Source organism: Deinococcus arcticus (assembly GCF_003028415.1).
Classification (GTDB): domain Bacteria; phylum Deinococcota; class Deinococci; order Deinococcales; family Deinococcaceae; genus Deinococcus; species Deinococcus arcticus.
This window is the reverse complement of record NZ_PYSV01000007.1, coordinates 1-57,671: the sequence shown is the minus strand read 5'-3', so window position 1 is coordinate 57,671 and position 57,671 is coordinate 1. Positions and strand designations below refer to the sequence as shown.

Below are 57,671 nucleotides of genomic sequence, written 5' to 3'. Positions count from 1 at the left end.
CGGCGTGACCTGCCCCGGGCGTTGCAGCGCGAGTTGCAGACGGCTGTGCGCCGCAGCCTGGAATACGCTTATGCCCACCCACAGGCCTCGCGGGACTACGTGCGCCAGCACGCCGCCGAGCTGTCCGAGGCGGTGATGCAGGCGCACATTGACCTGTACGTGAATGCCTTCAGCCTGGACGTGGGTGAGGAGGGTGAGCGGGCCGTGCAGGAGCTGCACCGCCGGGCGGTGGCCGCAGGGGCTGTCCGCACCAGTTCGCTGCCCCTCTTCGTGGGCTGAAGCGGCGGCCAGACCGCCTGAAGTCCACCTTCAGCTACCCTTGAGCCCACGCTGAACCTCGGCTCAGATCGTACCCATCCGCCCAATTGGGCGGGCTGAGCGGCCCTTAAGTTGACCTCGTTCAGTTCAGTCCCCCCGCTACCAGTTCAGTTGTCAGCGTTCGTCCCAGCCGCCGTGCCCAGGGGTGAAGCTGTGTGCTGTGCTGGAAACTTCCGCCGGGGGTGATCTGCGAGGTCGTCTATGCGTATCCCCCTTCTGACCCTCACGGCCATGCTTTGCAGCGCCGCTCTTGCCGGAGGCGCCGAGAACCCGACCATTGCTGACCGGGGCACCGTGAACGTGAACGGCTCGACGGTGTTCTACAAGGCCACAGGCAGCGGCGAGCCCCTGCTGCTGATTCACGGCTACCCCCTGAACGGCGAACTGTTCAAGAACAACCGAATGCTGCCCGGCTACCGCGTGATTACCGTGGACCTGCCCGGCTTTGGCCAGAGCAGGGCCCCCGGCCGCGAGGCCAGCATCGAGAACTACGCCGCCACCATGCTGGGCTTTATGGACGCCCTGAACCTGAACAACATCGTGGTGGGCGGCATGAGCATGGGCGGTATGACGCTGCTGCAGATGTACAAAACGGCCCCTGAGCGCTTTAAAGGTCTGGTCCTGATTGACACCACCGCCGACCCCGCTGGCGTGGCTGAGAAGGCCATGTGGATGGGCACGGGCCAGCAGGCCCAGGAGAAGGGCGTGGCCAGTCTCGTCAACCTGCTGATGCCCCGCATGCTGACCGCCGAGAGCCGCATGAAGATGCCCAATCAGGTGGCACACCTGGGCAGCCTGATTGAGCAGGCCAGCCTGGACGGCGCGGTGGGCGCGGCCATGGCCCTGGCCAACCGCCCGGACGCCAACCCCGTGCTGGGCACCATTCGCGTGCCCACGCTGATTCTGGCGGGCGTGGAAGACAACGTGACCCCCGCCGAGCTGCAGCTGAAGATGCAGGGCCAGATTGCGAACAGCCGCCTGGTCATGATTCCGGGTGCGGGCCATGCGGCCACCTTTGAAAAGGCCATGGCTGTGAACGCCGCCATGCGCGCCTGGCTGGCCAGCCTGCGCTGATGACCCGCCCGTCCCTCTTCCCCCAACAGGAGTGTCTATGCCCAAGTCCACGTCTCAACTTGCCCTGCTGACCCTGAGCGCGCTGCTCACCGCCACGGCCCTGGCCCAGAGCGCCCCCCCCACCCCCCGGCCCCTGCCGCCCTCGGAGCCGCCGGCCACTGTGACGGCCACGCGCAATGAACCCACAGCCCTGGAATTTACCCCCGACAAACTGGCGCGCCTGAAGGTGCCTGCCGGCTTCACGCTGAAGGTGATGGCCACCGGGCTGGGCAACGCCCGCATGCTGCACGTGATGCCCGACGGCGGTATCTATCTCACGCGCCGGGCGCAGAACGACGTGTGGTACATGAAAGACGTCAATCAAGACGGCAAGATCGAGGCCACCGAGCGCAAACAGGTGGCGCAAAACCTGAAACTGGCGCACGGCCTGGATGTGAAGAACAACAAGCTGTACGTGGTGGGCGAGAAAACCATCTGGGTGATGGATATGGCCAGAGACGGCACACTGAGCGTGCCGCGCGTGTTTGCCGACGGCTTCCCGGACGCCGGGCAGCACCCGGCCCGCACCCTGAAATGGGGCCCGGACGGTTACCTGTACGCTTCCTTTGGCTCGACCAACAACGACGCCCCCACCCCCAACCCCGAGGAAGCCACCATCCTGCGCCTCAGCCCCGACGGCAAAACCCGCGAGGTCTACGCGCGCGGCCTGCGCCACACCATCGGCTTCGGCTGGCACCCGGTCAGCGGCGTACTGTACGGCGCGGACCAGGGCAGCGACTGGCACGGCGACAACATCCCGCCCGAAGAGATCAATGTCATTGAGCGCGGCAAGAACTACGGCTGGCCCTTCTGCTACGGCGACAAGCAGCCAGACCCCTACGTGAACGTGGGCAACATTCCCGGCAAGGTGGCCAAGGAAGCCTACTGCGCGGCCACCCAGGGCAGCGTGCTGACCTACACCGCGCACGCGGCGGCCATCGCCCTGAACTACTACACGGGCGCGCAATTCCCGGCCGAGATGCGCAACGACGCCTTTATCGCCTACCGGGGCTCGTGGAACCGCGCAGAGCCCAGCGGGTACGAGATTGCCCGGCTGGTGTTCGACGGCCAGAACAAGCCCGAACGCATAGAGCCCTTCGTGACGGGCTTCGTGTTCCAGGACGCCCAGGACGGCCTGTGGAAGCAGTTTGGCCGGGTGGCGGGCGTGGCCACCTACACCGACGGCAGCCTGCTGTTTACCGATGACCAGAGCGGCGTGCTGTACCGCGTGATGTACACGGGAGGCAACTGATGAGGCGTTCTTTTGGACAGCAGACGCTGCTGGGCCTCATGGCCCTGGGCGCAGTGACAGGCGCAGCCCTGGCCGGCGGCCAGGACATGATGGCGGTGGCGGCCCCGGCCAGCACACCCCTGAAAGCCACGGCGGCCCTGCGCGACCCGGCCGGGCAGGTGCTGGGCACGGCCACCTTCGAGGAGCAGGGCATGGGCATGCGCGTGACCGTGCGGGTGTCTGGCCTGACCCCGGGGCAGCACGGCATGCACGTTCACGAATACGGGCGCTGCACCCCGGGCATTGACCCGGCCACGAACACGGTGGTGCCCTTTGGCGGCGCGGGCCCCCACTTCGACCCCGGCAAGAGCCACAACCACGACGACCCGCAGGCCGGCAACAAGTACGGTCACGGCGGCGACCTGCCTATGCTGACGGTGGGCGCCGACGGCACCGGCACGGCCAGCTTTACCACCCAGAAGTCCAGCCTGACCGGCATGAACGGCGTGCTGAACCGCACGCTGGTGATTCACGCCCGCCCTGACGACTACAAGAGCGACCCGGCCGGCATGAGCGGCCCCCGCGAACGCTGCGGCGTGATTACCCGCGACAGCTACAGCGCCCGCGACTACCCGCTGCCCGGCCCGCAGGACTTCCCCGAAGGCGTGGCCTACGACGCCCGGCGCGGCCTGCTGTTCACCGGCAGCGCGGCCAACGGCACGATTTACGCCATCAATGCCAGCACTGGGGCCGTGAGCAAGTTCAACGAGGGCGGCGGCCAGGGCCGGGCTTCCTCGCTGGGCCTGAAGGTGGACGCCCAGAGCCGGGTGTGGTCGGCCGGCGGGGCGACGGGCAAGGTCAGCGTCTTTTCCCCAGACGGCTTTCCCCTGGCCATTCTGGACACCCCCAAGTCGCCCAACAAGTTCATCAACGACCTCGCCTTTGGCCCCGACGGCTCGGCCTACGTGACCGACTCTTTCCGGCCCGTGATCTTCCGCGTGAGCCCGGACCTGAAACTGAGCGCGTGGCTGAACCTGGGCGGCACGCCCATCAAGTACGGCCCCGGCATCAACCTCAACGGCATCGTGGCCACGCCCGATGGCCGCGCCCTGCTGGCCATGCAGCTGAACACCGGCGAGCTGTGGCGCATTGACCTGCGCACCAGGGCCGTGCGGAAGGTGATGGGCGGACTCGTGAACGGCGACGGCCTGCTGCTGGATGGCCGCACCCTGTACGTGGCGCGCAACAAGGATCAGGTGGTCAGCAAGGTCAGCCTGAACGCCGATTACACGGCCGGCACCCTGGTGGCCGAGGAACCCGTGACTGGCCTGCGCTTTCCGGCCACACTGACAGCCATTGGGGGCGACCTCGTGGTCACACAGTCGCAACTGGACAAGCTGCAGGGCGGCACTCCGGAAACGCCCTTCAAGCTCACCCGCTTCAGAAAGTTCTAGCCCCCCTTCTCCGCGCCCCCCGGCCCCCACATGGCCGGGGGGCGCCGCCTTGCTGGCCCCCGGGTGAGCAGCCTGTCTCCCTGCCTCTTCCACAGCCCACTGCCTCAACCCCACAGCCCGGCTTGTAAGAACGCCGCACCGAATCCTGCGTTACGCTGGGCAGGTGACGAAACAAGGTGGCCCAGCCACCCCAGCCATCGAGGTGCGGGGGCTGTACAAGAGATACGGTTCAAACAGCGTCCTGGAGGACGTGCACCTGACCGTCATGCCCGGCGAGGTGTACGCCCTGACCGGCCCCAACGGCGCGGGCAAGACCACCCTGATCCGCGCCATGACTGGGCTGGCCTTTCCCTCTGACGGCGACGTTCGCCTGCTGGGGCGTGATGTCCACCTCGATGGGCAGCGCGCCCGCGCCTATCTGGGCGCCGTGGTGGAGGCGCCGGCCAAGTTCTATCCGCAGTTCACCGGCACGCAGAACCTGCAGGTGCATGCCAATCTGGCGGCCATGGCCCCGGGCGGGCGGCGCATCAGCCGCGACCGCATCCGCGAGGTGCTGGCGCTGCTGGAACTCACCCGCATGGCCGACAAGAAGGTGGGCGAATATTCGCTGGGCCAGCGCCAGCGTCTGGGCGTGGCCAGCGCCATGCTGGCCGAACCCAAGGTGCTGATTCTGGACGAGCCCACCAGCGGCCTGGACCCCCTGGGCATCGGCCTGATTCACCGCATCGTGACCAGTCTGGCCACCAGTGGCTGCGCGGTGGTGCTCTCCACGCACCACCTGCGCGAGATCGCCACCTACGCCCACACCGTGGGCATTCTGACGGGCGGGCGGCTGGTGGACACCGTGGACCTGCGCGCCCGGCAGGCGGCCTACCGCTTCCGGGTGGATGACCCGGTGGGCGCGGCGGCGGTGCTGGAACGGCTGCCCTTCGTGCGCCGCGTGAGCACCCGCACGCCCTACGCCATTGCTCACCTGGGCGGCGAGGCCCGCGTGCCGGATGCGCTCAGCCACCTGCACCAGGAAGGCATCCGGGTGTTCGAGGCCAGCCCGGACCACTTTGACCTGTACGAGTACTACCGCGAACGTGTGGAGCAAGCCTGATGACTGACCGTGCCCCCTTTCTGTCCCCCAGCCGGAGGCCCCTATGCTGACCCTCCTGAGCCTGGAATTCCGCAAGCTGTTTGGCGCGCGCAGCGTGCGGCTGGCCCTGCTGGTCACCTTTTTGCTGCCGCTGCTGTGGGCTTTTGCTCCCCGGCTGGACCAGCTGCTGCAGGTGAAGCTCACCAGTGGCTGGCAGCTGCCGGCGGTGAGCATCGGCGTGACCATTGGCTACCTGCTGCCGCTGTTCATTGCCGTGACTGTGGCCGAGATGATCGGTTCAGAGGTGGCGCAGGGCACGCTGGCGCCGCTGCTGCTGCGCCCGGTGGACCGCACCAAGGTCATTGCCAGCAAGCTGATCGCCGCGCTGACCTACCCCTTCCTGCTGATTTTCACCACGGTCCTGGGCTCGCTGATTGCGGGAATTCCGCTGGGCTTTGGCAGCTTTGCCGGGGGTACGGGCCTGGGGCCAGGGCTCTTTGTGGGCGTGGGCCAGCTGAGCCCGGACGCCGCCTTTGCCGAGGTGCTGCGCGGCTCGCTGCTGGCGGGTGTGGTGCTCATGCCCATTGCGGCGCTGTCGCTGCTGTTCGGGGTGCTGTACCTGAACACGGCCGCCGCCGCGCTGGCCACCTTCGCCGCCCTGATCGTGATGCGGCTGCTGGTGGTGCTCCCAGACGCCATTCAGCGCATTCTGCTGACCAGCCACCTGAACCTGTACGTGCAGCAGGGCGACATTCTGCAGCCGCTGATTCTGCTGCTGATCTACACCGCCGGCTTTGGCCTGATGAGCATCTTCGCCTTCGACCGCCGCGACGTGTAGGGCGGGGCCAAGGCCTCTTCTCCGGTGCCCAGACGCGGCACCGGCTTTTTTTGGCCTGAACGTGGGTCTGGCGCCGTTGGTCCAGCCTGAGAATGGGGCGGCGAAGGGCCAGAGTTAAGTACGTTGCACCTCACGTTACGACTTTGCAGGAGAGCACCGCAAAGTCTCCACTCCCGGTGCAACGTACTTTTTTCGATACTCGCTCTGCGGCGCAGCTGTTCCAGCCCGCTCGGTTGATCTAAAGATCAACAGCGAGCTACTTAGACTGCAGTCGTGTCCTGGCAAAGCGCCTTCAATCTGTGGCGGGAGCGTCCGTATCCTTCAGTCTCACCGTTAAGAGGAAAGGTTGACCCTTTGCTGCTGGATGCAGACTTGGCGGCACAACTGAAAAAGCTTCAGAGAGGTGGCGATGCTGTCGTGGTGTTTCAACTGGCCGAATTGCGCGACGCGCTCGTGAGGCTCCTGCCACAGATGCAGGGTGAGTGCCTGTCGTACTTCGCGGAAGCGGTTGAAGTTGCGGACCTTGCACTGGGCGAGCGCACGCAACGACTCGCCTGATCGCTTTATTGTTCCCCATACGCGGCGCCTTTTCCGCTGCTCTGTTCGTACTTCACCCAGCCTGTCCGCGCTAGCCTGACTCCATGACGGCTCCCCTCTCGCTGCATCCTGGCGGCAGCCTGTACGAGCGCATTGGGCCACAGGCGCTCTCGGCGCTGGTCACGCGCTTTTACGGCCATGTGGCGGCGCACCCGGACCTCGCCCCCATTTTCCCGGCGGACCTCACCGAGACGGCCGAGAAACAGCTGGCCTTCCTGACCGGCTTTCTGGGCGGCCCGCCGCTGTACCACGAGCGCTACGGCCACCCCCGCCTGCGCGCCCGCCACCTGCCCTTTGCCATCACGCCGGCGCGTGCCCGCGCGTGGCTGGCCTGCATGAACACGGCCCTGCGCGAAACCCCCGACATTGGGGAGGCCGAGGCCCACGAGCTGTACGCGGCACTGTCGCGCGTGGCCGTGCATATGGTGAACACGCCGGAACCCTGAAGGCGGGGCCCGCCCCCTTTCTAGGCACAAACTGGACAACTCTTTTCATTTGACTAGCAAGGTGGAGCCGGGGTTGCGGGGGGCTTTCCTACACTGCGGACCATGACCCCACCGACCCGCAGCATTGAAGACCTCCGCGCCGAGGTGGACCAGATTAACCGTGAACTGCTGAAACTGCTCTCGCAGCGCGGCGCCGTGGTGGCCCAGATTGGCCACGCCAAGACCCAGGAAGGCCGCCCCAACCATTACGACCCCGCCCGCGAGGACCAGCAGCTCAAGGAACTGGAAGCCCTGAACGAGGGGCCCTTTACCTCGGCGGCGGTCAAAATGATCTTCAAGGAAATCTTCAAGGCCAGCCTGGACCTGGAAGAATCCAACGACAAGAAGCAGCTGCTGGTGTCGCGCAAGGTGAAGGTGGAAGACACCGTGCTGGACATTGACGGCGTGCGCATTGGCGGCGACGCGCCGCCCGTGGTGATCGCCGGGCCCTGCTCTATTGAATCTGAGGCGCAGATGGAGCAGACGGCGGCTTTCCTGGCTGCGCGCGGCGTGAAGATTCTGCGCGGCGGCGCCTACAAGCCGCGTACCAGCCCCTACGGCTTTCAGGGCATGGGCGTGGACGGCCTGATTCTGGGCAGTCAGGTGGCCCAGGCCAACGGCATGCTGTTTGTCACCGAAGTCATGGACACCCGCGACGTGGAGATCGTGGCCGAGCACGCCGACATCCTGCAGGTGGGCGCGCGCAACATGCACAACTTTGCCCTGCTGCGCGAGGTGGGCCGCGCCCGGCGCCCGGTGCTGCTCAAGCGCGGACTGTCGGCCACCATTGAAGAGTGGCTGTACGCCGCCGAGTACATTCTCTCGGAGGGCAACCCCGAAGTCATTCTGTGCGAGCGCGGCATCCGCACCTACGAGAAGTGGACCCGCAACACCCTGGACCTCAGTGCCGTGGCCCTGGCCAAGCAGGAAACCCACCTGCCCGTGATTGTGGACGTGACCCACGCCGCCGGCCGCCGGGACCTGCTGATTCCGCTGGCCAAGGCCGCGCTGGCCGTGGGCGCCGACGGCATTCACGTGGAGGTGCACCCCAGCCCCGCCACCGCGCTCTCCGACAACGAGCAGCAGCTGGACTTTGAAGGCTACGAGCGCTTTATCGGGGCGCTGCAGGGCCAGCTGAAGCAGCCGGTCGGCGTGTAAACAGCAGCAAGGGCCGGGGGAGCATGAACGGCCCCCGGCCCTTGCTGTTGGCCCGGGTGCCCTTGAGGGCCCTGCCCCGCCCGGTTGAGCTGAAGATCAACAGTGATACGGACTGCCGTCCATTTCCGGAGCATCCGGGAAGAAGGGGGATGTTCCCCGCCTTCGGCGCTGTTCCAGCCCAATGCCCGGAACTCCGTATTTTTCCTTCTTCCGCTGGTCGGAACAATTCCGTAACGTGTTCCGGAATTTTTCGGAACCCATATGAGCGCCTTAAGGACGTTGCACCTCACGTTACGACTTTGCAGGAGAGCACCGCAAAGTCTCCACTCCCGGTGCAACGTCCTTTTTTCGATACTCGCTCTGCTGCGCAGCTGTTCCAGCCCGCTCGGTTGATCTAAAGATCAACAGCGAGCGACTTAACTCGGCGCGGCTTCGGTGGGCAGCAGCGCCAGCGTGCTCTCATCAACGGGCCGCAGGGGAAAGGTGTGCAGTTCCTGCACCTCGCCGCGCCACTCGCGGGTGAGACTCAGGGCCTCGACCTCAAAGTGGTCCAGGGGCGGCACCAGGGCCTGCACCTGCGCCCACAGCTCGGCCTCGGCCCAGGGCAGCACGCCCAGGGCCAGGGTCAGGTGGGGGCGGTACTCGGCGCCGTCGTGCCGGGCGCGGCTGGACGGCCCAATCGCCAGGGTGCGCGCGTGCAGGTCGCGCAGGGCCTCACTCAACTCGCACTCCAGAAAGAACATGCTGGGCACCCGTTTCCAGCCCACCACCCGCACGGTAAAGGCCGACTTGCCCCGCAGCGCCGCGCGGCACGCGGCGACCAGTTCGGCGGGGCCCAGATCGGTGTGAAACGGCGCGCGGATGTTCAGGTGCGGCAGGCCAAAGCCGCGCACGTTCAGGCGCTGCTGGGCGCGGCGCATCCAGGTATCCAGGGCTTCGGGGGGCCACGCCACCAGCGAATAGCGCGAGTGGTCCCCGGTGGGCAGGGCGGCGGCCTCGGGGGGCGAGTGCTCGGTCACAGGGGGCTTCAACCCACCCGGTAGTGGCAGCGGCCCTGGCCGCAGGCGATGCGCGTTTCGCGGGTGACCGGCACCTGCAGCAGTTCGGTGTACAGGCTCAGCTCGGCGGCGCACAGCTGCGCGTAGTGCCGCGCCACGGTCAGGTTGGGGCAGTTGTGCTGGGTCAGGGTCCAGCCCGCCTCTTCCCGGCTGGCGGTGGCTTCAAAGCCGTGTTCATTCAGCCGGGCCACCAGCGCCTGCAGCCGCTCGGCCAGGGGGCGGCCCAGGGGCATCTCGGGCCGCAGCCGCGCGGCAATCTCGGCGTTGCGCGCGCCCAGCACCTCCAGCACCGCGCCCTCGCCGTACAGGGTCTCAATGTGCCGCAGCACGTCCACGCACAGGCTGGAATAGGTTTTGGGAAAGGCCGCCTCGCCGCGCTCGGTCAGGGCAAAGACATGCTGGGGCCGCCCGCGCCCGCCGGGGCGCTCGGTGCGCGCTTCCAGCAGGCCCTGCTCCTGCAGGTCGCACAGGTGGCGCCGCGCCGCTGGAATGCTGACCTCCAGCCGCGCGGCAAGGTCCTGGGCGGTCTGCGGCCCGTGGCGCTTGACCAGATCCAGCAGCCGGGTCTTGGTGCGCTCGGTGCCGGGCGGCGGGGCCGCAGGGAGGGCGGTCATACGACCGTCAGTTGCCCCGGCAGATCGGCCAGGGCGCGGTGCTCGGCCCGCACGCTGATCTGCCCGGCCAGCCGCCGCGCCGCCTGGGCCAGCGCCACAGAGGCCGGGGCCTGCGGGTGGGCCAGCACAGCGGGGGTGCCGGCGTCGGCGTCCTCGCGCAGCGCCACTTCCAGCGGAATCTCGCCCAGCAGCGGGTACTCGCCCAGCTGGCGGCTGCCCCCGCGCCCGAACAGGTCGTAGGTGATGCCCGTGTCCGGCGCCACGAAGTAACTCATGTTCTCGATCACCCCCAGCACCGGCACGCTGGCCTTGCGGAACATGTCCACGGCGCGCGCCGCGTCAATCAGGGCCACGGCCTGCGGAGTGGTCACGATCACGGCGCCCGTGACCTGCACAGTCTGGGTCAGCGACAGCTGCACGTCCCCGGTACCGGGCGGGAGGTCCACGATCAGGTAATCCAGTTCGCCCCAGGCGGCGTCCTTGATGAACTGCTGCACCGCCGAGTGCAGCATGGGCCCGCGCCACACCAGCGCCTGCCCGGCAGGCGAGAGGTTGGCCATGGAGAGAAAGCGCAGGCCGTGGGCCTCGATGGGCTGCATCTTGCGCTCGGCATTGGCGCTGACCCTGGCCGCGCCCTGGCCCATCATGTGCGCCACGCTGGGCCCGTAGACATCGGCGTCCAGCAGGCCCACGCGGGCGCCGTCGCGGGCCAGGGCAGCGGCCAGATTCACGGCCACGCTGCTCTTGCCCACGCCGCCCTTGCCGCTGCCCACCAGCACCACGTGCTTCACGCCGGGCAGGGCCATCACGGCGGCGCGCACGGTGGCGCCGAAGGTCACGTTCACCGTCTGCACGCCGGGCACGGTCAGCACGGCGGCGCGCACATCCGATTCAATCTGGCCCTTGAGCGGGCAGGCGGGGGTGGTGAGGTTGACCTTGACGTGGACCGCGCCCGCCTCGATCTGCACCTGTTCGATCATGCCCAGGGACACCAGGTCGCGGTGCAGTTCCGGGTCGTTGACAGTGCTCAGGGCGCTCAGGACGGCGTCACGCATATGGGGCAATTAGTAGCGCAAACGGGCAGGCGCGGCAAGCCACGGGCTTACACTGCACCCCGCGCCGAACTGTGAGCTGCGGCCTATACTGGCGGGCGTGAAGTCCATTGGGCCCTATGTGGCCGCGCGCGACTTGCCGGGCCGCCCCAGCAGCCCGGTGCAAACCCTGCGCGCCACGGATCGCCTGACTGGCATGCCGGTGCTGCTGCACCTGCTGCCGGCCGCCGCCCCACTGCCCGAACTGCCCGCCCACCCACACCTGCTGGCCCCCGTGGACAGCGGCGCCGAGGGCGCGCAGCACTACGTGGTCACCGAACTGCCGCTGCAGGCCCGGCCCGCCAGCGACCCGGACCTGACCGCGCGCGGCGCCCTGGCCGCGCTGAGCGCCCTGCACGCGCAGGGGCTGGTGCACGGCGGCCTGAGTCCGTCGCAGCTGTGGAGTGTGGACGGGCAGGTGCTGCTGGCCGGTGCAGGGCTGCCCTGGGGCGGTCAGGGGCGCCCGGACGACGACCTGTACGCCCTGGCGGTCATCCTGCATGAGCTGGGCGGCCTGCCGCGCGCCCTGGAGCCCCTGGCCACGCAGCCGGGCCGCCTGAGCGCCGCGCAGGCCCTGGCCCGGCTGGGGGCGCCGCCAGCAGCCACTTCCCCGGAAGCGCCGGTCCCCCCGGCTGACGCGAAGCAGACTTCTGCAGCACAGACGCCCATTGCACAGACGCCCGCTGTCCAGGCTGCTCCTGCGCCTGAAGCCGCCGAGCCTGCCGCAGCCGCGCGCCATGACGGCACGCCCATCGTGCTGGGGGCGCCGCCAGGGGCCGGGCCGGTTGAGCCCACAGAACACCCGACCGGCGGTGACGGGGCCACGGCGCCATCCACTGTGGTCGCCACCCGCCCGACCACTGGCGCCCCGGCCACCCCCAGCCCCGGCGCTGCCCGCTCCCAGACCCCCCAGGAACGGCGCCGCCAGGAGAACGAGGCCCGCCGGGCCCAGGCTGCCCTGGACGCCCAGGCGGCCGCTGCCCGCAAGGCCGAGGCCCGGCGCGCGCAGGCAGCAGCGGCCGGGCCCGCCGCGCCGGCCCCTGTGCAGATTGGTTTTGACGACCTGCCCGCCTGGACCCCCGACGCCCCCCCGGCCCCAGGCCCCCGGGTGGGTGAGGCCCCCGGCGCGCGTGAGGTGGAGCGGCTGCCCGCCTCCCTGCGCCGCCAGACCCCGCCCCCCGCGCCCGACCCCGAGCCGGCCCCCACCCGTCTGCCCCGGCGCACGGCGGGCGAACCGATTCGCATTGGCTGGGACGAGGACGATTCCTGGCGCGTGGTCCGCGAGGCCCCGGCGCCCGCCCCGCGCCCCACCATGCCCGAGTGGGCGCGCCCCGAATGGTTTGGGCCGCGCCGAGCCGTGACGGTGCTGGCAGCGCTGCTGTTGGTGGGCGGCACGTGGTGGGCCCTGTCGCAGCGGCAGGCCGCCCCGGCCACCCCAGCCTCCGCCACCCAGCGCTGCTGCGAGGTGCGCCTGACCGTGCGCGGCACCCCCGGCGTCAGTGCCCGCCTGAGCGTGGTGGACGCCCCGGAAGGCGCCGGACTCACGCGCGGTCAGGACCTGGGGCGCGCGCCGGGGCTGCTGCGCCTGCCACTGGCGGGCACCTACCGCCTGCGCGTGGTGGCCGACGGCTGGAGCCCCGCCACCCTGACAGTGACGGTGCCGCGCACGCAGCCGGTGACGATTGACCTGAGCGATTAGGGGGCTCTGGGCCATGAGCTCTGGGCTATGAGGGAAAGGCGGGGGCAGGGCTGGGAAGTGGGTGGGCACCCGAAGAGCTCCCGCTTTGCTCTCCCCTCCGCAGTCCGCCGCCCCTCTCCCCAAAGCTCATGGCTCAGAGCTTCTTCCTGCCCCCGTCTGCCCCGCCCGGACGCGCCGCCTGACCCCACATGACACAATCAGGGCCGATGAGCGTCGTCATTCTGGATTTCGGCAGTCAATTCACGCGCCTGATCGCCCGGCGCCTGCGCGAGCTGGGGGCCTACAGCGTTATTCTGCCCGGCGCAGCCTCCCTGGAGCGCATCCTGCAGGAAAAGCCCCAGGGCATCGTGCTCTCGGGCGGGCCCAGCAGCGTGTACGACGCGGGCGCGCCGAAGCCTGCTCCCGGCGTGCTGGACCTGGACGTGCCGGTGCTGGGTGTGTGCTACGGCATGCAGTTTCTGGCGCACGAGGCGGGCGGCGACGTGAAGCGTGCGGGCAAGCGCGAATACGGCAAGGCCGACCTGACACGCTACGGTGGGCAGCTGTTTGAAGGCATTCAGGGCGAATTTGTGGCCTGGATGAGCCACAGCGACTCGGTCACGCAGCTGCCCGCCGGCTACGAGGTGGTGGCTGAAACCGAGGACACCCCCGTCACCGCCATCGAGAACCGCGCCGCGCGCCGCTACGGCGTGCAGTTTCACCCCGAGGTGGTCCACACCCCCAAGGGCGGGCAGTTGCTGGCCAACTTCCTGACGATCTGCGGCGCCGCGCGCGACTGGAACGCCGAGCACATCATTGAGGAACTGATCGACGGTGTGCGCGCCCAGGTGGGCGACGGGCGCGTGCTGCTGGCGATTTCGGGCGGCGTGGATTCCAGCACATTGGGCCTGCTGCTGGCGCGGGCCATTGGCGAAAAACTGACCGCCGTGTTTATTGACCACGGCCTGCTGCGCCTGGGTGAGCGCGAACAGGTAGAAGCGGCCCTGAAACCCCTGGGCGTGAACCTGATCACAGTGGACGCCCGCACCGAATTCATGGCGGCGCTGGACGGCGTCAGTGACCCTGAGGAAAAGCGCAAGATCATTGGCCGCGAATTTATCCGGGCCTTTGAGCGCGAGGCCCGCACGCACGGCCCCTTCGATTTCCTGGCGCAGGGCACCCTGTACCCGGACGTGATTGAGTCGGCGGGCGGTGAGGGCGCGGCGAACATCAAGAGCCACCACAACGTGGGCGGCCTGCCGGACGACCTGCAGTTCAAACTGGTGGAACCCTTCCGTACCCTCTTCAAGGACGAGGTGCGCGCCCTGGCCGCGCTGCTGGGCCTGCCCGAGCACATCCGCATGCGCCACCCCTTCCCCGGCCCCGGGCTCGCCATTCGCTGCCTGGGGGCCATCAGCGAGGACAGGCTGGACATCCTGCGCCGGGTGGACGACATCTTTATCTCGGGGCTGCGCGAATTTGGCCTGTATGACGGCTGCTCGCAGGCCCTGGCGATCCTCACGCCCATTCAGTCGGTGGGCGTGATGGGCGACGAGCGCACCTATTCCTACACGGCCGCCCTGCGCGCGGTGACCACCGACGACTTCATGACCGCCGAGTGGGCCCGCCTGCCCTACGAGTTCCTGGCCACCATGAGTAACCGCATCGTGAACCAGGTTCACGAGATCAACCGCGTGGTCTACGACATCACCGGCAAACCACCCGCCACCATCGAGTGGGAATGAACATGGGCCCCCATAGACGCTGCGCCTGCATGAGCGCCGATCCACCCAGCGGGTGAGCACGCGGCCCCCAGGGGCGCAGTAGTCTGGGGCGCATGGGCCGCATCCGCCAGGCCAGTTTGTCCCGGACCGCCGATGGTCAGGAGGTCGCGTGACCGGGGGCGAGGCCAACCGGGCCCTGCAGCGTTTTGGGGTGCTGCCCAAGCCCGCCCTGCAGGCCCAGGCGGTGGTGCTGCTGGCGCAGTCGGCGCAGGACGTGTTTCAGCGCTGCGTCGAACTGGCGCTGAGCATCACCCGGGCCTCGTCCTCGCTGATCACGCTGTACCGGCCTGAAGAAGACCTGCTGGAGCTGGTGGCGGCGGCCGGTCGCCACAGCGAGCAGGCCCTGGGGCGGCGATTGCCACGCGGGCAGGGGCTGGCGTGGCGCGTGGTGGATTCCGGCGAGCCACTGCTGCTGGAACGCGCCGACAGCGCCCCGGAAGCGGTGTATGTCTCGGGGCGCCGGCATCCGGCCATGTACCTGGGGGTGCCTATTCTGGACCCGGACGGGGCGCTGCTGGGCGTGCTGTCGGCCGACACTTCTGACAGCCCCGAGCGCCTGGGCCCGGACGACGCCCAGGCCATGCTGCTGCTGGGGCAGGCGGCGGGCGTGGCCTACACCCGCTGGCGGGCCCTGGACGTTGCGCAGCGCAGTGCCCGGCAGTTTGAACGTCTGGCGCAGCTGTCGGCGGAGCTGGAGGGTCAGACGCAGCCAGAGCCGATTGTGCGCTGCGCCCTGCGCGCCCTGCTGGAACTCAGCGGCTTCACGGCGGCCGGGGTGGTCACCGTGGACCGGCAGGGCCAGGCCCGCCTGAGTGTGCTGGAAGGCGACGCCGACACCCAGGCCCGGGTGGAAGACGTGCTGGCCGAACCCCACCATCCCAGCGGCCTGATTGGCCTGGTGCTGGGCAGCGGCCGGCCACAGGTGGTGCCGGACTACCAGAACTGGCCGGGGCGCCGCCCCGACGTCACGCGGGTGCGCAGCGCCCTGGGCGTGCCGCTGCGCCGCGCCGGCCAGACGGTGGGCGTGGTGTTCCTGCTGCACATGCAGCGCCCGGCCGAGATTCCGCGCGACCTGCAGACCCTGCTGGAAACGGTCTCGGCGCGCATTGAGCAGGCGCTGGAACGCAGCGCCCACCTGGAACACCTGGAACAGACCCGCGAGGCCGCCCTGCGCGCCCTGGGCCGGGTGCTAGAAAGCCGCGACGGCGAGACCTTCGGGCACACCGACCGCGTGACCCGGGCGGCGCTGGCCCTGGGGCAGGCGCTGGGCCTGAACGAGACGCAGCTGCAGCAGCTGCGCTGGGGCGCGTACCTGCACGATCTGGGCAAGGTGGGAGTGGGCGACCACCTGCTGCGCAAGCCCGGCCCCCTGAGCCCCGAGGAGCGCCAGGCCATTGAGCGCCATGTGGTGCTGGGCGACCAGATGCTGCGCGACGAGACCTTTGTGCCGCGCGAGGTGCGCGAGATCGTCCGCTCCCACCACGAGCGCTGGGACGGCGGCGGCTACCCCGACGGCCTCTGTGGTGAGCAGATTCCGCTGCTGGCCCGAATTTTCAGCGTGGTGGACGTGTACGACGCCCTGATCAGCGAGCGGCCCTACAAGCGCGCCTGGACCCCGGACGCCGCCCGCGCGTGGCTGCGCGAGGCGGCGGGCACCCAGTTCGACCCGCAGATTGTGGCCACCTTTCTGCGCCTGCTGGCAGAGTCCCCGGGGGCCCAGCCCTGAATGGCGTTCTGCGGCCGACCCCCGCTCCCCCTGCCGGCACAGATCCGCCCCCGGCTTCATGAAGGACACCCGGCCAGGAGCGCGGATACACTGAGCGCCGCCATGATCGTTTCTCGGCTCGGCTGGCCTGCCCTGCGCGCGGCCCTGTGGCTGGGTGCCCTGAGCCTGGGCACCCAGGCCAGCGCCGCCACCGGCTGGGCGGCCCAGGCCACGGCCCTCTTTCCACAGCCCACCACCCGCTCGGCCGCCCTGCGGGTGGTGGCGGCCAGCGAGCGGCTGGACATTCAGCGCTGTTCGGCGCTGTGGTGTCTGGTGCGCGTGGGCACGCAGGACGGCTGGCTGCTGCGCGCGGCGGTGAACATGAGCGGCCCCTGCGCGGCGCTGGTGCCGCTGGGCCTCAAGGACCTGCGCCGCCACGAAGCCGCCTACAGCCCCGAGCGCGACCCCGACCGCAACGGCCGCGCCTGCGACCAGCGCGACTTTCTGCGCACCGGGGGCCGCTGAGCCCCAGCCTGCAGCGCCCAGATGAAGGGCGGTCCCCCACGGCCCGGGTCAGGGGTCTGTGAGGATTCATTGGGTAGCGTGCCGTATGCCCCGCCCTGTTCAGGCCCAGCCCTCCCCGGGGGCCACGGCCGCGCTGTCCCTCCAGGCCACGTTGCAGCAAGCCGAAGCGCTGAGCTTTTCCGATACCGCCCAGGCCGAGGCGCTGCTGCGCGGCGCCCTGGCCCAGGCGCGGGCGCTGCGCGACGCAGCCAGCGAGGGCCTGGCCCTGGTGATTCTGAGCAGCGTGTATTTTTACAATTCCCGCTACGCCGAGGCCACCCAGGCCAATGAACAGGCCCGGGCGCTGGCCCGCGCACACAACCTGCCGCTGATCGAGGCGCGCGCCCTGAGCGGCCTGGGCATCAATGCGCGGGTACAGGGCGAATTCGGGCAGGCCATGGAGCATTATCTGGAAGCCCTGCGGCTGACCCAGCTGAGCGGCGACCAGGAAAACCAGATGCGCATTCTGATCAACATCGGGGTGCTGCGCATGAACATCGGTGAGTACGACCTGGCCCTCGAAGCCCAGCAGCAGGCCAGCGAGCTGGCGCTGGGCCTGGGCCACCGGGTGGGCCACTCCATTGCCACGGTGAACACGGTCGTGAGTTACCACCACCTGGGCCGCTACGACGAGGCGGTGGCGCTGGCCGCCGAGCACCTGCCGGTGCTGCACGAACTGAAGCTGCGCCAGAACGAGGCCGTGATGCAGGCGTATGTCACGCACGCGCTGGTGGCGCGGGGCGAGCCGGCGCGCGCCGCCGAACTGGCCCGCCAGACCATTCCCATGGCCCGGGACACCGGCAACCGCGAGCATCTGGTGAATCTGCAGTCGGGCTATGGCCGGGCGCTGCACCAGCTGGGCCAGCTGGACGCCGCGCACGAGCAGCTGCGTTCGGCGCTGGACACGGCGCGCGCCTACGACCTGAAGGTGCAGGAGCGCACCCTGCTGGCCTACCTGGGCGAGGTCTGCGCCGCGCGCGGCGCGTGGGAAGACGCCTACCACTATGCCCAGGCCGAGCAGTCCCTGAACCACGAACTGCACCAGCAGGACAATGAGCGCCGGGCCAAGGTCCTGGGCGTGCAGATGCAGCTGGAACTGCACAAGCGCGAGGCCGAGGCCGAGCGGCGGCGCAACCTTGAACTGTCGGAGGTGAACACGGCGCTGCAGCAGGCGCAGGACCACCTGGCCTACCGCGCTGCCCACGATCCGCTGACGGGGCTGGCCAACCGCGCCCATTTTCAGGCCGAAACCGAGCGCCTGCTGCGCCAGGGCGGCGCACACCTGGGCATTCTGTTTCTGGATCTGGACCGTTTCAAGCAGATCAACGACACGCTGGGACATGACGCCGGCGACGAACTGCTGCAGCAGGTGGGCCAGCGCCTGACCCGGCAGGTGCGGCGCGGCGATCTGGTGGCGCGCATGGGCGGCGACGAGTTCACGCTGCTGCTGCCCGGACTGCGCCAGGCCGCCGATGCCGAGCGGGTGGCGCGCAAGATGCTGCGGGCCCTGGCGGCGCCCTTCACGGTGCAGGGGCGCGAGCTGCATGTAACGGCCTCGATTGGGGTGGCGGTCTCGCCGCAGGACGGCCACGACGTGACCACGCTGCAAAAGCACGCCGACGTGGCCATGTACCGCGCCAAGCAGGAGGGCAAGAACGACGTGCGCACGTTTTCAGCCCCCATGGCCGAGGAAGCCAGCGAACGCGCCGAGCTGGAACGCGACCTGCGCGAGGCCCTGGGCCAGCAGGCCTTCACGCTGCATTACCAGCCGCAGGTGGACCTGGACACCGGCACCCTGCGCGGCTTTGAAGCGCTGCTGCGCTGGCAGCACCCGGTGCAGGGCGCGGTGCCGCCGGCTAAATTCATTCCGGTGGCCGAGGAAAGCGGCCTGATTGTGCCGCTGGGCACCTGGGTGCTGCGCGAGGCCTGCCGGCAGGCGGCGGCGTGGCAGCGGCGGCAGCCCGGCGTGACGGTCAGCGTGAATGTCAGCCCGGTGCAGTTCAACAAGCAGCACTTCACGGCCACCGTGCGCGAAGCCCTGGACGCGGCGGGGCTGCCCGCCCGCTGCCTGGTGCTGGAACTGACCGAGCGCACGGTGCTGCAGGATGTGGCAGCGGCCACGCGCCAGCTGGAGCGGCTGCGGGCACTGGGGGTGCGCATTTCCCTGGACGATTTCGGCACCGGCCAGAGCAGCCTGGGCCTGCTGCGCCACATTCCCATTGACGACCTGAAGATTGACCGCTCTTTCCTGCCGCAGCCCGGCGACACGGCGCCGGCGCAGCGCAAGGCCAGCGCCCTGATCGCCACACTGATCACCCTGGGGCAGGCCCTGCAGCTGCATGTGGTGGGCGAGGGCGTGGAAACCGGCGAGCAGCGCGACCTGCTGGCGGGCCTGGGCTGCCCGGCCGCCCAGGGCTATCACCTGGGCCGCCCCATGCCCGCCGCCCAGGCCGAGGCCCTGCTGACCCCAGCCCAGGCCCCCGGGGACCCCGCGCGGGCCGCCCCAGCCCCAGTCCCGCCGCGCCCGCCTACCCGGGAGTGATGGAGCGCCGGGGAGCGCGCACTGGGCGCCCCTGTCAGACGGGCCTCCCCTGATTCCAAAGCGTATTGGGAAGGGCGCAGGGGTGTTTGTTCATCGCCGGAGTCCCGTCTTTTGTCATGTTGGCTCTGCGAGCCCGCTCACCTGAGTCCTGTGTCACTCCAGTTGCAGGTAGATGGCCTTGAGGTACTGGGCTTCCGGAAAGCTGGCGTGGTGGTCCGGGGCGTGCTGCGTGGTGCGCAGCTCGCGCCAGGGGCGGCCACTGCGATCGGCGGCGTCCCGCACCGCGTTCCAGAATTCCTCGGCACTCACATGGGCCGAGCACGACGCACTGAGCAGCACGCCCCCGCGCTCCAGCCGCCGCAGGCCGTCGGCGGCCAGCTTGCCGTAGGCCCGGGTGGCCCCGGCCCGCTCCTGTTCCCGGCGTGCCAGCGAGGGCGGGTCCAGAATCACCAGATCAAAGGTGCGCCGGGTCTGGGCCAGCCACTCGAAGACATCGGCCTGCACGGTTTCGTGGGAGGTACGCAGCGCCGGATTCAGGGCAAAATTGCGCTCTGCGCTGGCCAGGGCGTGCGCGCTGAGGTCCAGGCTCAGTACCTCGCGCGCCCCGCCCCGCGCGGCATACAGCGAAAAGCCCCCGCTGAAGGAAAAGGCGTTCAGCACCCGCCGCCCCCGGGCCAGACCCTCCACGCGGCGGCGGTTCTCGCGCTGGTCCAGAAAGAAGCCGGTTTTCTGGCCGCGCAACACGTCCGCCTCGAAGGCCAGCCCAGTTTCGTGGAACACGACGGTGCCCTCTTCCACGTCACCGCGCAGCACCTGCCCGTCGTGCAGGCCGGCGGCCACGGCCAGCGCCTCAATGTTGCGGCTCAGGCGCAGCACCACGGCGAAGCCCGCAAACCGGGCCTGCAGCAGGCCCAGCACCCGTTCCAGGTGAACAAACCACGCGGCGGTGTACAGCTTGAGCACCAGCGTGTGCGCGTAGCGGTCCACCACCAGCCCCGGCCAGCCGTCGGATTCACCGTTGACGACGCGGTAGCCGTCGGTGTCCGGGCCAAACAGGGGCGCGCGGCGGGTCAGAGCGGCGTCCATGTGGGCAGCCCACCACGCGTCGTCCAGGGTGGCGGGCAGGCCCTGGTGCAGCACCCGCACCCGCAGCGGACTGCCCGGGTCGTACAGGCCAATGGCCAGAAAGCGGTCGCGGCGGTCGTAGATCACGGCCAGCTCGCCCGCCTCGCCCTCTCTGTTCTGTGCGCGCAGGCTGGACTCGTACACCCACGGGTGCCCGGCGCGCAGGTGGCTTTCGGCCGCCGGTGACACCCGCAGGCGCAGGCGGGAACGGGGGGCAGGGGCGCCTTGCATCCCTGCAGGGTAGCGCAGCGGCGCGGCCCCTACGCGGCCGGCAGCCGCCGCGCCAGCACCCGCAGCACCAGCGGCGCCAGCACGGTGGTCAGCAGCACCATCAGCAGCACCTGGGCATAGACCGGCCCCGTAATGATCCCGGCCGCCAGCCCCAGGCTGGCCACAATCAGGCCCACCTCGCCGCGCGGCACCATGCCCACGCCCACCAGCCACGCCCCGGGGCCCAGGCTGCGCGCCCCCAGCACGCCCCCCAGCAGCTTGCCGGCCACCGCCAGAAGCGTCAGCACGCCCCCGGAAACCAGCACGGCGGCGCTGCCCAGCACGCTCAGGTCCACCTGCAGCCCCACCACCACGAAAAAGATGGGGGCCAGAAAGGCTTCCAGGGCATGCACCTTGCTTTCAAACTCCAGCTCGTCCTTGACCTCGGCCAGCACCATGCCGGCCAGAAAGGCCCCGATGATGGGCGCCAGGCCCGCCACAGTGCTCAGGGCCGCCACCCCCAGACCCACCACCACCGCCACGTTGAACATGCGCGCCAGGCTCAGGCCACGCAGGCGCGACTCGAAGCGGCGAATCAGCGGCAGGCCCAGGGTCAGCACCAGCGCCACGAACCCCAGGCTGAGGCCCAGAATCAGGGCCACCTTGCCGGGCCCCACGTCTTCCCCGGCGCCCAGGCCGCCCACCACCGCCAGCAGGGTGAGGCCCAGAATGTCGTCAATAATCGCCGCGCCCAGGATGATCTGGGCAAAGCGGGCATCCAGCAGGCCCAGTTCCTGCAGCACCTTGGCCGTAATGCCCACCGAGGTCGCCACCAGGGCCGTGCCGAGAAACAGCGCCGTGAGCAGCCCCTGGTTCTGCCACAGCCCAAACGCCAGTCCCAGGCCCAGCGGCAGGGCAATGCCCAGCAGCGCCACGGCCAGGGCTTCTTTGCCCACCGCCAGCAGGTCACGGAAGCGGGTTTCCAGGCCCACCATGAACAGCAAAAACACCGCGCCCAGTTCGGCCAGGCTGCGCAGCACCTCACCCGGCTGCACCAGATTCAGCAGGCCCGGCCCAATCAGCAGCCCCGCGCCCACCTGCCCCACCACCGCCGGAATACCCAGGCGCCCGGCCAGCGCCCCACACAGGGTGGCCGCCAGCACCACCCAGAACAGGCTGAACAGCAGCTCGGCGCTGCCTTCCGAACCCGCCGCCCGCGCCGAGCCAGACACCAGCAGGGTACAGGCTAAAAAACGAATGATGTTGGACATACACCACCTCCCAGCGCCGGCGCCGCACAGGCACACAACGGCAGGAGACAGGCCAGATTGACCTGTCTCCACCCGGGGGCCTATGGGGGCCCGCCCAGCCGCTGCACCCGAAGTTCGGGGGCGCGGCGCTGCTGGTGTTCAGCATAGCAGAACGTGGCAGGGCTGAATCCATCCTTTTTTCATCTTGAGCGGTGGGCCCGGCGCATCTGCGGCCTGCTGGGCGCTGGCTGACCGCTAGGCTGCTCCACGTGAAACGTTCGCTTCGTCTGGCTCTGCCGCTGATTACCTGCTCTGCCCTGCTGACCGCCTGCCCTGGCAACGGCGACGGCGGCGTGACGCCCCCGCCCCTGACCGACACCACCGCGCCCACCGTGGCCCTGAGCGCCAGCCAGAGCGGCCGAGTCGTTACCCTGAGCGCCACCGCGCAGGACAACGTGGGGGTCACCCGGGTGGACTTCTACAGCGGCGACCTGCTCATCACCAGTGACACCAGCGCGCCGTACAGCGTGGGGCTGAACCTCACCACCCAGAGCGGCGTGCAGAACTACACGGCCAAGGCCTACGACGCGGCAGGCAACGTGGGTGTGGGCGGCGCTCAGCTGACACTGGCACCGGCGCCCGCGCCGGCCACCCTGTACCAGGGCGTGTGGGGCTGGGGTTTGGTGGACGCCAGCGACAGGGTGGTGGACGAAGGCGCCGTGATCTTTGATGAAGAGGGCACGTTCGGGAGCCAGAAGGCCGCCCTTGGCGCCTACATGAATGACGCCCAGACTCGCCTGGGCTATAGCGTGATGGGTGAGATTCAGCGGGTGGGCAGCCTGGACGTTGCGTTTAGCGCCAACACGAATGTGAACGATTCCAGCTTCTATTTCATCGGGGTGGACACCGACAGCCGCATGGGCAGCTACCAGGGCATGGCAATCTTCGAGGGCGGCGGCGCCATTTTTGACGCGCAGGGGAACGCGCAGGAAGTGGCCGTGGTTCTGTTTCAGGTCTCCACCACCGTGCCTGCCAGCGCGCAGGCCCAGGAGGCACTGAAGGCCCAGGCGCGCGCCCAGGTGGCGAAACTGGCGGCCCAGCGCCCGGCAGGCCTGGTCCCCCTGAAAACCAGCTCCGCTGTCCTGCGCGACGCGGCCAGGGCCTTCCTGAAGTAAAGCGCAGGGCGAGAAGGGACGGAAGCGCGAGGCCTCCGTCCCTTCTCGCCCTGCCCTCCGCTCAGTCGGCGGCCTGACTCTGCTCGCCGGCGGGGTAGACCTCGATAATGCCCGCCGCGCCCATGCCACCGCCGATGCACATGGTGATCAGGGCCTTGCCGCCGCCCCGGCGCCCCAGTTCATAGATGGCGCTGGTGGTGAGCTTGGCGCCGCTGCAGCCCAGCGGGTGCCCCAGGGCGATGGCGCCGCCGTTCACGTTCATCTTCTCCTCGTCCAGCCCCAGTTCACGGGCCACGGCCAGCGACTGCGCGGCAAACGCCTCGTTCAGCTCGATCAGGTCAATATCGGCCAGGGTCAGGCCCGTCTGGGCCAGCACCTTGGGCACCGCCTTGACCGGGCCAATGCCCATCAGTTCCGGCTCCACGCCCGCCACCGCAAAGCCCAGGAACTTCGCCAGGGGCTTCACGCCCAGTTCCTGCGCCTTCTCGCCGCTCATGATCAGCACGGCGGCCGCGCCGTCACTGAAGGGGCTGGAGTTGGCCGCACTGACCGAGCCCGTGGCCTTGAATGCCGGGCGCACCTTGGCCATGTCCGCCAGATTGGCGTCGCGGCGAATCAGCTCGTCCTTGTCAAACTGCACCGTCTCGGACTTCATCTTGGTGCCCTTCAACCTGTCCACACGCACTGGCACAGGCACAATCTCGGCGTCAAACTTGCCGGCGTCCTGGGCCGCCGCCGCGCGCTGGTGGCTGCGCAGGGCAAAGGCATCCTGATCCTCGCGGGAAATGCCGTACTTGGCCGCCACATTCTCGGCGGTCAGGCCCATGCCGATGTAGGCGCCGGGGCGGCTGTCCACGAGGTCCAGGTTGGGACTGGGGTTGTGGCCGCTCATGGGCACCATGCTCATGGATTCCACGCCGCCCGCCAGCATCACGTCGGCCTGCCCGGTCTGAATGGCCGCCGCCGCCATGGCGATGGTCTGCAGGCCGCTGGAGCAGAAGCGGTTGACCGTCACGCCGCCCACGCTGTCAGGCATGCCGGCGCGCAGGGCGGCCAGCCGGGCCACGTTCAGGCCCTGCTCGGCTTCGGGGATGGCGCAGCCCAGGTAGACGTCTTCCACCACGGCGGCGTCCACACCGGCACGCTTGACGGCCTCGTTGAGCACCAGGGCGGCCAGATCGTCGGGGCGGGTATTGGCCAGCGTGCCTTTCACGCCGCGCCCAACCGGGGTACGAACAGCAGAAACAATAACAGCGTCACGCATGAGGTTCTCCTTGCAGAGGGTCAGGCGGCGACTGAAAGCGCTCTGCCTGACGGAGGAAGGTGGAAAGTTGGGAAGCGTAGAGCCGGCGCCAGAACGGCTGAAAGCCCACGCCACTGCGCTCTTCGAGGTCGGCCCGGCCCCGGGGGTGGGCCAGGAGACGGCCCATTCCACTGACCGGGGCGGGTCCGGCCAGCAGTTCGAGGGTCTGGACATGCTTGACGTTCTTGTACCCGTAGAGCCGGGGCACCACCAGACGCAGCGGAGCGCCGTGCGCCTGGGAGAGGGGCTGGCCCGCCAGCCGGTCAGCGAGGAGGGCGGAGGGGTGAAGAAACTCCTCCAGAGGCAAACAGGTGGCGTATCCGTCGGCGCCGCTGATTCGCACGTGGCTGGCAGAGGGCCGCGCGGCTTCCCGGAAAAACGCGGCCCAGAGGTCCTGCACCCGCCACCCCTCCCAGCACAGGTCCGGCACGCTCCAGGTGGTCACGCAGTGGAAGTGTGCCGTGAGCGCCACCCGGGGCAGCGACGCCAGCTGTCCATGCGCCACGGCGAGTGGAAAGTGCACCTCCCCGTGCAGCCCCAGGGCCCTGACGGTGGAGGGGTCGGCCCAGCGCTGGACATACTGGGCCAGCCCGAACCGCGGCATGGGTCCGCTGAGCCAGCGCTGGCCTGATGGCAATGGATTCATGGAGTTCCTCCGGCCAGCACCCTTCCTACAAACGCCTCCAGCTGCGCGTCGTACTTCTCCGGGTCAATGTTCCAGCAGCGGATGTGCTTGGCACCTTCAACGCGGTGGTACTCGATCAGGTCGGGGCGGGCGGCGGCCAGGGCGTCCGCCTGCGAGATGGGAATGGTGCGGTCGCGGGTGCCGTGCCACAGGATCATGGGCAGGGTGAACTTCGGCGCGGCACGCAGCTGGTCCACCGTGTCGAAATCCTGCCCGCTGCGCTTCGTCACCACCCACTGGGTAAAGGTGGCCACATGCCGCGCCAGCAGCCTGGGCAGGCCGAAGCGCTGCCCCTGCCACAGAATCGTGGCCCGCCAGTCCAGCACCGGGCAGTCCAGGGCCACACCCTGCACCGGGATGGGAAACGGCTGGTGCCTGTCCCGCAGCACGCTCAGGACAATGTTGCCGCCCATGGAAAAGCCGTACAGCACGGCCCGCTTGTACCCGTGGTCCCGGGCCCAGGTCAGCGCGGCCAGCACGTCCTCGGCTTCCTGGTCGCCCAGAGTGAGGTAACCCTTGCCTGCCCGGGGGGCGCCGTGCGCATTGCGGAAGGTGACGAACAGCGACCCCGTGCCCGTGCGCTGCAGCGCGGGCAACATGCGCAGCGCCTGGGCCCGCTGCCCCCCATGGCCGTGAACCACGATCACCAGGGTATCGGCGTGTCCGGGCACCGTGCCGGTGGGCGGAATGTGCCACGCGGGCATGTCGCCCACCGGGGTGGATACAACGGTGTCCTCGTACGCCACGCCCAGTTGCGCGGGCGTGCCGTTGTACACGAAGGTGGACACCCAGGCTAGGGCGCCGTTGGGCAGCACGCCGCGTTCCTGCAACACCGCGCGGCGCACCAGGGTGCCGGCCAGTTTGCCGCCGCCCAGCACCGCGTGCCCCCGGTTGGGCCGGATGGGCACCACACCCACCACCCCGCGCGAGAGCGTTTCGGCCCCGGCAGGCAGGTACACCTCGTTGCCCCGGCGTCCTACCGGCACAAACACGCCCTTGACCCAGCGGGTCTTGGACCGCAGCGTGATTTCCGCGCCGAACAGGGCCCCGACGAGGACGACGGCGGCGTAGCCGAGGGTGAGCCAGGGCAGGGCGCGGCGTTTGCGGATGGTCCGCAGATGGCGGAAAGCAGATGGTAGATGGCTCATGGCTGCCCCAGCTTAGTGATCAGCGCCGTGAGCTTCGCCGCAAGAACACGCGCCTGCTCGTTCAGATCGGCGGTGCTTGGGGCAGGGAGATAGGCCAGCCGCACCGACAGATGTAGCCCACTGACGACCTCGTACAGAGAGCCTCTGGACTGGGTGAGGAAACGACTGAAATCCCAATCTGTGCCGCGCCCCCGTCCCTCAGCAATGTTGAGGGTGACGGATGTGGCTGCCCGGCGAATCTGATTCGTGAGGCCAAATCGCTCGTCAGATGGCAGCGCCGCCGTCAAGGCATAGACCCCTGCCGCAAACTCCACGGACAGCTGATACACCTCCAGATCCTCGAACGGAAAGAACCCCCCCGAGTTCAGCACGGTTTTCAGCGTTCTGCCATCTGCCATGTGCCATCTGCTCCTGCTCAGTTCCTGAGCGGCTTGCCCGTCTTGAGCATGTGCTCAATGCGCTGCTGCGTGCCCTTCTTGCCTAGCAGGGTCAGGAACGCCTCGCGTTCCAGGTCCAGCAGGTGCCCCTCGCTGACCCTGGCCGCGCGGTTGTTGCCGGTGCCGCCCGACAGCACACGCGCCAGCTGTTCAGAGACCACGAGGTCGTAGTCGGTCACGTAGCCGCCCTGGTGCATGCCGTGCAGGGCGCTCTTGATGGCCGCAATCGCCGCGTCGCCCATCACGGGAATGTCCTGGCGGGGGGTGGGCTGCACGTAGCCCGGGGCCAGGGCCAGCACCTGCCGCTTGGCTTCCTCCAGGATGTGGTTCCTGTTCATGGCCACGGTGTCGGTGGCGCGCAGGAAGCCCAGGCCCCGCGCTTCCAGGGCGCTGGTGCTTACCTTGGCGGTGCCGATCAGCTCAAAGGCGCGCTGCACGGCGGGCAGCAGGGTGGCGCCCACACGCTGGCCGGGCTGCTGCAGGTCAGTGAAGCGCAGCAGCATTTCCTTGGTGCCGCCGCCGCCCGGGATCAGGCCCACGCCCACTTCCACGAGGCCCATGTACAGCTCGGCGCTGGCGACCACGTGGTCGGCGTGCAGGGTGAATTCAGCGCCGCCGCCCAGGGTGAGGCCGAAGGGGGCCGCCACCGTGGGGTGCGGGCTGAAGCGCAGGCTGGTCGTGACCTGCTGGAACTGCTTGACCATGTCGTCCAGCTCGTCCCATTCATCGGCCTGCGCCTGCGAGAGAATGAGCGGCAGGTTGGCCCCGGCGCTGAAATTCTCGCCCTGGTTGCCCACCACCAGCCCCGCGTAGCCCATCTCCTGCACGAGCTTGTGGGCGTCCTGCACGGTGCGCAGCTGGTCCTCGCCCAGGGCGTTCATCTTGGCGTGCCACTCGGCCAGCAGCACCCCGTCGCCCAGGTCCACGATGCTCGCGCCTGCGCGCTTCTTGACCACCCTGGTGGCGTCTTTCTTCAGGTCCGTCAGGATGAAGTACGGCGCCTCGTATTTCGTGGCCTCGCCCGTGGGGGTCACGGTTTCGTCGCCCTCGTAGAACTTCTGGCGACCACTGGCCTTCATGGCGGCCAGCAGCGGGGGCAGGGTGCGCCCTTCAGCTTCCAGGTTCCCAATGACCGTCTGCACGCCCAGGGTGTCCATCGTCTCGAAGGGGCCCTGCTCCCAGCCAAAGCCCCACTTCAGGGCGTTGTCAATGTCCTGCAGGCGACCGCTGACGTTCCCGGCCATCTTGGCGGCGTACCAGAAGCCGTCGTTCATGACGCCGCGCAGGAAGTCGCCCTCCTTGCCCTCGGCGCCGTACAGGGCCCGCACGCGCTCGGGCAGGGGCCTCCCCTTCACGGCCTCCACGGCGGCCACCTTCACGCGGCCCCGGTCCTCGTACTCGAAGGTGTCCAGATTCAGGTGCAGGATCCTGGTCTTACCCTTCTCGTCCTTGGTCTTCTTGTAAAAGCCGCTGCCGGTCTTGTCGCCCAGGAACTTCTTGTCTTCCACCAGCGCGCGGAAGGCGGGGGTCAGGGTAAAGTCCTCGTCGTCGGGCGTGGCCCGATTCAGGTCGTTGGCCACGTGGTAAATGATGTCCAGGCCCGACAGATCGGCCGTGCGGAAGGTCGCACTCTTGGCGCGGCCCAGGGCGGGGCCGGTCAGTTCGTCCACCTCGGCGGGGCTCAGGCCAGTTTTCGCCATATGCCCCATGGCGCGCACGATGCCGTACACGCCAATGCGGTTGGCCACAAAGCCGGGCACGTCGTTGGCCAGCACCACGCCCTTGCCCAGCGTGGTTTCGGCAAAGGTGCTGAAGGCCTTCACGACCTCGGGGTCGGTCTTGGGCGTGGGAATGACTTCCAGCAGGTGCAGGTAGCGCGGGGGGTTAAAAAAGTGCGCGCCCACGAAGCGGCGCTGGAAGTCCTCGCTGCGGCCCTCGGTCTGGAGGTGCATGGGAATGCCCGACGAGTTGCTGGAGATGATGGCCGTCTTCTTGGCCACCTTCTCCACCTTCTCCCAGAGGTCGCGTTTGGCGTCCAGCTTCTCAATCACCGCTTCCAGCACCCAGTCAACGTCCTTGAGTTTCTTCAGATCGTCTTCAAGATTGCCGGGCGTAATCAGGGCGGCGCGCGCCGGGTCCATGAACGCGGCGGGGCGGGCTTTCAGGGCGCGCTGAATGCCCTGCTTGGCCAGAACATTCCGGTCGGGGTTGTCCGGCAGCACGATGTCCAGCAGCAGAACGGGAATCCCGGCGTTGGCCAGTTGCGCGGCGATGGCAGCGCCCATGACACCCGCGCCGAGAACGGCAGCCTTTTGAATACGGTAGGGCTGAATCTTCATGCGACCTCCTGCGAGATGGTGAAAAATTAGACTCGGTTCAAGTTTAAAGCCGTGCCGGGGCGTTTGTCCACTGAAGGGGAGGCAGGAAGCGGGACGCGGGGCGCGGTGAAAAACTGGGGGCTGCAGCTTACAGAGGCGGGAGGAAGGTGGGGGTGCCCGTCTCCCGCGCACTGCGCCCCGCCAACCATCTCAAGGCCCGCTGTCCGGCCTGGATGTACGCCGGCTTGTGGTGTGTCAGCCCGAACGCCACGTCGCCCAGGGCGCGGCAGGTGGCATACCACGCGGCCCGGCGCACCAGGGCCGGGGACTGGGGCGCGACCGCCAGAGCCGCTGCCAGCAGCCCGGGCTGGGCCCAGTGCAGCAGGCCCGCCCAGTCGCGTGCCGGGTCACCCAGTGCGGCGTCGGCCCAGTCGAGGACGCCACAGGGCAGACCCGCCGCATCCAGCAGCACGTGCTCGGCAGCAAAGTCACCGTGGAGAGGCACCAGCGGCACGGCCAGGGGGGGCGGCGCCTGGACCACAGCGCGCCACCGCGCCGCCTCTGGGAGCAGGCCCGCCGCTTCGGCCATGCTCAGGTCCGCCAGGGCCGCGTCCTGCCAGTCCTGGCCGCCCGGGTCGTGATCGGTGGCAAGCGTCACGGCGGCGGCGGGAACGTGGTGCAGGGCGGTCAGCAACCGGCCCAGCACCCGGCCCACCTCGACGGGCTGCGGCAGGGCCCTGCCCAGGGCCGGCAGACCCGGCAGCCGCCGCGCTACCGCGCCGCCTTCCGGGCACAGCGGGCCCACCTCCACCCAGTCCAGCACCTCGGGCACCGGCAATGGCAACAACGGGGCCAGCGCCGCCAGCAGGGCCGCCTCTTGGTGCAGGGCCTCTCCCCCACCAGCCCACCTGGGGCAGCGCAGCACGTGCTCTTCGCCCAGCGCATACACGCGGTGGTCGGTGCCCTCGCCCAGCCACGTCACCGGCTGACCCGCCCAGGCCGGGGGCAGCAGGGTTGCCAGCTGGGCCGGGCTCAGGGCAGGAAGGGTGCGCCTTACAGCCACCCCCGCACCACGAACACCAGCCCCAGCCCAGCCAGGGCCAGCAGCGCCGCCACGCTCAGGCGGCGGTCCTGGCGCCAGCCGGCCAGGGCCACCCACAGGGCCGCCAGCACCGGCACGCCCGCCACCCACACCACGCCCACCCAGGCGAGGTCCGGCGCCAGCACCCCCACGGCCAGCAGGACCACGCCCACCCAGAAGCCGGCCGGGTACAACCACGCGGGCAGGCCGGCCAGTTCGGTGCCCGGCGACTGAGGCGTCATGCGTCCCAGTCCGGATACTGCTGGGGCGCGGTGCCCAGGGCGTCCAGCACCCGTGGCAGACGCACGCGCGGCGGCGCGTCCTGCAGCCCCTGGTAGGTCACATCGAAGGTCCAGTCGTCGCCGTAGTCAAAGAGAAAGGTCCAGGTGGCCTGCCGCCCGAAGGGCACCGTGGCCGGCACGCCCTTGACGCCGTGTTCCTCGCGGCCGGTGGGCAGGCCGGGGCCCAGCAGCCCTGGCCCGCTCAGCACGGGGCCCACCACCTGCAGCTGCCCCAGCACCGCGTCCAGCCCGCCCGGCTGCGCCAGCCGCTCCCGGATCTGGGGCGGCAGGGACGAGCCCTCGTCCTGCTCCTCGTCCAGCAGCAGCCCATCGGCAAAGGTGCGCAGCTGACCTGCCAGGGCCGCGCGCAGCCGCTCCGGGGCGTGGGGCAGCAGTTCTTCTTCCAGGCGCCGGGCCAGAAAGGCGGCCGTTTCGCGCATCAGGGCGTGGCGGTCCACCGTCTCCAGCAGCAGCATCAGGGCCAGCTGCGCCTCGGCAGGCGGGGCGGGCGGCGCGGGAACGTGCGGCGGCGCGGCCCTCTGCGGGCCCTGGGCCATCTCCATGTCCTTGAAGAGTTCATAGGCCACCTGTGCGCGGTAGGGGTTCTTACCATCGAAAAAACCGAAGGCGTGGTCAAAATCGAAGTCAAAGGCCGCCACGATGGCCCTTGCCAGGGCGTACAGATCTGCTCCCGGCGCCAGCCCCACCACCCGGAAGGGAAAGCGCCGCTCGCCCTGCACCTTCACGCGGCTGACGACCTTAAAGACCTGCATCTGACGGGCTTTCTTCGTGGGTGGCATGACGGTCTCCTTGGGGCCGGCGCCCGGTTTCAGGCCCAGTATTTCCACAGCAACTGCCCGGCCGTGAAGATCAGCAGCAGGCTGAACAGAAGTTTGAGCCGCGCCGCCGGAATGCGGCTTTGCAGGCTGGCCCCGGCCCGCGCGCCAATCAGCACGCCCAGCGCCACCCCCGCCGCCAGGCGCAGGTCCAGCAACCCGCCCGCGTGGTACACCAGGGCGTTGCCCACGGCGGTCAGGCCCATGATGAAGGTGCTGGTGGCAATTGCCTGCCGGATGGGCACCCCGGCCAGCAGGTTCAACACCGGCACCTGCACTGTGCCGCCGCCGATGCCCAGCAGGCCGCTCATGATCCCGGCAAAGGTCATGGCGGGCGGGACCAGGCGGCTGGGGGGCCGCTCGGCGTCCACGCGCCGCAGGCCGCGCAGCAGGGTGTAGGCCGAATACAGGAGCAGCGCCGCAAACACCGTGGCCACCGCCTGCGCCGGCAGCACCAGCCCCAGGAACGACCCCAGGGCCCCGCCCACAATCGTGTAGGGCGAGAGCAGATAGCCAGTGCGGGCGCGCACCAGTCCCTGCTGCAGGTAGCTGGCCGCGCCGCTGAGGCCCACGGCCAGCACGCCAATCTGGCTGATCGCCACTGCCTGGGCAATGCTGATCTCCTGGCCAAAGAGCGGCAGCACGAATTCCAGAGCCGGCACCACCACCACTCCGCCCCCTAAGCCCAGAATGGCGCCCAGCACCCCGGCCAGCAGCCCAATGCCGATCATGGCCAGGGTCAGGCCGGTCAGCACCCACGCCTCTGGCTGGGGGCGGCGCAGGTGGCAGGCCGCCATAGTCCGGATGTGCGCATCACACCCCGGAGGCTAACATGCCGCCTCGCCCGGCACCCGCACCAGCGCGGCGCTGCGGCCCCCGCCCGCACGCTTGGCGCGGTACATGGCAGCGTCGGCCTGACGCACGAGGCTGTCCTCGCTGGCGCCCGTGCCGTCCATACGCGCCAGCCCCACCGAACCGGTCACCTGCACCTGCGCGCCGCCGGACAGCGTGACAGGCTCGGCCACCGCCGCCACCACCCGCTCGGCCAGCGCCTGCGCTGCCTGGGGGCTCTGGCTGGCCGGGCCCAGCAGGGCGAACTCGTCGCCGCCCAGCCGCGCGGCCTGGAAGTGGGGCGCGCCGCAGGCCGCCAGCCGCTGCGCCACCACCCGCAGCACCTCGTCGCCCGCCGCGTGGCCGTGGGCGTCGTTCACCGGCTTGAAGCCGTCCAGGTCCAGCAGCAGCACCGCCGCGCCGCCGGGCAGCGCCGCCCGCAACGCGCGGTAAAAGCCCGCGCGGTTGAGCAGCCCCGTCAGGCCATCGTGAAAGGCGCGGTGCTCCATCTGCGCCTGACTGAGGCGCAGTTCCTCGGCCTGGGCGCGCAACTGCCGGTTGAGCCTCAGGCTCTCGGCATGCGACAGGGCCTGGCGCAGCGTGACCACCCCGAACACAGCCGCCGTCAGCAGCACCACGCCCCGGCCGGTCAGGGTGTTCTGCGGGCCGTACAGCACCAGCAGCGCACACGAGGTCAGCACCGCCGCGTAGGGCAGGGCGCGCAGCACCGTGTCCAGCCGCGCGCTGGCCCGCCGGGGCCCGGCGCGGTCCACCCCGGCAGACAGCGCGCCCGGCGAGGCCAGCCACACGATGCCCAGGGCCTGCCCCGCCGCGCCCCAGGCCCACAGCAGGTCAATGGGACCGCGCGGCTGGTACAGGCGGCCCAGATTGAAATACAGCAGGTCGGCCACCACGTAGGCCAGCAGGCCCAGCAGCAGCGGCCAGCGCGTGAAGGACAGCGGCTGGCGCAGCGTGAACAGCACCAGCACCAGCATCACGATGTCCAGGCCCACATACCCCAGGTTCAGCGCGCGGAACACCACCGTGCTGCCCGGGTCCTGCAGCAGCGGCACCACGGCCAGCACCCACGACACCTGGGCCATCACCAGCCCCACTGTCAGGCTGTCCAGCAGCGCCGCCGGGTTGCGCCCGCGCCCCGGGCCCAGCAAAAGCAGGCCCAGCAGGCCCACGTAATACAGCAGGTACCCGGCGTCGGCCACCGAGAGGTCCGGCGCCTCCCGCCCCGGCAGGTCAAACAGCAGCACCCAGGCGGCCTCGCCCGCCGCCAGCGCCGAGAGGCTCAGGACACCCCAGCCCAGCACCCGGCGCGCCGCGCCCCGCGCCCGCGCGAACGCCTGCCAAGCCACCGCCGCACACAGCAGCAGGATCAGCAGATACAGCACGTCCACAGCGTGGCTGTCCTGGGCCCCCAGGCGCAGGCCCAGCAGCAGCGCGCTGTACAGGGCGGCCACGCCCAGCAGCACGGCAGATAATGGCGACAGAACACTCTTCATGGGCGGCGCCTCCAAGACCAGGGGCGGGGAAGCTGGGCCCACTGTAGGCGCCGCCGCGACACAGGGCTCTGACAAATGCCAGGGTGATACGGACTGCCGTCCATGTCCGTACCATCCGGGCAGAAGGGGGATGTTCCCCGCCTTCGGCTGGGGGCAGTCCAATTCCCGGAAATCCGTATTTGTTCCTGCTCCCTCCGGTCGGAAACATTCCGTAACGTGTGGCGGAATGTTTCGGAACTCGTATGAGTTCGCCGCGTATGGACCCGGCCTGGGCCACAGAGGCTGACCCACCGCCGCCAGCGGCCCGCGCCGGCCCGGGGGCCCCTTTTCAGCTGCGGGTGGCTTCCGGGTACTCGAAGCGGGCGCCCAGGGCTTCGAGGTGCCGGAAGAAGTGCGGGTAACTCTTGCGGATGTGGTGGGCCCCCGCAATGCGAAGGGGCGCGCGGGCGCTGAGCCCCAGGATGGTCAGCAGCATGATCATGCGGTGGTCGCCGTGGCCGTCGGCTGTCACGCCCCCGGCCACCCCGGGCGCACCCGTGACGCTCAGGCTGTCGCCGGTCTCGCTGGCCTGCAGGCCTAGGCGCTGCAGCTCGCGCCGGGTGTCGGAGATGCGGTCGCATTCCTTCAGGCGCAGGGTGGCCACGTTCTCCCAGGTGCTGGTGCCCTGGGCCAGCGCGGCGGCGGCCGTCAGGGCCTGCACCGCGTCGGTAAAGCCGTCGCCGTCGCGCGTGACCGCCCGCAGGGGCGCGCCGCCGTGCACCGTCAGGGTGTCGCCCTCCCGGGCAATGGCCGCGCCCATCTCGCGCAGCACTGCCACGGCCTCGCGCTCGCCCTGCAGGTCCTCCTCGCGCAGGTTGGACAGCCGCACCTCACCCGGACGGGTAGCCGCCGCCGCCAGCAGGGCCGCGCTGCCGGGGTAGTCACCGGGCACGGGCACCCGCCCGGCGCGGTAGGTCTGGCCGCCAGGAATGGTCACGCGGCTCAGGTCCTCACTGGCGCTGGCCTGCACCCCGAACGCCCAGAGGGTGTCCAGGGTCTGGCGCAGCGGCGCGTGGCTCTTGATGTTCCCGGTCAGGCGCACCTCCAGACCGCCGGGCAGCAGCGGCCCCAGGAACATCAGGGCGCTGGCGTACTGACTGGACCGCTCGGCACTGACCTCCACGGGCCCCCCGCGCACCGGCCCGCTGATGGTGACGGGCAGCCGCCCCTCCTCGCTGCGCACCCGCGCGCCCAGCCGCACGAGCGCTTCGAGCAGGTCCCCCTGCGGGCGCCGCCCCAGCGAGTCCGAGTGGTCGGTCACGAAGGTGGTGTCCTCGGTCAGGGCCGCCACACCCATCAGAAAGCGGGCCACGGCCCCCGCGTTGCCCGGGTTGAGCGTCATGCCGGGCCGGGGCCGCGCCCCGAAGCCGCGCACCACCACGTCCTCACCTAGGCGCTCTATTCCGGCGCCCCAGTCGGCCAGACAGCGCAGCAGGGCCTGCGCGTCCTCGCTGGTGGCCGCCCCCACCACTCGCGTCTCACCCGGCGCCAGCGCCGCCGCCAACAGGTAGCGCGTGGTGTAGTTCTTGCTGGGCTGCGCCCGGACCTCGCCGCGCAACTCGGCGGCGGGGTACACGATCACATCGAACTTCTCCGGCAGGCCGTCCATGCGGGCCAGGGTAGCGGGGCGGTGAGGGGCCGGGGGGCGGGTTGTCGAGAAAGGGCGGGATGTGGGGAGTAGAGACAGAGGGGTGTGGGTTGTGGGAAAAGCAGGGAGGTGAGGGCAGACACGCCGCCCGCCTTATTTCGTCTTTTGACTTTCAGAAGTAAAACTTTCTGGGCCGCACCAAGCCTTCGTGCCCCCTTCCCGCCCGGGTTCAGACGAAGCCGTCGAACGTGGCCGCCCCCGAACGGGGGCGGCCCCTCTGCGGGGAAGCTCTGCGAGTCACTCATCTTGATTTGGTGACATAGGCTCACTTGCTCCTTGGCGCGCAGCGCGCGGGCGTCTGCAGATGGGCGGAGAAGTGCGACGGCGTACACCGCGGGGGCGAAGACAAGCGGTTCTGCACCGTCAGTCGAAACTCTTGCCCAGCGCAGCGTCGCTCGCCCCGCTGCCAGGTTCCAGGCGCGCCCGTCAAACCAGCGGCAACGTGCAGGCCGCCCTGCGCGGCGAAGTCGTCTCCCCTCTGCTGCGCAGCTCTGCGAGTCTGGGGCTGGGGGGTGGGGCAAACAGGCAGTATCAACGCGCAAATCAACCCCCACGCGATCAACCCCTCACCCTCATTGATACCCGCAACGGCCGAACCGTCCTACAACGCCCAGATCACCCCCCCCGCAATCAACCCTGCCCCCGTCCCCACCAGCAGCGCCGTCTGCCCTTCGCCCAGCCGCCTCCCCGTCACCGCCTGATGCAGCGTGAGGGGCAGGCTCGCCGCGATCACGTTCCCCAGTGTGGGCAGCGTCACCTCCACCCGGTCCGCTGGCCACCCATAGCGCTGCAAGAGGTCCAGCCCCGCCTGACTGGCCTGGTGCGGAATCACCCGGTCAATGCCCGGCAACCCCGTACTCAGCCCGGGACGCAGCCGTTCCAGAAAGCCCGGCACCACCCGCGAGGCCAGTTTGAGCACCTGTAGTCCCTGCATATCGAAGGTAAAGTCGCGGTGTTCTGCACGGGGATTCTGCGGCGTCAGCAGCGTGCCGCCGCCCCGGATGCGGGTGTGGTCGGCGCCCTCGGGGTACGTTTCAATGCGCGCGGCGATCAGCCCCTGCCCCGGGCGCTCGGCTGGGCCCAGCAGCACGGCGGCGGCGCCGTCGCCAATCAGCAGGGTGCTTTCCGGCTGCGCCGGGTTCAGGCCCAGGCTGCCGGCCTCGGTGGAAATGATGAGCACATGCCGCGCCTGCCCCGCGTGAATCAGCAGGGCCGCGTGCTGCAGCGCCAGCAGGAAGCTCAGGCAGGTGCCGTGCAGGCTGTAGGTGGCCGCGCCGCGCAGGCCCAGTTCGCGGGCAAACAGGGCTGCGCCGTCGGGAATGGGCTGCAGCTGGCTGCCGCTGGCGTTGAGCAGCACGTCCACGTCCGTCACGTTCAGCCCGGCGGTGGCCAGCGCGGTGCGGGCCGCCTGCGCGCCCAGGCTCAGGGCACTTTCATCGCCGGACAGCCAGCGGCGCTCGCGCACCCCACTGCGTTTCTGGGCCACGTCGGCCGGCACGCCGCACAGGGCCGCCACCTCGGCAGTGGGCACCACGCGTGCGGGCAGGGCCTGGGCGGTGGCCAGCAGGCGCAGGCCCAGGAGCGAGACAGGAACAGGCGGAGCGGTCATGGGGTCTCCTCTGGGTGGGGGCGCCAGCGGCGGTGGACCCGGCGGCGCTTGGTGCCCGGCAGCGGCGGCGGCAGCGGGGCGGTGCTCAGCGTCACCCGGGCGGGGTCGGCGCCGCTGCGGCGCAGGGCGGCGTCTACCCCGGCGCGGGCCTGCGCCGCCAGTTCGGGGGTCCAGGGGTCCAGCGCCAGGGTCAGGGCCGCCGCCCCGGTCTGTTCGGCGCGGTAGTCGCGCAGGCCCGGCAGCGCGGCCAGCGCGCCGCGCAGGAAATCGGGCCAGACGGTCACGGTCTGCCCCCCGGGGCCGGGCAGCTGCAGGGCGTCGTCCTGACGCCCCGCAATCGCCGCCACCCGCCGGGCGGCGCGGCCACAGGGGCAGGGCTCTGGGTGCAGCCGCAGCAGGTCGTCCAGGCGGTGGCGCACGAAGGGCTGCACGCGGCGGCGCAGATCGGTGATCACCGGGCGCACCAGCCCGCCGCCCACCTCTTCCAGGTCAAAGTGCACGTGGGCTTCCGTCAGGTGCAGTTCGCCGTGTTCGCAGGGCAGCCCCAGCAGCCCCTCGGTGGCCTGGTACACCTGCACCACCGGGCCCCAGGCGCGCAGCGGCGCAGCGTCGTCGGGCTCCAGCACCTCGGCCACGCTGACCACGCGCTGGACCTGCACCTGGGCCCCCGCCGCCTGCACCGCGCGCAGCACGGCCGGCGGCCCCACCACCAGGGTCGGGCGGAAGGCGGCCAGTTCACGGGCCAGTTCGGGAACTGGCCGCAGCAGATCGAAAAACCGGAACTCCAGCCGCCGGCTGCCCACACTGCGGTACAGCGGGCTGTCGGCGCGCAGGAAAAAGGCCACGCGGTGGCGCCGGGTCAGGCCGCGCCAGCCGCCGGGCAGCAGGGCGCGCAGCACCGTGCCTGCCCAGCGCGCCCGCTCGGCCTCGCCCACCAGAAACACGCCCTGGGTGCCGCTGGTGCCGGTAGACAACCCCACGGTGACTGGCCCACGCCGCGTGGCCAGCCGGGGCGTGAAATCACGGGTCTGCTCGGCCTGCCGGGCAGTGGCCAGCGCCTGGGCCAGGGTGACCCCCGCCGTGTTCAGCGTGTCGAAGCTGGCCAGCATCTGGGGCTTGGTGGTGGGTGGCAACTCGCGCCAGCGGGCCAGGGGCAGCCCCGCTGCCCGGAAGCGCGCCGCCACCGCCGGGCTGTGGGCTGCCACCCAGCGCAGGTGGTCGTGCGCCAGCCGGTTCTGGTGGGCGTCCAGGGCGGCGCGCGAATGGAAGGTCAGCCGGGCATCGTCCAGCGCAGCGTGCAGCACAAGCAGGGGATTCATGGCCAGCTCTCCGGGGCGTCGTGGCTCACCTGAACGCGTGCGCCGGGATGGGCCTTCAGAAAGGCGCGCAACCGGGCCCCACTGGCCTCCTCCTGCGCCGGGTCGAAAAAGGCGGCTCGGGCCAGCGGGTGGGGCGGGTGCACCTCGCGGGCGGCGCGCACGCTCCAGGCGGCGTCGGCGGCCAGCACGGTCAGGCCCCGGGCCTCGGGGACCAGCAGGCCCACCATGCCGGGCGCGTGGCCAGGCAGTGGCGCGGCCCACACCGAGCCGTCCCCGAACACGTCGGCCACCTGGGAGAAGGGCGCCAGTTCAGCTGGGGCCGCCTGAAAGGTGAGCCAGCGGGCGCGGGCCTCGAAATCGCCGGGCAGGGTTTCGGGCAAAAAGGCGCGGCGCACGGCCTTCAGGCCCCGCAGTGGGCGCAGCGGCTCGTAGGCGGCGCGGTCCAGGTGAAAGGTGGCGTGCGGAAAGTCGCGCAGGCCCCCCACATGGTCGGCGTGCAGGTGCGAGACGATGATGTGGCGCACCTCCTGCGGCGCGAACCCCATCACGGCCAGCTGAGCGCGGGCGGTGTCCTGCGGGCGCAGCCGCACCGGGGTCACCAGGCCGTACAGCACGCCCGGCCAGCGGCGCATGGCCTGCAGCGCGGGGGCGCCGTAACCGGTATCGAACAGCACCGGGCCATGCAGCGGGTGCAGCAGCAGCGCAAAGCCCGCCGGGTACGCCTGCACGCGCCACGGGGCCCCGCGCTCGGTGATCGCCGCGAGGTTCAGGCAGTCCCCCGCCTGCAGCGGGATCACGCGCACGGGGCTCACCGCTGCCCCCGCAGAGCCGCGAGGACCTCGGCCAGCCCCTCGTCTGGGGTCACCACCGGGGCGTACCCCAGCCGCTCGCGGGCGCGGGTCAGGTCCAGGGTCATGGGCCGGGTCAGCAGGCGCACGCCGCTGGCCGTCAGGGGGGGCTCGGGCCGGGCGGGGTGCAGGCGCGCGCTCCATTCGAGCAGGTGCGCCGCGCCCTCCAGCAGCCGCGCGGGCACGAACCGGGCCGGACGGGGCACGCCCAGTGCGTCGGCCAGCCGGTCCAGGGTGGCCCACAGGGGCAGGCTCTGGCCATCGGTCACGTTGTAGATCCCCGGGGCCGGGCGGGCCAGAGCCAGTTCTGCGGCGTGGGCCGCGTTGCGCACGTGGGTCAGGTCGGTCCAGACCTCGGCCCGGGTCAGGCGCGGCAGCCGCCCGGTCTGCAGGGCGCGCGCCAGCCGGGGCACGATGCTGGTGTCGCCCACCCCGTACAGGCCGCGTGGCCGCAGAAGGGTGGCGTCGGGGAGCGCCGCGCGCACCGCTTCCTCGGCCAGAAACTTGCTGCGCGCATACAGGCTGTCAAAGCGGGGTCCCACGGGCGTGTCCTCGCGCACCGCGCGGGTGTGGCCGGTCGCGTTGTACACGCTGGGCGTGCTGATGTGCACGAGGCGCAGCCCGCCAGCGGCGCAGGCGCGGGCCAGTTCGCGGCTGGGGTGAATGTTGTCGGCCTCGAAATCGGCCCAGCGGCCCCACAGGGTGGAGCGGGCCGCCGCGTGCACCACCCCGTCCACGCCGCGCAGCAATTCGGGCCAGTCGGCGGCGCGCAGGTCGGCGGGCACAAAGCGCACCCCGGCCTGCGCCAGCCACGCGCCCCGCCCGGCGTCCCGGCCCAGGCCGCGCACCTCATGGCCCTGGGCCGCCAGACGGCGGGCGATCTCACCGCCCAGGAAACCCGTTGCGCCGGTCACAAGCACTCGCATCTGACTTCAGAGTATGGGCCCACCCGGCTCCGGCCAGGGCAGAACCGGAACGCAGCCCAAGCCCCGCACCCGCCCGCAGGCCACATGAGGGCGGAGCGGCTGCGTCATGAAGCCCAGGCGGGGCACGCCGCCCCGCCTCTCCCTGGCGCCATGGCCACCCTTCCTTCTGCTGCTGGCCAGCGCCGGCTGTCCCGCACCCGCCCCCACGAACCCACCAGTATGCTCCTGGGCCACGCCCCCATCACCGGGGCCGCCTGGCACAGCGGCCGACCGGGGCGAGGCGGGGGTGTTCACCCTGACCGTGGCCGAAGTGCTGGACGCCCTGACCGGAGCGCTGGCGCCGCGTGCCAGGGTCAACGCGCTGTTTCGCAGAAGCGGAGACCGCTGAGGGCGACCCGCGTTATTCAGGCCGGGTCACCCGGTACTGCCGCTCGCCCTGAACGGTGACCGTGACCGTCACCCGGCCACCTTCCACGGTCACCGTGCAGGCTTCGGCGCCGCGTGGCAGCGGTTCGGAAAGCGCCTGGGTGCAGGGCTGGGTGTAGCTCAGCTGGGGCGAGGGCTGGGTGGCCTGCACGGCGCCCGCCACCCGCACCGCGTAGTCGCGCACCGCGCGGCCCTGCCAGGACAGGGTGGCCACCATCAGGCCAATCAGGGCAAAAAAGCCCACCAGAATGGCCACGAAGGTGCGCTGGGTGCGGGCGCGCATCTCGGGCGTCACCTCGCGCAGGTCGCGGCGGCCCGCCGGACCAGCGGCGGCCGGGGACGGCGGCGGGGACGGGGCGGGGCGGCGGCGCTTGCTCACAGCGGCCAGCCTAGCGCGCCTGCCCCGGCCGGAAGCCTCACGGTACACTGCACCCCATGAGCAAGGTCATCATCATCGGAGCCGGCGGCGTGGCCAACGTCACTGCCAAGAAGTGTGCCCAGAACGACAGCGTCTTCACGGAGGTGCTGATCGCCACCCGGACGGTGAGCAAGGCCGACAAGATCGTGGCCGAGATCAAAGAACACATGCCGCACAGCAAGACGGCATTCACGACCGCCACCGTAGACGCCGACAACGTGCCGGAACTGGTGGCGTTGATTCGTGGCTTCGGGCCTGCGGTGGTCATCAACCTCGCGCTGCCCTACCAGGACCTGACCATCATGGACGCCTGCCTGGAAACCGGCGTGCACTACCTGGACACCGCCAACTACGAGCCCAAGGACGTGGCGAAGTTCGAATACTCCTGGCAGTGGGCCTACCAGGACCGCTTCAGGGAAAAGGGGCTGATGGCGCTGCTGGGCTGCGGCTTCGACCCCGGCGCCACCCAGGCGTTTACCGCCTACCATGCCAAGCACCACTTCCAGGAGATTCATTACCTGGACATCGTGGACTGCAACAACGGCAACCACGGCAAGGCGTTTGCCACCAACTTCAACCCGGAAATCAACATCCGCGAAATCACGGCGAACGGCCGCTACTGGGAAAACGGGCAGTGGGTGGAAACCCAGCCGCTGGAAATCTCCCAGGACATCTATTACCCCAAGGTGGCCACCCGCAAGAGCTTTGTTCTGTACCACGAGGAGCTGGAATCGCTGGTCAAGCACTTCCCCACCATCAAGCGCGCCCGCTTCTGGATGACCTTTGGGGAAGCGTACATCAAGCACCTGAACGTCCTTGAGGGCATTGGCATGACCTCCATTGAGCCGATTGACTTCCGGGGCCAGAAGATTGCGCCTATTGAGTTCCTGAAAGCGGTGCTGCCGGCCCCCGAGTCGCTGGCGGCGGGCTACACCGGCCAGACCTGTATTGGCGTGCAGGCCAAGGGCACCGGCAAGGACGGCCAGCCCAAGGTGCACTTCATTTACAACGTCAAGGACCACACCGAGTGCTACCGCGAGGTGCAGGCGCAGGGCGTGAGCTACACCACGGGCGTGCCCGCCATGATTGGCGCCATGCTGATGCTGCGCGGCGACTGGCTGCAGCCCGGCGTGTGGAACGTGGAGCAGCTGGACCCCGATCCCTTCTTCGCCGCCATGAACGAGTGGGGCCTGCCCATTGACGAACTGGCCGGCATTGAGCTGGTCAAGGACTGAGGGGGTGACCGTACCGGCCTACGACGCGGTGGCGGATTTTTACGTGGCGTTCGTGGACCGGTTGCTGGCTGACCCGGGCAGCTTCTGGCACCCGCTGCTGGAACGGTATGACGAGCTGCTGGGCCCAGACCTGTCCGGCGCCTGCGTGCTGGACATCGCCTGCGGGGAAGGCCACCTGGCCCGGCGCCTGTGTACGTTCGGACCGGCTTCGGTGCTGGGCATTGATCTGGCGCCCGCACTGATTGAGGTGGCCACCAAGCGCGCCGACGATCCTCGCCTGAGTTTCCGGGTAGACGACGCGCAGACACTGGCCACCATCCCCGACGCCTCGGTGGACGTGGCAGTGTCCAAGCTGGCCCTGATGGACATTGCCGACCACCGCGCCTTGTTTCAGGCCACAGCGCGCGTGCTGGTGCCGGGGGGCCGGTTCCTGTTGTCGCTGCTGCACCCCTGCTTCGAGACGCCCTTTCATGAAGAGCGGGCGCCCCGGTTTCTCCTGGACGACACCGGAAGGCGCCTCGCCTACCGCATTCAGGCCTATGCCCAGGAAGGCCCCTGGCATTCGGGTGGCAGCGGGGTGCGCGGTCGCCTGGGGGCCCACCACCGCACACTCTCCACGCTGGTCAACGACCTGCTGGCCGCCGGTTTGACCCTGCGCGGCCTGTATGAGGTGACCAGTGCCCCGGTGGGCCTGCTGTCGCAGGTGCCGCAGACCCTGCTGCTGGACGCCCAGCGCCCGGACTAAGTCGCTCGCTGTTGATCGGGGGCTTGGCAGCGAGTGACTTAGGCAGAGGGCCCGTTCACGCTGCGGCTGGCTTCCGTCTCCAGACTGCGGCGCGAACGGTGGTCTCGGCCAGTGTTCAGGTGGGGCCTTCGGCCCGGCCCCCGCGCCGTCATCCCGTACACTGACAGGGTTGCCCTGCCCTGCCGGGCGGGAGAAGGAGTCGTGAAACCATGGGATTAGCTATTGGTATTGTTGGCCTGCCCAACGTCGGAAAAAGCACGCTGTTCAACGCCATCACGCGCGCCGGGGCGCTGGCGGCGAACTACCCCTTTGCCACCATCGAGCCCAACGTGGGCCGCGTGACCGTACCCGATGAGCGCCTCGCCGCCCTGAGCAAGGTCTTCACCAGGGGCGAGCGCGTGCCGCCCATCATTCCCACCTTTGTGGAGTTCGTGGATATTGCGGGCCTGGTCAAAGGCGCCAGCAAGGGCGAGGGCCTGGGCAACCAGTTTCTGGCCAACATCCGCGAGGCCGACGCGATTGCCCACGTGGTGCGCTGCTTTGAAGACGGCAACGTGGTGCATGTGGCCGGGCGCGTGGACCCCACCGACGACATCGAGACCATCAACACCGAGCTGATTCTGGCGGACCTCTCGGGCCTGGAAAAGCGCCTGCAGAACCTGCAGAAAAAGGCCAAGAGTGGCGACAAGGACGCGCGTGAGCAGGCGGCTCTGGCTGAGCAGATCATCGCCGTGCTGGGCGAGGGCAAGCCGGCGCGCGCCGCCCAGTACGACGCGCCCATTCCCAAGGAATTCGGCCTGATCACCACCAAGCCCGTGATCTACGTGGCGAACGTGGGCGAGGACGACCTGACGCAGGACAACGAGCACGTGCAGAAGGTGCGCGACTACGCCGCCGCCGAGGGCGCGCAGGTGGTCAAGATCAGCGCCCAGATTGAAGGCGAACTGGCCGAGATGCCCGAGGACGAGGCCCGCGCTTTTCTGGAAGAGCTGGGCGTGCAGGAAAGCGGCCTGGACCAGCTGGTGAAGGTGGGCTACGAGACGCTGGGCCTGATCACCTTCATCACCAGCGGCGAAAAAGAGGTGCGCGCCTGGACCATCCGCAGGGGCGAAAAGGCCCCCGAAGCCGCCGGGGAAATCCACAGCGACCTGGAACGCGGCTTTATCCGCGCCGAGGTGATCGAGTGGGACAAGATGGTGGAAGCGGGCGGCTGGGCCCCCGCCAAGGCCAAGGGCTGGGTCCGCACCGAGGGCAAGGACTACGTGATGAAAGACGGCGACATCATGAACGTGCTGCACAACATGTAGGGGTTGTGGGCTGTGGGTTGTCGGACGTAGGAAAAGAGGGCGGGCCGCATTGCTGGGCCTGCCCCTCATCTTTTCCTACAACCCACACCCTACGTCCGACAACCCCTCATACGGGTTACGGAATTTTTTCGACCGAAGGGACTCGAAGAGCTGCGCAGCAGAGCAGGAAAAGATGCGGATTTCCGGGAATTGGGCTGGAACAGCGCCGAAGGCGGGGAACATCCCCCTTCTTCCCGGATGCTCCGGAAATGAACGGCAGTCCGTATCACTTCCCCACACAGAAATTCCGGAACACCGCGTCCACCACGTCCTCCTGCACGTCCTGGCCGGTCAGCTCGGCCAGGGCCTGCAGGGCTTCTTCCAGCTCATAACTGGCCAGATCGTCGGGAAGGGTCTGGGCGGCCTGGATGTGGGCCAGCGCGCGGCGGGCGGCGTCGGCCTGGCGCTCGGTGGTCAGCCACGCTTCGCCCCGGGCGGCGTCGCCCAGCAGGGCCGCCCCAATGGCCGCGCGCAGTTCGGGCAGGCCCTGGCCGGTCACGGCGCTCACGTCCAGGGCCTGTGGGTCGGTCCAGGCCACGGTCAGGTCGGCCTTGGTGCGCAGGCGCAGCACGCGGCCCCCAGCGGGCAACTCGGCGTCCAGGGGCTCGCGGGGGCGGCTGCCGTCTTCCAGCACCAGCACCAGATCGGCGGCCTCCGCCAACTGGCGGGCCTGTTGCACGCCCGCCGCCTCGATCTGGTCCCCGGTCTCGCGGATGCCGGCCGTGTCCACCAGCGTCACTGGCACCCCGGCCAGTTCCAGGCCAGCTTCCAGATAGTCGCGGGTGGTGCCGGGCAGCGGCGTCACAATGGAGCGTTCGTAGCCCACCAGGGCGTTGAGCAGGCTGCTTTTGCCCGCGTTGGGGCGGCCAATCAGGGCCAGCCGGGCGCCGCGCGTGGCCAGGCGCCCGGCGTGGGCGGTGCGCACCAGGTCCTGCAACTCGCGCTCGGCCTGGGCCAGTGGCGCGGCGCGGTCTTCCTCGGGCACGCCCTCTTCGGGATAGTCCAGCAGGGCCTGCACGGCGGCCAGGGTGCGGGTCACCTGGGCGCTCACGCGCTGCACCCGCCCGCGCAGGGCGCCGCTCAGGCCCAGGCTGGCCTGCCGCCGGGCGGCGTCGGTCTGGGCGTCCACCAGGTGCAGCACCGCCTCGGCCTGGGTCAGGTCCAGGCGGCCGTGCAGGTAGGCGCGCAGGGTAAATTCCCCGGGGCGCGCAGGCCGGGCGCCCAGAGCCAGCGCCCCCGACAGGACCCCGGCCAGCACAGCGGGGCTGCCGTGGGTCTGAAACTCGGCCACGTCCTCGCCCGTAAAGGAGCGCGGCGCACGGAACACCAGACACAGGCCCTCGTCCAGCACCTCGCCCGCACTGTCCAGAAAATGCCCGAACAGAAAGCGGCCCCCGGGTGTGGCCGAAGGCACGCGCCGCCCCCGGAACAACCCGTCGGCCACCGCCAGCGCCTGCGGGCCACTCACCCGCACGATCCCCACGCCCGCGCTGCCCGGCGCAGTGGCAATGGCAGCGATGGTGTCGGACAGGCCAGTGCGCGAACTCACGCCCGGCAGGCTAGCACTGTGAGAGGCGAGTGCAGGCAGGCGTGCGGGTGGAGCGCCGGGGGTTTTCCCTGCCCGGGAGGGATTGAGCCTGTGGAAAAAGGAGCGTGCCTGCTTCCCCCGCTTTCAAAGTTCACGCTCATGCGCCGGCCCTAGCATGGCCGGGTATGCGCCCTAACGTGCTTTCTGCGGCCCTGACCCTGGGGACCGCCCTGCTGCTTGCTTCTGCCGCCGCCCAGACGGCGGCCCCGGCCAAACCGGCCACGCCCGCCACCCCGGCCAAGGGGGTTAGCTCGGCGGCCACCACCAAGGCGGTCAGCGCGCTGTCCATCGAGGTGAGCCGGGCCGTGGGTGGCCGCATCCTTTCCTGCCCCGACGCCCTGAAACTCAGCCCGCGCGCCGTGTGCCTCTACAGCACCCAGGCCCAGGCCAGCCTGCGCCCGCTGCTGCGGGGCAAGCTGGGCGCCCGCGCCCAGGGCGAGTGGAAAACCACCGGCAAGTCCAACGTGCTGCTGGTGAGCGAAGCGGCGGGCGCCCCGGTGGCGGCCTTCGTGCTGCTCAGCCCCATCAGCGACAAGGAAACGCTGGTGGTGGTGGACGCCGCGCAGGCCACCGCCACCCCCGCCGCCAAGGTGAGCGTGCCCGCCGGCGTGACCCGGGGGCAGCCCTACGTGCTTGGCAGTGACCTGGCCGGGGTGGTCAGTGTGGCCTCGCTGGGCGGCGGCAAATACCGCCTCTCGGCCGACGACAACGCCCTGACCGTGACGGTGGGGCAGCGCAGCGCCCAGACCTCGGGCGGGGCCGTGGAACTGCCGCTGGCCCCCGCCACCGACGGCAAGAATCTGATTTTCCCGGTGTCGGGCCTGCGCGCCCTGGGCTGCACGGTGACCCCGGCGGGCGGCAGCCTGACGGTGGCCTGCGGCAGTGACAGCGTGGGCCTCAAACCCATCGTGTTCTGAGGGCGGCCCCGGGCGGGGGAAGGGGCTTTGTGGGTCCCTCTCCCCACCGCTTTCTTTTGCCTGCCCAGTCCGGTGGGACGCCGGCTTCATGCAGGCTTTAGCGGGTCTTGGGCATTTCCTGGCGGTGCGGCGCAGGGCCCTGGCCTGTCACGGCATGATGGGCACCAAGGTGCCACGCCGTTTTCTGGCCAAGCCGCTTTTCACAGGAGGAATCCCATGACCATTCTCGACCGTCTGTCCCGACTGCTGCGCGCCAACGTCAATGACCTGATCAGCCGCGCCGAGGACCCGGGCAAGATCATTGATCAGGCCCTGCGCGACATGCGCGCCGCCTACACCGAGGCCCGCAGCGAAGTGGCCGAGGCCATGAGCCAGAACGCCAAACTGGAGCGCGAGGCCAGCACCAACCGCCGCATGAGCAGCGAGTACGAGAAAAAGGCCGAGGAGGCCCTGCGCGGCGGCAGCGAGGAGCTGGCCCGTGAGGCCCTGCGCCGCGCCCAGAACGCCAAGGACCTGGCCGCCGGCTTTGAAGAGCAGCTGCACACCCAGACCCAGACGGTCGAGCAGCTCAAGACCCAGCTGCGCGCCCTGGAAGCCAAGATTGACGAGATGGAAGGCAAAAAGACCCTGCTGGCCGCCCGGCAGAAGACCGCGCAGGCCGGGGCCACCCTGGACCGGGTGTCGGGCTTTGACAAGGCGGGCGGGGCCATGGACGCCTTTGAAGAGATGGAAGCCAAGGTGGCGGGCCTGGAAGACCGTAACCGCGCCGTGACCCAGCTGCGCCAGGAAGGGGACCTTGACGCCCAGCTCAAGGATCTGGGCCGCAACCGCGAACTGGACGACGCCTTTGCCGCCCTGAAGGCCAAGGTGCAGGGCGAGGGCACCGGGAACCCGGGCAGCTAAGTCACTCGCTGCCAAGCCCCCGATCAACCGAGCGGCCTGGGACAGCGGCGCCGCAGAGCGAGTGGCGAACCCAGTGCCTCGCACCAGGAATGGAAACGTTTCTGCGCCCTTCTGAACCGTTGGACTGAGAGGGGCGAGGGACTTAAAGCGCCCCGATCAGCGAAGACCCCACAGGACAGGCCTGGGGGGTTTTCGCTGGTGGGGCCGGGGACCTGCGCCTTCTGACGGACGCCACTGGGCCAAAGTTCATGTTTGCTGACAGAATGAGGGCGATGAGGCGTTCTACCCTAGGCAGTATGTCTGCCCCCCTGCTGCGCACGCTGCTGGGCACCCTGGCCCTGGGCCTGTCGGCGTGCGCGCCGCAGACGACCACCACAGTTCAGGCCAACACCCCGGTGTCTGCGGTGTCGTTCTATCCCCATGAACCCGGGCTGGCCTGGACCTACCTGCCCGAAGGCGACGCGGCCGGGCAACCGGCGTATGTGCTGCGTGCACTTGGGCCCACAGTATTTTTCGATCAGCCCACCCTGGCCTTTCAGATGACCGGGCGCGGCGCCGACCAGACGTGGTACCGCACGGTGGGCAGCGGCGGCGTGTTTCTGCACGGCCTGAGCAAGCCCGGCGTGACCATTCGCCTGCAGCCCGCGTGGCGCGAGGCCCCGGCCGAGAACGAGTGGCGCCTGGGCCTGAGCTGGCAGGGCCAGTCGCAGGTGACCCTCAGCGGCGAAGACGGCCAGGAGCGCGCGCGCGGCACCCTGAACTACAGCTACGTGGTGCAGGACCGCCGCACGGTGCAGACCCCGGGCGGCCGCTTTGAGGTCTGGGTGGTCACCCGGCAGCTGACCGACACGCTGGGCGGGCTGTTTCCGGCCACCCAGCAACTGTGGTTTACCCCGTTCGTGGGCGACGTGCGCACGCCCGAGGGGCTGCTGCTCACGGGACGCAACTTCACGGCGCGCACAGGAGGCCGCTAAATGGACAGCCCCGCAACCCTGACCCCGCTGCTGGACCGGGTGAGTGGCCCCGCCGACCTCAAGAGCCTGCCGCGCGAGCAGTTGCCCCAACTGGCCCAGGAACTGCGCGAGGAGATCGTGCGCGTGTGTTCGGTGGGCGGGCTGCACCTCGCGTCCTCGCTGGGGGCCACCGACCTGATCGTGGCGCTGCATTACGTGCTGAATTCCCCGCGTGACCGCCTGCTGTTCGACGTGGGGCACCAGGCCTACGCCCACAAGATGCTCACCGGGCGCCGCGCCCAGATGCCCACCATCAAGAAAGAGGGGGGGCTGAGCGGCTTTACCAAGGTCAGTGAATCCGAGCACGACGCCATTACGGTGGGGCACGCCAGCACCAGCCTCGCCAACGCGCTGGGCATGGCCGTGGCGCGCGACGCCCTGGGCCAGGACTACCGGGTGGCCGCCGTGATTGGCGACGGCGCCCTGACTGGCGGCATGGCCCTGGCCGCCCTGAACACCATTGGCGACACCAACCGCCGGATGCTGATGGTCCTGAACGACAACGAGATGAGCATCTCCGAGAACGTGGGGGCGCTGAACAAATTCATGCGCGGCCTGCAGGTGCAGCGGTGGTTTCAGGAGGGCGAGGGCGCCGGGAAAAAGGCCGTGGAGGCGGTCAGCAAGCCCCTGGCCAGTCTGATGAGCCGCGCCAAGAACTCTACCCGCCATTTCTTCGACCCGGCCAGCGTGAACCCCTTTGCGGCCATGGGCGTGCGCTATGTGGGGCCGGTGGACGGCCACAACGTGGAAGAACTGGTGTGGCTGCTGGAGCGCTTGGTGGACCTGGACGGGCCCACCATCCTGCATGTGGTGACCAAGAAGGGCAAGGGCCTCAGTTATGCCGAGGCCGATCCCATCTACTGGCACGGCCCCGGCAAGTTTGACCCAGCCACCGGCGAATTCAGCGCCAGCAAGGCGTATTCCTGGAGCAACGCTTTCGGGGACGCCGTGACCGAGCTGGCCGCACAGGACCCCTGCACCTTCGTGATTACCCCCGCCATGCGCGAGGGCAGCGGGCTGGTGGGGTACAGCAAGGCGCACCCCAACCGCTACCTGGATGTGGGCATTGCCGAGGAAGTGGCGGTGACGGCGGCGGCAGGCATGGCGCTGCAGGGCCTGAAACCGGTCGTGGCGATCTACTCCACCTTCCTGCAGCGCGCCTATGACCAGGTGCTGCACGACGTGGCGATTGAGCACCTGAACGTGACCTTCGCCATTGACCGCGCCGGCATTGTGGGGGCCGACGGCGCCACCCACAACGGCGTCTTTGACCTGAGCTACCTGCGCTCTATTCCCGGCGTGCGCGTGGGCCTGCCCCGGGACACCGCCGAACTGCGCGGCATGCTCAAGTACGCCCAGAACCACCCCGGCCCCTTTGCCATCCGCTACCCGCGCGGCAACACCGCTCCCGTCCCCGAAGGCACCTGGCCGGACCTGGACTGGGGCACCTGGGACACCGTGCAGGCCGGGCAGGACGTGGTCATTCTGGCCGGCGGCAAGGCGCTGGAGTACGCCCTCAAGGCGGCGGCTGGCCTGGACGGGGTGGGCGTGGTGAATGCCCGTTTCGTCAAACCGCTGGACGAGGCCCTGCTGCGCGAACTGGCCCGCACGGCCCGCGCCCTGATCACCGTGGAGGACAACACCGTGGTGGGCGGCTTCGGCAGCGCGGTGCTGGAATTCCTGAACGCCGAGGGCCTGTCGGTTCCGGTGCGCGTGCTGGGCATTCCCGATGAGTTCCAGGAACACGCCACCGCCGAGAGCGTGCACGCCCGCGCCGGCATTGACGCCCCGGCGATTCGCACCGTACTGGCGGAGCTGGGGGTGGACGTTCCTCTGGGGGTGTAGATGGTTGAAGGGGGATGGTTGATGGAAAAGTGCGGCTCTTCCATCAACCATCCCCCTTTCACCCTCAACGCCTTATCGCGCCTTCCCCTTCCACCACCCACTTCGTCGTCGTCAGTTCCCGCAGGCCCATGGGGCCCCGGGCATGCAGCTTCTGGGTGCTGATGGCCACCTCGGCGCCCAGGCCCAGCTGGCCGCCGTCGTTGAAGCGGGGGCTGGCGTTGACCATCACGGCGGCCGAGTCCACGTCCTGCACGAAGCGCTCGGCCTGGGCGGGGTCGCGGGTCAGGATCACGTCGGTGTGGTTGCCGTGGGCGGCGATGAAATCCAGGGCCTCATCCAGCCCAGAGACGGTCTTGATGCTGAGGGTGAGACTCAGGAATTCGGTGCCGTAATCAGCCTCGGCGGCAGCCTGAGCGGGCACGCCGGCCGCCTGCAGGACTGCCAGGGTTTCGGGGTCGGCGCGCAGGGTCACGGCATCGGCCACCAGAGGGCGCACGAGTTCGGGCAGCGTGCTCAGCGCCGCGCGGTCGAGGAGCAGCGTATCCAGGGCGTTGCAGGCGCTGGGTTTCTGCACCTTGGCGTTGTGCAGGAGGGCGGCAGCTTTCGCGCGGTCCCCGGGCGTACGGGCGAACGAGGCATCCAGGTACACGTGCACCACGCCAATCCCGCCCACGATCACGGGCACGGTGGCGTTCTCCACGCAGAAGCGGTGCAGGCCAGCGCCGCCGCGCGGAATGATGGCGTCCACCAGATCGTCCAGTTTCAGCAGCTCCAGCATGCGCCCGCGCGCCGGGTCGCGGATCACCTGCACCGCGTCGGCCAGCAGGCCCTGGGCCCGCAGCGCCGCGTGAATCACCTCTTCCAGCGCGGCGTTGCTGCGCCCCGTTTCCTTGCCGCCGCGCAGAATGACGGCGTTGCCGCTCATCAGGGCCAGGGCCGCCACGTCCACCGTCACGTTCGGGCGGCTCTCGTAGATCACGCCCAGCACGCCCAGCGGCACGCGGCGGGTGCTCACCCGGATGCCGCTGGGCTGGGTCTGCACCGGACCGGTCTCCCCCACCGGGTCCGGCAGGCGCGACACCGCCTCCACATCGGCGGCGATGCCTTCTAAGGCGGCCGGGCTCAGGCGAAGGCGGGCGACCATTGGCTCGGGCAGGCCCGCCGCCACAGCCGCCGCCACATCCTGCGCATTGGCGGCCAGGATCACCCCGGCCTGGGCCCGTAGCCCAGCGGCGATGGCCGCCAGGGCCGCCACCTTGCGCGCGGTGGGCAGCGAACGCAGCACACGGGCCGCCGCCCGGGCCCGCGTGCCCATGAGGCGAATGCTGGGGGCTTCGGTCTGGCTCATGGCCCGAGGCTAGCAGGCCGGCCCGGGCGGCCCAGGGCGCTGGCCTAGCCCTGATCGCGCCGGGGGGCAGCGTGCAGCAGGGCCTGGGCCAGGGCGGCCGGGTCGTGCCGGGCCTGGCCGGGCTGCAGCAGGGGCAGCACCACGGCGCGACCCCGCAGCTCACGGGTGGCGCCCGTCAGGTTCAGCAGGTGTGCGCCGCCCTCGGCGTAGCGGGCCACCACATCACGCGGGGGCACGGCGCTGTTCACCAGCACGCAATCTGGCAGGCGCCCCAGGTGGCGGGTGATGGCCTGCACGTGGTCTTCCAGGCTCAGGCCGTCGGTTTCGCCGGGCTCGGTCATCAGGCTGGCCACGTAGATCAGCGGAGCGGGCGAGGCGCGCAGTTCGCGGGCAATCTCGGGCACCAGCAGCGCGGGAATGATGCTGGTATACAGGCTCCCCGGGCCCAGCACAATCTGGTCGGCTTCCCGGATGGCGTGCAGCACTTCCGGCAGGGCGGGCAGCGCCGGGGGGTCAAGCTGCACATGCTGAATCTGCGCTTCGCCCATCTCGGCGGCAAAGCGGCTCTCGCCGCGCAGGGTGCGGCCGTCATTCAGGCGGGCCACCAGGGTGGCAGGCTGGGTGGTGGCCGGGTACACCCGCCCGCGAATGCGCAGCACCTCGTGAATGTCCAGCATGGCTTCACTCAGGCCGCCTTCTTCCTCACTGAGGGTGGCCAGCAGCAGGTTGCCGAAGGTATGCCCCTGAATGCCGTCGCCGCGTTCAAAGCGGTGCAGGAGCAGCCGGGCCATGACTGGACTGTCCGAGAGCGCCGCGTAGCAGTCGGTGAGGTCGCCGGGCGCGATCATATCCAGCGAGGCGCGCAGCCGCCCCGAGGAGCCCCCGTCGTCAGAGACGGCCACGATGGCCGTGGTGTTGCCGGTATGCACCCGCAGCCCCGAGAGCAGGTTGCTCAGGCCGGTGCCGCCTCCCACCGCCACGATGCGCGGGCCCCGGGCGAGGTGGCGGCGCTGGTACATCAGGTCCACGGCCTGTTCGGGGGCGGTGCCAGTGCCGCGCAGCACCGAGCGGCTGAGCATCATGATGCTCCACAGCGCGCCCAGCAGCGACAGCACCATCAGGGCCATGCCGCCGGTGTACAGCGGCATCACCTCGGGGCTCACCAGATGGTTGACCCATAGAATCCAGCGGGTGGCCACGAAATGCAGCGGTCCGGTCCAGGTGAAGTGCAGCACGCCCACCGCCCCCACCAGGGTGCAGACCACGAACAGCAGCAGCCACCGCTTGACCCCCAGGCCCGGCGACATCCACATGCGGGCGCGGCGGGTCACCTGCTGGCCGCGCTGCACCATGTCGCCCCGCATGCTCTCCGGCACCACCGGCGAGCTGCGGGGGATGGGCGGGTCGCTCACGCCTCCTCGCCCGCCTTCATGTCGCGGTGGTCCATGATGTCCACATTCAGGTCCTTCAGGTCCTGGGCCAGGCGCGCGGCCACCGCCACGCTGCGGTGCTGGCCCCCCGTGCAGCCCACCGCCACGGTGTAGCCGTGCCGCCCGGCCGCGCGGGCGCGCTCGGCGGCCACGCGCACAAAATCACGCAGCTCGGTATAGAACACCTCGGCGCCGGGGTCCCCGAAGGCGTAGCGGGCCACGGCCGGGTCCAGGCCGGTGCGGGGGCGCAGTTCGGCGTCGTAGTAGGGATTGGGCAGCGATCTCACGTCCAGCACCAGATCGGCGTCGCGGGGCGGCGCGTGCTTGAAGCCAAAGGACATCAGGCGCAGGTGAAAGTCGTTTTCCAGCCGGAACAGGCGCAGCACCTGGGCCGACAGGTCGCGGGCACTGAGGTGCGTGGTGTCAATCACGGTGTCGGCAATGGCGCGCAGGGGCGCGAGCAACTCGCGTTCGCGCGCAAAGTCCAGCATCAGGTTGTCGCCCAGCGGGTGCTCGCGGCGGGTGAAGTTGTAGCGCTTGAGCAGCACGTCCGTGTTGGCTTCCAGAAACAGCACGCGCAGGTCCTCGCGGCGGCGCGAGAGCCGCACGTAGCTGGCTTCCAGTGCGCCCAGGAAATCGCGGGTGCGCGCGTCGGTACTGATGGCCACGCAGGGCAGCCCCCGCGCCGACACGAGGTCGTGCATGGCGCCCCACAGTTCTGGGGGCAGGTTATCGGTGATAAAGAACCCGGCGTCTTCCAGGGTGCGCAGCGCGGTGCTCTTGCCACTGCCAGACAGACCGGAGACGACGACAAAAGGCATGGGGGCAGTGTAACGTGAGCGCCCTGCCCGGGCCTGATGAGACAGTCAGGTTCTGGTCAGGGCCTGGGGACCGCCGGACGGGGCCCGGACGTCACGCGGCTTTGCCCACCCTGGCCCCCTTTACAGCCACCGCTCAATGACGTCGCGCGGCACCGTCGTCCAGGTGATATGGCTCACGTGGGTCTGACCAGCGGAAGACCGCGTCTCGGTGCGCAGCAGCGCGTTCCACCCCCGGCTCAGCTTGAAATTCACCCGAATGTTGTCCTGGTAGGTCGAGATCTGGCCGGACTGTTCATAACCACGGACGCAGCGTTGCTCCCCCTGAACCGTGAGGTCTTCTGACACATACACCAGGTCAACCCGGGCCGGGCTGGTGGGTTTGTCATAGGCCCGCAGGTCGTAGTGCAGCCTCCGTTCTTCCGGAATCGGCGAGGTAAGGGGCTGCGCCCCCTGCTGAACATCAGCGAAGCGGTAGAAAAAGAAGGCCACCTCGGGCAGGTGCACCTTGACCCCTGCCGTGGCCTTCAGGCCATCCACCGGGCACAGGCCACCTGCCAGTGAATTATTGCCTCGCATGGACAGCGTGTATTGCAGGGTTTCGGCTGGGCCAGTCTGAAGGGGCGCCGCGCCAGTGAGGCGGCCGTCGGGCTGCAGGTGCGCGGCCAGCACGGCACTCTGGCCCCGGAGGCTGTAAAGCGGCACCACGTTTCTGGCCTTCCAGCCCTCCACGGTCCCGCCCGGCACATACGACTCGCCCAGCCTAAAGGCCGTGTAGACCGGCAAAGGCTGTGGGGGAGCGTCCACGTAATACGGGCGCAGCTCGGCCTCTGTGAGGGGTCGCAGCGGGGCCTGTACGGACGGATCAACGCAGCCACTCAGAAAGGGCAGCAGCAGGGCAGGCACGAGACGTCGCACCCAGACAGCTTAGGCAATTGGCCCACACCCCGGCGCCGCACGTGCGGCGCGCAGGAAGGGTGACAGGACTGTACGCCTGCACTGATCCCGGCAGCCCCGACCAGTGATACGGATTCCGTCCATTGCCGGAACATCCAGGAAGAAGGGGGATGTTCCTCCACTTCCCGGACATCCGTCTCTGTTCCTGCGCTGAGCCGAAAGCGAGGGGGGGGGAGCGGACTTGGAGAGCGCTGTCGCAGAGCAAACCCCAGAAAAACGGAACTGCGGCGATGAAAACGCACCCCTGCGCCCTTCCAACAGGCTCGGGCATCAGAGGAGTCCCGTATCAGCTGGCCCCCGACAGCCTCGCCCTTCAGGACCTTCGGCAACCCCTCTTGCCCACGCCGCGCTGCTCCTCCCAGAGCAATGGGAGGAGCAGCGCGGCGTGCCTCAGAACGAGGTGGTCACGACCTGCCCAGGTGGCGTTTCGCCTGGGGCCCGGCCTCCTTCAGCGCACCTTCGTTCCGCTGGGCAGGTCCAGTGTCAGGCCCACGAGGTCCAGGTTGCCCTGATCGTCCTCGGCGGCCAGGATCATGCCCTGGGACTCGATACCGCGCAGCTTGGCGGGCTTCAGGTTGGCGACCAGAATCACCTTGCGGCCCACCAGGGCTTCGGGGGCGAACCACTGGCGAATGCCGCTGACCACGGTGCGTTCCTCCTCGCCCAGGCGCACCGTCAGTTTCAGCAGCTTGTCGGCCTTGGGCACGGCCTCGGCAGCCAGCACCTCGGCCACACGCAGGTCAATGCGGGCAAAGTCGTCAATGGAAATCAGGGCCTCAGCGGGGGCGGTGGGCGCGGCGGCCGGAACAGCGGGAACAACTTCCGTCTGGGTCATGGGGGTCACGTTCTCTTTCACGGGCTCTTTGGCGGGTTTGGGGGTGGCTTCGGGGGCCAGCTTGTCAGGGGCCACCCTGGGTTCGGGCTTGGGAAACAGAATCGCGCCGCCCACCACCTGGGTGCCGGCCGGGGTCAGGCCCCAGGCGCCGGCCAGGGTGTAGGACTGGCCGCCCAGGCCCAGTTGCGCGCGCAGTTCGCGGGCCTTACTGGGCAGCGCCGCTTCCAGGGCCACGCTGGCCACGCGCAGGCCCTCGGCGGCGGTGTACAGCACCGTGTCCAGGCGCCGGGCGGTCTGCTCACTCTTGGCCAGGTTCCAGGGCGCGCTCTCGGCAATGTAGCGGTTGAGGTCGCGCACGAAGTTCATGGCCGCTTCCAGGGCCATATTGATCTTCAAGTCGTCCACCAGCCCCAGAATCTGCCCTGGCAGGGCCAGCGCGGCGGCCTCGATCTCGCGCTCGCGCTCGGTAATCTCGGTGGCCGCCGGAATCACGCCGCCCCGGTACTTCTGAATCATGGACACGGTGCGCGAGAGCAGGTTGCCCAGATCGTTGGCAAGGTCGCTGGTCAGGCGCGAGACCAGAATGCCCTCGCCGTAGGGACTATCGGCACTCAGGGTGGCCTCGCGCAGCAGGGTGTAGCGGATGGCGTCCACCGGGTACTGCGCCACCAGCGCTTCGGGGTCAATGGCGTTGCCCAGGCTCTTGCCCATCTTGCGCCCGTCCTCGGCCAGGATGTGACTGTGCACCACGAGGCGGCGGTAGGGGGGCAGCCCGGCGGCTTTCAGCATGGTGGGCCAGAACACCGCGTGCGGCTTGAGAATGTCCTTGCCGATCACGTGCCACGCGGTGCCGATCACCTCGGGGCGCTCGCCCTTGCTCACCGGCGCCGAGACGTAATTCAGCAGCGCGTCAAACCACACGTAGGTGACGTGGTCCGGGTCCCAGGGCAGTTCAATACCCCAGGGCACGCGGCTCTTGGGCCGCGAGATGCTCAGCGGCCCAATGGGCTCCCTGAGCATTTCCAGCACCTCGTTGCGGTAGCCGGCCGGCTGGATAAAGTCGGGGTTCTGCCCAATATGGTCCAGCAGCCACGCCTGATACTTCTCCATGCGGAAGAAATAGTTCGCCTCGCGGCGCAGTTCGGGTGGGTCCTTGTCGCCGGGATAACGGCGCACGCCGTCCGGGCCCTCCACCAGCTCTTTTTCCGTGACGTAACGCTCGGCGCCCACGGAGTACAGCCCCTCGTACTCGTCAAAGTAGATGTCGCCCGCGTCGTACACCCGCTGCAGGATGTCCTGAACGAAGCGCTTGTGGCGCCCCTCCGTGGTGCGCACAAAGTCGTCGTAGGCGATGTCCAGCCGGTCCCACAGGCCCTTGAAGGCGCGTGTGGCCAGATCATCCACGAACACCTGCGGGGTCTGGCCGGCCTTGGCGGCGGCCTTGGCAATCTTCTCGCCGTGCTCGTCGGTGCCGGTCAGGAAAAACACCTCGCGCCCGGCCAAGCGCTGGTAGCGGGCAATGGCGTCGGTGAGAATCTTCTCGTAGACGTGGCCGATGTGCGGCGCGCCGTTGGCGTAGTCAATGGCCGTCGTGATGAAAAATGCGCGGTCAGGGTGGCTCATGGGATTCCTTCCTTCCCGGCCTGGGGCCGGGCAACCTCCACAGCATAAAGGGCAAAGGAAAGCGGGGCGCCCGGCCTGCTCAGAACGCCCCGCGCAACACCAGTGCAGTTCAGGGTCGCTGGGGCATTCGCATGGTGGGCAGGGGGCGGGCCATGGGGGCAGTGTAACGCGGCCCCCCGCCCGCACGCCTGTGCCACTTGCCTTAGAGCATTTGTCATAAAGACACTGATGGATGAACATGTTTGAACCAGCCGTGAATATCACTCGGTGTGACGGCATCCAGTGCGGCAAACACCGCCTGAAGCAGTTCGTCCACCTGTCGGCAGTCCC

At 69.6% G+C, this 57,671-nt stretch carries 49 protein-coding genes (1 of these 49 running past the window's edge); 22 read left to right on the top strand and 27 right to left on the bottom strand.

Annotated elements, in window-relative coordinates; translation table 11 throughout:
- From C8263_RS08680 to C8263_RS08645, 9 genes are all read left to right on the top strand, one after another.
- On the top strand, positions 1-279 hold the end of the coding sequence (locus tag C8263_RS08680) for a 1,4-dihydroxy-6-naphtoate synthase (RefSeq protein ID WP_107137731.1). It extends 570 nt beyond the left edge of the window; the window shows 279 of its 849 coding nt (coding positions 571-849); the start codon falls outside the window, past its left edge; its stop codon occupies positions 277-279.
- 240 nt (positions 280-519) lie between these two features.
- Positions 520-1,392: an alpha/beta fold hydrolase gene (locus C8263_RS08675; RefSeq protein ID WP_107137730.1), complete on the top strand. Its 873-nt coding sequence runs from the start codon at positions 520-522 to the stop codon at positions 1,390-1,392.
- Between the two features lie 37 nt (positions 1,393-1,429).
- A complete protein-coding gene (locus tag C8263_RS08670) occupies positions 1,430-2,683 on the top strand; it encodes a PQQ-dependent sugar dehydrogenase (protein WP_107137729.1) in 1,254 nt (417 codons plus the stop codon).
- Complete coding sequence (locus C8263_RS08665) at positions 2,683-4,116, top strand: superoxide dismutase family protein (protein ID WP_107137728.1); 1,434 nt, start codon at positions 2,683-2,685, stop codon at positions 4,114-4,116. Before C8263_RS08670 ends, C8263_RS08665 begins: the two co-directional genes overlap by 1 nt.
- Positions 4,117-4,279: 163 nt before the next feature.
- Positions 4,280-5,218, top strand: a complete 939-nt coding sequence (locus tag C8263_RS08660) for an ABC transporter ATP-binding protein (RefSeq protein WP_107137727.1) — start codon at positions 4,280-4,282, stop codon at positions 5,216-5,218.
- Between the two features lie 43 nt (positions 5,219-5,261).
- Complete coding sequence (locus tag C8263_RS08655; protein WP_107137726.1) at positions 5,262-6,035, top strand: DUF2705 family protein; 774 nt, start codon at positions 5,262-5,264, stop codon at positions 6,033-6,035.
- Between the two features lie 273 nt (positions 6,036-6,308).
- Positions 6,309-6,593, top strand: coding sequence for a hypothetical protein (locus tag C8263_RS18910; RefSeq protein WP_146160637.1), 285 nt, complete (start codon positions 6,309-6,311; stop codon positions 6,591-6,593).
- An 83-nt stretch (positions 6,594-6,676) separates the two neighbouring features.
- Positions 6,677-7,078, top strand: a complete 402-nt coding sequence (locus tag C8263_RS08650) for a globin domain-containing protein (protein ID WP_107137725.1) — start codon at positions 6,677-6,679, stop codon at positions 7,076-7,078.
- Positions 7,079-7,180: 102 nt separating this feature from the next.
- Positions 7,181-8,275: a bifunctional 3-deoxy-7-phosphoheptulonate synthase/chorismate mutase gene (locus C8263_RS08645; RefSeq protein ID WP_107137724.1), complete on the top strand. Its 1,095-nt coding sequence runs from the start codon at positions 7,181-7,183 to the stop codon at positions 8,273-8,275.
- A 416-nt stretch (positions 8,276-8,691) separates the two neighbouring features.
- Here C8263_RS08645 and C8263_RS08640 read toward each other — a convergent pair whose 3' ends face one another.
- The 3 genes from C8263_RS08640 to C8263_RS08630 are packed head-to-tail and all read right to left on the bottom strand — an operon-like array spanning position 8,692 to position 11,002.
- Positions 8,692-9,294 carry a 2'-5' RNA ligase family protein gene (locus tag C8263_RS08640; RefSeq protein ID WP_233218729.1) on the bottom strand — a complete coding sequence of 201 codons (603 nt, stop codon included), beginning with the start codon at positions 9,292-9,294 and terminating at the stop codon, positions 8,692-8,694.
- Positions 9,295-9,302: 8 nt separating this feature from the next.
- Positions 9,303-9,947, bottom strand: coding sequence for a helix-turn-helix transcriptional regulator (locus C8263_RS08635; RefSeq protein WP_107137723.1), 645 nt, complete (start codon positions 9,945-9,947; stop codon positions 9,303-9,305).
- On the bottom strand, positions 9,944-11,002 hold the full coding sequence (locus C8263_RS08630; protein WP_107137722.1) for an Mrp/NBP35 family ATP-binding protein: 1,059 nt from the start codon (positions 11,000-11,002) through the stop codon (positions 9,944-9,946). The genes C8263_RS08635 and C8263_RS08630 overlap by 4 nt, the downstream gene beginning before the upstream one ends.
- Before the next feature lie 97 nt (positions 11,003-11,099).
- Here C8263_RS08630 and C8263_RS08625 point away from each other — a divergent pair, with 97 nt between their 5' ends.
- The 5 genes from C8263_RS08625 (at position 11,100) to C8263_RS08605 (ending at position 19,311) form a co-directional block, all read left to right on the top strand.
- Positions 11,100-12,737, top strand: a complete 1,638-nt coding sequence (locus C8263_RS08625) for a hypothetical protein (protein WP_107137721.1) — start codon at positions 11,100-11,102, stop codon at positions 12,735-12,737.
- A 206-nt stretch (positions 12,738-12,943) separates the two neighbouring features.
- The gene (gene guaA, locus C8263_RS08620) at positions 12,944-14,461 is read left to right on the top strand and encodes a glutamine-hydrolyzing GMP synthase (protein ID WP_107137720.1); all 1,518 of its coding nucleotides are present in this window, start codon (positions 12,944-12,946) and stop codon (positions 14,459-14,461) included.
- Between the two features lie 148 nt (positions 14,462-14,609).
- Positions 14,610-16,226: a GAF and HD-GYP domain-containing protein gene (locus C8263_RS08615; RefSeq protein WP_107137719.1), complete on the top strand. Its 1,617-nt coding sequence runs from the start codon at positions 14,610-14,612 to the stop codon at positions 16,224-16,226.
- A gap of 102 nt (positions 16,227-16,328) precedes the next feature.
- Positions 16,329-16,730, top strand: a complete 402-nt coding sequence (locus C8263_RS08610) for an SH3 domain-containing protein (protein ID WP_107137718.1) — start codon at positions 16,329-16,331, stop codon at positions 16,728-16,730.
- A gap of 85 nt (positions 16,731-16,815) precedes the next feature.
- A complete protein-coding gene (locus C8263_RS08605) occupies positions 16,816-19,311 on the top strand; it encodes an EAL domain-containing protein (protein ID WP_107137717.1) in 2,496 nt (831 codons plus the stop codon).
- Positions 19,312-19,464: 153 nt separating this feature from the next.
- Here C8263_RS08605 and C8263_RS08600 read toward each other — a convergent pair whose 3' ends face one another.
- Complete coding sequence (locus C8263_RS08600; protein WP_107137716.1) at positions 19,465-20,667, bottom strand: 23S rRNA (cytosine(2499)-C(5))-methyltransferase; 1,203 nt, start codon at positions 20,665-20,667, stop codon at positions 19,465-19,467.
- 29 nt (positions 20,668-20,696) lie between these two features.
- Positions 20,697-21,917, bottom strand: a complete 1,221-nt coding sequence (locus C8263_RS08595; RefSeq protein ID WP_107137715.1) for a cation:proton antiporter — start codon at positions 21,915-21,917, stop codon at positions 20,697-20,699.
- A 248-nt stretch (positions 21,918-22,165) separates the two neighbouring features.
- Between C8263_RS08595 and C8263_RS08590 the strand changes: the two genes are divergently transcribed.
- Positions 22,166-23,071 (top strand): Ig-like domain-containing protein, encoded by a 906-nt coding sequence (locus C8263_RS08590; protein WP_107137714.1) that lies wholly within the window; start codon positions 22,166-22,168, stop codon positions 23,069-23,071.
- 61 nt (positions 23,072-23,132) lie between these two features.
- Here C8263_RS08590 and C8263_RS08585 read toward each other — a convergent pair whose 3' ends face one another.
- The 16 genes from C8263_RS08585 to C8263_RS08510 form a co-directional block, all read right to left on the bottom strand.
- Positions 23,133-24,335, bottom strand: a complete 1,203-nt coding sequence (locus C8263_RS08585; RefSeq protein ID WP_107137713.1) for a thiolase family protein — start codon at positions 24,333-24,335, stop codon at positions 23,133-23,135.
- Complete coding sequence (locus C8263_RS08580) at positions 24,328-25,020, bottom strand: molybdopterin-dependent oxidoreductase (protein ID WP_107137712.1); 693 nt, start codon at positions 25,018-25,020, stop codon at positions 24,328-24,330. Before C8263_RS08580 ends, C8263_RS08585 begins: the two co-directional genes overlap by 8 nt.
- Positions 25,017-26,207 (bottom strand): alpha/beta hydrolase, encoded by a 1,191-nt coding sequence (locus tag C8263_RS08575; protein WP_107137711.1) that lies wholly within the window; start codon positions 26,205-26,207, stop codon positions 25,017-25,019. The genes C8263_RS08580 and C8263_RS08575 overlap by 4 nt, the downstream gene beginning before the upstream one ends.
- Complete coding sequence (locus C8263_RS08570) at positions 26,204-26,605, bottom strand: four helix bundle protein (protein WP_107137710.1); 402 nt, start codon at positions 26,603-26,605, stop codon at positions 26,204-26,206. The genes C8263_RS08575 and C8263_RS08570 overlap by 4 nt, the downstream gene beginning before the upstream one ends.
- Before the next feature lie 17 nt (positions 26,606-26,622).
- Positions 26,623-28,983, bottom strand: coding sequence for a 3-hydroxyacyl-CoA dehydrogenase/enoyl-CoA hydratase family protein (locus tag C8263_RS08565; protein ID WP_107137709.1), 2,361 nt, complete (start codon positions 28,981-28,983; stop codon positions 26,623-26,625).
- Positions 28,984-29,110: 127 nt separating this feature from the next.
- Positions 29,111-30,025 (bottom strand): phosphotransferase family protein, encoded by a 915-nt coding sequence (locus tag C8263_RS08560; protein ID WP_158263772.1) that lies wholly within the window; start codon positions 30,023-30,025, stop codon positions 29,111-29,113.
- Positions 30,016-30,285, bottom strand: a complete 270-nt coding sequence (locus C8263_RS08555; RefSeq protein ID WP_107137707.1) for a hypothetical protein — start codon at positions 30,283-30,285, stop codon at positions 30,016-30,018. The genes C8263_RS08560 and C8263_RS08555 overlap by 10 nt, the downstream gene beginning before the upstream one ends.
- Positions 30,282-31,124, bottom strand: a complete 843-nt coding sequence (locus C8263_RS08550) for a plasmid pRiA4b ORF-3 family protein (RefSeq protein WP_146160636.1) — start codon at positions 31,122-31,124, stop codon at positions 30,282-30,284. Before C8263_RS08550 ends, C8263_RS08555 begins: the two co-directional genes overlap by 4 nt.
- Positions 31,125-31,153: 29 nt before the next feature.
- Positions 31,154-31,957 carry a sulfite exporter TauE/SafE family protein gene (locus C8263_RS08545; protein ID WP_199188353.1) on the bottom strand — a complete coding sequence of 268 codons (804 nt, stop codon included), beginning with the start codon at positions 31,955-31,957 and terminating at the stop codon, positions 31,154-31,156.
- Positions 31,958-31,987: 30 nt separating this feature from the next.
- A complete protein-coding gene (locus tag C8263_RS08540; RefSeq protein WP_146160635.1) occupies positions 31,988-33,505 on the bottom strand; it encodes a GGDEF domain-containing protein in 1,518 nt (505 codons plus the stop codon).
- Between the two features lie 328 nt (positions 33,506-33,833).
- The gene (gene aroA / locus C8263_RS08535) at positions 33,834-35,153 is read right to left on the bottom strand and encodes a 3-phosphoshikimate 1-carboxyvinyltransferase (RefSeq protein ID WP_107137704.1); all 1,320 of its coding nucleotides are present in this window, start codon (positions 35,151-35,153) and stop codon (positions 33,834-33,836) included.
- A 640-nt stretch (positions 35,154-35,793) separates the two neighbouring features.
- A complete protein-coding gene (locus C8263_RS08530) occupies positions 35,794-36,801 on the bottom strand; it encodes a 3-oxoacyl-ACP synthase III family protein (protein WP_107137703.1) in 1,008 nt (335 codons plus the stop codon).
- Positions 36,798-38,120 carry a F390 synthetase-related protein gene (locus C8263_RS08525; RefSeq protein WP_107137702.1) on the bottom strand — a complete coding sequence of 441 codons (1,323 nt, stop codon included), beginning with the start codon at positions 38,118-38,120 and terminating at the stop codon, positions 36,798-36,800. The genes C8263_RS08530 and C8263_RS08525 overlap by 4 nt, the downstream gene beginning before the upstream one ends.
- Entirely contained in the window at positions 38,117-38,932 is an 816-nt protein-coding gene (locus C8263_RS08520) for an MBL fold metallo-hydrolase (RefSeq protein WP_107137701.1), read from the bottom strand. The genes C8263_RS08525 and C8263_RS08520 overlap by 4 nt, the downstream gene beginning before the upstream one ends.
- The gene (locus C8263_RS08515) at positions 38,929-39,894 is read right to left on the bottom strand and encodes an NAD-dependent epimerase/dehydratase family protein (protein ID WP_107137700.1); all 966 of its coding nucleotides are present in this window, start codon (positions 39,892-39,894) and stop codon (positions 38,929-38,931) included. The genes C8263_RS08520 and C8263_RS08515 overlap by 4 nt, the downstream gene beginning before the upstream one ends.
- Positions 39,895-40,294: 400 nt before the next feature.
- A complete protein-coding gene (locus tag C8263_RS08510) occupies positions 40,295-40,699 on the bottom strand; it encodes a hypothetical protein (protein ID WP_107137699.1) in 405 nt (134 codons plus the stop codon).
- Between the two features lie 56 nt (positions 40,700-40,755).
- Here C8263_RS08510 and C8263_RS08505 point away from each other — a divergent pair, with 56 nt between their 5' ends.
- From C8263_RS08505 to ychF, 3 genes are all read left to right on the top strand, one after another.
- The gene (locus C8263_RS08505; RefSeq protein ID WP_107137698.1) at positions 40,756-41,973 is read left to right on the top strand and encodes a saccharopine dehydrogenase family protein; all 1,218 of its coding nucleotides are present in this window, start codon (positions 40,756-40,758) and stop codon (positions 41,971-41,973) included.
- Positions 41,974-41,977: 4 nt separating this feature from the next.
- Positions 41,978-42,718: a class I SAM-dependent methyltransferase gene (locus C8263_RS08500; RefSeq protein ID WP_158263771.1), complete on the top strand. Its 741-nt coding sequence runs from the start codon at positions 41,978-41,980 to the stop codon at positions 42,716-42,718.
- A gap of 209 nt (positions 42,719-42,927) precedes the next feature.
- Positions 42,928-44,025 (top strand): redox-regulated ATPase YchF, encoded by a 1,098-nt coding sequence (gene ychF, locus C8263_RS08495; protein WP_107137696.1) that lies wholly within the window; start codon positions 42,928-42,930, stop codon positions 44,023-44,025.
- A 265-nt stretch (positions 44,026-44,290) separates the two neighbouring features.
- On the opposite strand, the gene mnmE is transcribed toward ychF, so the two are convergent.
- A complete protein-coding gene (gene mnmE / locus C8263_RS08490; protein WP_199188352.1) occupies positions 44,291-45,613 on the bottom strand; it encodes a tRNA uridine-5-carboxymethylaminomethyl(34) synthesis GTPase MnmE in 1,323 nt (440 codons plus the stop codon).
- Between the two features lie 164 nt (positions 45,614-45,777).
- Here mnmE and C8263_RS08485 point away from each other — a divergent pair, with 164 nt between their 5' ends.
- The 4 genes from C8263_RS08485 to dxs all read left to right on the top strand — a co-directional run bounded on the left by C8263_RS08485 (position 45,778) and on the right by dxs (position 50,330).
- Positions 45,778-46,569: a hypothetical protein gene (locus tag C8263_RS08485; RefSeq protein ID WP_107137694.1), complete on the top strand. Its 792-nt coding sequence runs from the start codon at positions 45,778-45,780 to the stop codon at positions 46,567-46,569.
- Positions 46,570-46,785: 216 nt separating this feature from the next.
- Positions 46,786-47,472: a PspA/IM30 family protein gene (locus C8263_RS08480; RefSeq protein WP_107137693.1), complete on the top strand. Its 687-nt coding sequence runs from the start codon at positions 46,786-46,788 to the stop codon at positions 47,470-47,472.
- A 296-nt stretch (positions 47,473-47,768) separates the two neighbouring features.
- On the top strand, positions 47,769-48,446 hold the full coding sequence (locus tag C8263_RS08475) for a hypothetical protein (RefSeq protein WP_107137692.1): 678 nt from the start codon (positions 47,769-47,771) through the stop codon (positions 48,444-48,446).
- Entirely contained in the window at positions 48,447-50,330 is a 1,884-nt protein-coding gene (gene dxs / locus C8263_RS08470; RefSeq protein ID WP_107137691.1) for a 1-deoxy-D-xylulose-5-phosphate synthase, read from the top strand.
- Positions 50,331-50,394: 64 nt separating this feature from the next.
- Here dxs and C8263_RS08465 read toward each other — a convergent pair whose 3' ends face one another.
- The 5 genes from C8263_RS08465 to metG all read right to left on the bottom strand — a co-directional run bounded on the left by C8263_RS08465 (position 50,395) and on the right by metG (position 57,341).
- Positions 50,395-51,678, bottom strand: a complete 1,284-nt coding sequence (locus C8263_RS08465; RefSeq protein ID WP_107137690.1) for a glutamate-5-semialdehyde dehydrogenase — start codon at positions 51,676-51,678, stop codon at positions 50,395-50,397.
- Between the two features lie 44 nt (positions 51,679-51,722).
- Positions 51,723-53,090 carry a gluconeogenesis factor YvcK family protein gene (locus C8263_RS08460; RefSeq protein ID WP_233218728.1) on the bottom strand — a complete coding sequence of 456 codons (1,368 nt, stop codon included), beginning with the start codon at positions 53,088-53,090 and terminating at the stop codon, positions 51,723-51,725.
- Positions 53,087-53,929 (bottom strand): RNase adapter RapZ, encoded by an 843-nt coding sequence (gene rapZ, locus C8263_RS08455; RefSeq protein WP_107137689.1) that lies wholly within the window; start codon positions 53,927-53,929, stop codon positions 53,087-53,089. The genes C8263_RS08460 and rapZ overlap by 4 nt, the downstream gene beginning before the upstream one ends.
- Positions 53,930-54,049: 120 nt before the next feature.
- Positions 54,050-54,844 (bottom strand): hypothetical protein, encoded by a 795-nt coding sequence (locus C8263_RS08450; RefSeq protein ID WP_146160634.1) that lies wholly within the window; start codon positions 54,842-54,844, stop codon positions 54,050-54,052.
- 487 nt (positions 54,845-55,331) lie between these two features.
- Positions 55,332-57,341: a methionine--tRNA ligase gene (metG, locus tag C8263_RS08445; protein WP_107137687.1), complete on the bottom strand. Its 2,010-nt coding sequence runs from the start codon at positions 57,339-57,341 to the stop codon at positions 55,332-55,334.
- Positions 57,342-57,671 lie beyond the last annotated feature (330 nt).

Coding starts and splice junctions, on each gene's coding strand:
- C8263_RS08675 (WP_107137730.1), top strand. CDS start 520: ATGCGTATCCCCCTTCTGACCCTCACGGCCATGCTTTGCAGCGCCGCT.
- aroA (WP_107137704.1), bottom strand. CDS start 35,153: ATGGACGGCCTGCCGGAGAAGTTCGATGTGATCGTGTACCCCGCCGCC.
- C8263_RS08480 (WP_107137693.1), top strand. CDS start 46,786: ATGACCATTCTCGACCGTCTGTCCCGACTGCTGCGCGCCAACGTCAAT.
- C8263_RS08580 (WP_107137712.1), bottom strand. CDS start 25,020: ATGAATCCATTGCCATCAGGCCAGCGCTGGCTCAGCGGACCCATGCCG.
- C8263_RS08610 (WP_107137718.1), top strand. CDS start 16,329: ATGATCGTTTCTCGGCTCGGCTGGCCTGCCCTGCGCGCGGCCCTGTGG.
- C8263_RS08630 (WP_107137722.1), bottom strand. CDS start 11,002: ATGCGTGACGCCGTCCTGAGCGCCCTGAGCACTGTCAACGACCCGGAA.
- ychF (WP_107137696.1), top strand. CDS start 42,928: ATGGGATTAGCTATTGGTATTGTTGGCCTGCCCAACGTCGGAAAAAGC.
- C8263_RS08565 (WP_107137709.1), bottom strand. CDS start 28,983: ATGAAGATTCAGCCCTACCGTATTCAAAAGGCTGCCGTTCTCGGCGCG.
- C8263_RS08530 (WP_107137703.1), bottom strand. CDS start 36,801: ATGACCGCTCCGCCTGTTCCTGTCTCGCTCCTGGGCCTGCGCCTGCTG.
- C8263_RS08555 (WP_107137707.1), bottom strand. CDS start 30,285: ATGACGCCTCAGTCGCCGGGCACCGAACTGGCCGGCCTGCCCGCGTGG.
- C8263_RS08585 (WP_107137713.1), bottom strand. CDS start 24,335: ATGCGTGACGCTGTTATTGTTTCTGCTGTTCGTACCCCGGTTGGGCGC.
- C8263_RS08650 (WP_107137725.1), top strand. CDS start 6,677: ATGACGGCTCCCCTCTCGCTGCATCCTGGCGGCAGCCTGTACGAGCGC.
- C8263_RS08670 (WP_107137729.1), top strand. CDS start 1,430: ATGCCCAAGTCCACGTCTCAACTTGCCCTGCTGACCCTGAGCGCGCTG.
- C8263_RS08605 (WP_107137717.1), top strand. CDS start 16,816: ATGCCCCGCCCTGTTCAGGCCCAGCCCTCCCCGGGGGCCACGGCCGCG.
- C8263_RS08570 (WP_107137710.1), bottom strand. CDS start 26,605: ATGGCAGATGGCAGAACGCTGAAAACCGTGCTGAACTCGGGGGGGTTC.
- C8263_RS08600 (WP_107137716.1), bottom strand. CDS start 20,667: ATGCAAGGCGCCCCTGCCCCCCGTTCCCGCCTGCGCCTGCGGGTGTCA.
- metG (WP_107137687.1), bottom strand. CDS start 57,341: ATGAGCCACCCTGACCGCGCATTTTTCATCACGACGGCCATTGACTAC.
- C8263_RS08515 (WP_107137700.1), bottom strand. CDS start 39,894: ATGCGAGTGCTTGTGACCGGCGCAACGGGTTTCCTGGGCGGTGAGATC.
- C8263_RS08525 (WP_107137702.1), bottom strand. CDS start 38,120: ATGAATCCCCTGCTTGTGCTGCACGCTGCGCTGGACGATGCCCGGCTG.
- C8263_RS08485 (WP_107137694.1), top strand. CDS start 45,778: ATGCGCCCTAACGTGCTTTCTGCGGCCCTGACCCTGGGGACCGCCCTG.
- dxs (WP_107137691.1), top strand. CDS start 48,447: ATGGACAGCCCCGCAACCCTGACCCCGCTGCTGGACCGGGTGAGTGGC.
- C8263_RS08655 (WP_107137726.1), top strand. CDS start 5,262: ATGCTGACCCTCCTGAGCCTGGAATTCCGCAAGCTGTTTGGCGCGCGC.
- C8263_RS08575 (WP_107137711.1), bottom strand. CDS start 26,207: ATGAGCCATCTACCATCTGCTTTCCGCCATCTGCGGACCATCCGCAAA.
- C8263_RS08665 (WP_107137728.1), top strand. CDS start 2,683: ATGAGGCGTTCTTTTGGACAGCAGACGCTGCTGGGCCTCATGGCCCTG.
- C8263_RS08475 (WP_107137692.1), top strand. CDS start 47,769: ATGTCTGCCCCCCTGCTGCGCACGCTGCTGGGCACCCTGGCCCTGGGC.
- C8263_RS08595 (WP_107137715.1), bottom strand. CDS start 21,917: ATGTCCAACATCATTCGTTTTTTAGCCTGTACCCTGCTGGTGTCTGGC.
- C8263_RS08645 (WP_107137724.1), top strand. CDS start 7,181: ATGACCCCACCGACCCGCAGCATTGAAGACCTCCGCGCCGAGGTGGAC.
- C8263_RS08540 (WP_146160635.1), bottom strand. CDS start 33,505: ATGAAGAGTGTTCTGTCGCCATTATCTGCCGTGCTGCTGGGCGTGGCC.
- C8263_RS08635 (WP_107137723.1), bottom strand. CDS start 9,947: ATGACCGCCCTCCCTGCGGCCCCGCCGCCCGGCACCGAGCGCACCAAG.
- C8263_RS08465 (WP_107137690.1), bottom strand. CDS start 51,678: ATGAGCCAGACCGAAGCCCCCAGCATTCGCCTCATGGGCACGCGGGCC.
- C8263_RS08550 (WP_146160636.1), bottom strand. CDS start 31,124: ATGCCACCCACGAAGAAAGCCCGTCAGATGCAGGTCTTTAAGGTCGTC.
- C8263_RS08505 (WP_107137698.1), top strand. CDS start 40,756: ATGAGCAAGGTCATCATCATCGGAGCCGGCGGCGTGGCCAACGTCACT.
- guaA (WP_107137720.1), top strand. CDS start 12,944: ATGAGCGTCGTCATTCTGGATTTCGGCAGTCAATTCACGCGCCTGATC.
- C8263_RS08545 (WP_199188353.1), bottom strand. CDS start 31,957: ATGGCGGCCTGCCACCTGCGCCGCCCCCAGCCAGAGGCGTGGGTGCTG.
- rapZ (WP_107137689.1), bottom strand. CDS start 53,929: ATGCCTTTTGTCGTCGTCTCCGGTCTGTCTGGCAGTGGCAAGAGCACC.